This is a genomic window from Streptomyces sp. NPDC053432, from assembly GCF_055585365.1.
In genome coordinates, this window is sequence record NZ_JBVJKF010000002.1 from 329,417 (window position 1) to 385,028 (window position 55,612).

Sequence of the window (55,612 nt, forward strand, 5' to 3'; positions counted from 1 at the left end):
TGCTCGGGCGGCTCGGCGCCGCCGGCGTCCGGACGGCTCATCGGACACCCCGGCCGGCCACCACGCCCCGCGGTATCGCTACGCCGGACCGCTGCCTGTTCTTCCCTCTCCCCATGCCCCCATTCCACACGACGCCCGGACCCGCCCGTCCCCCAGGGTCCCTCCTGGGGCGGGGCGGGTGCGGCGGCTCTTCCGGGAGGTGGTTCAGGTGCCGGGGCGCCGCTCCGGTTCGGGGAGCGGGGCGCCGGTTTCCAGGAGGGTCTTGAGGCTGGAGGCGAGCATCGGCCAGGCCCGCCCGCACATGCCGATCAGCGTGCCACCCGGTTCGAAGCCCTCGTGGAGGATGGTCAGCCGGGCGAGGGTGTCGCCGACCGGCTCGATCTCGTACGTGACCCTCGTGCGCGGCTCCTTGGCCAGTTGCGCCCGCAGCTCCTCGTCGATCCCCGCCGAGGCGGCCCACTGCGGGGTGAAGGTGTGCCAGGTGTAGGAGAGCAGCCGGTCCGGGACGCAGCCGAGGACCACCTGCTCGGGGTCGCTGGTGCGCGCCCCGCGCTCGACCCAGTCCATCGTCGAGCCCACCGCCCAGTCGGTCACGAAGCTCACGCCCCAGTACCGGCGGGTGTAGGCCGGCTCGGTGAGGGCCTGCCAGACCCGGGCGGGATCGGCCTGGACGTACACGGTGTAGGTGATCGCACTGTCGCTCATGGCCCCATGCTGCGGGACCGCGTGCCGCGGAGGCCGGATTTCCCGGTCACGGCGCAGCGATCACCAGCGCACGCCCTCCTCGGGGAGTTCCGTGGCCGGGGTGCGGGCCGGGGCGGGCAGGGCGAGGCGGGTGCGGGCCGCGTGGGCGGCGGCGAGTTCGTGGGCGCCGGCCGGCCCCCAGTCGCTCAGTTCACGGACCTGTTCGGGGGTGGCCAGCAGCCGGGCGAACGCCGGGTCCGCGGCCGGGGGCACGCAGGTGAGCCGGGCGGCCGTGCGGGCGTGGGCGCCCTCGTCGCCGTGCCGGTAGCCGAGCGGGGCGGCGCCCGTGGTGGGGGCGGCCGTCGGGGGCGGGAGGTGGACGGCACCGGTCGCCCGGGCGACCAGGACCAGGACCCGGCCGTCGGGGGCGAACAGCCAGCCGGACCGGTCGCGTACCGGCAGGTGGGCGGGGACCGGGCCCGGATGCCAGGCGCCGCGCTGCGGGGTCCGGCGGGTGCGGAGCACGCCGAGCCGGTCGAGGGCGGTGGGCGCGGTGGGGCGGCCGTCCTCCAGCAGGGCGGTGCCGGAACCGTTGATGCGGGCGCGCAGGGCGGACAGGGCCCGGCGGGCGTCACCGGCGTCCATCAGGCCGGGCAGGTCGGCGGGCTCGGCGAAGTGGATGCCGGTGATCTCCTGGGCGGGGAGGCGGACGGAGTCGATCCGCTCCGGGGTCCAGGTGCCGCCGTCGTAGACGTGCAGGACCTCGCCGGGGAACCGCATCTCGGGCGGGAATCCGGGGGTGTCGGCGGGGATCCAGTCCACGGCGAGCCCGCGTGGGTAGCGGCCGTCGACGCCGAGCTCCTCGCGCATCTCCCTGGCCGCCGCGGCGGAGGGCGCCTCCCCGGCGTCCACGGCTCCCCCGGGCAGCAGCCGGTCGGGGCGGTAGTCGACGCTCTGGACGAGGACCCGCCCGTCGGCATCGGTGACGAGGACGACGGCCGCGGTCCACACGGTGGCGCGCGAGGCGCCGTACGCGGCGGGGCTCATCCAGGTCCCGGACCCCGCCCGCGCCCGCCCCTGCGCCCCCACCTGTACCTGTGCCTGCGCCTCGTCGGTCTGCTGCGACATCCGAACTCCGTTCACCGTGGGTGGCCCGCCGGCCTGTGCAACCGCGGCCGCGGCCGGGTGGTTACGGCGGTCCCGGGACCGGGCACCGGCCCCCATCCCTTTACTCTCCGCATACCTCCTATGCCTCCTTATTACCCCGTTACATGGATCCCGGTACGTTGCCGGGGCGGGCTGGCGGCGTGAAAACCCCCGGTCCGACCACGTCCGCCGGGCCGTTCCCCCGGCGGTGCAAGGCTCGGTGCACCCGTACGGGTGACGGGTTCGGTCCCGGCGGCGGCCGTGCGGCAGGGTGGGCGGATGCTGCTGCGCCGGGCCCTGCCCCTGACCCTTGCCGCGCTCGCCCTGGCCACCGGGTGCGTCACCGTGCACCCCGCCGCCCCACCGGAGCCCCGGCCCCCGGCCACGGCGGCGGCGGCCCGTGCGGATCAGCCGCGACCGGCGCCGCCCCCACCGCCGCTGGGGACCCTGCCCGGGGCGCCCGCGGCGTCGGCCGCTCCCCCGGTGCCGGCCCGGGACCCGGCGCCGCCCGCCGCCCGCCCGCAGCGGGCGGAACCCGAGCGGCACGCGCCGGCGAAACCGGCCCCGGCCAAGCCCCGTACCCGCAAGCCGGCCACCACGAAGGGGCGGCCCGCGCCACGGCGGACGTACGACATGGCGCCACTGTGCGCCGCGGCCCGGGGCACGGTCTCCCCCGAGATCCTGGCGCTCTGCGGCTAGGGGGTGTTGCGAAAGTCCCGCACCGCGCCCACGGCGCCCGGCACGCACTCTCGCCGCACCGGCCGAAGCCCCGAGTACGCCCGGTACGAGGGCCTTCGACCGGCACGCCGAGAGCACGCACCGGACACCGCGGGCACCGCACAGGACTTTCACAACACCCCCTAACCCGGCGGCTGGTCCGGCCCGTACAGCGCGAGAAGTTCGGCGCCCAGGCGGGCGAGCCACTCGCGGACCTCCGGCGGCTCCAGCACCTCCACCCGGCTGCCCAGCCCCGACACGTGCGCGGCCAGCGCCCTCGGTGCCGGGCCGTCGATCCACACCTCGGTCCAGCCGTCGGGGAGCGGATCCCCGACGCGCAGGCGGCCCCCGGAGATCCTCGCCAGCCGGGGCAGTGCGTCCGGGGCGACGCGGGCCCGGGCGGTCACCGCGTACAGCCGCTCCTCCATCGCTCCGGCCAGTTCCCGCCAAGTCGTGGCGAGATCGAAGTCCGGCGGCCGGTGGGCAGGTTCGCCGGTCGGCTCGGCCGAGGTGACCCGGCTGAGCCGGAAGGTGCGCAGCCCGTCCTCCGTGCCGGCGACGAGGTACTCGATGCCCGCCTTGGCCACGAGTCCGAGGGGATCGACCACGCGCTCGCGGGCCGGCTTGCCCACGCCCTCGTACCCGAGCCGGATCCGCTGCCCCTCCACCACGGCGCGCTGGAGCGCCTCGCGGTGCGGGGTCGCGGCCGTGACGGGGGTACGGGCCCAGTCGGTGCCGTCGACGGCGGCGGCCCGGGAGGCGGCCTCGGCGTCGCCGCGGAGCGTGGCGGGCAGGGCGCGGACCAGTTTGCGCAGGGTGGTGCGCAGTTCGGGGGTGGTGGCGAGCGGGCCGGTGACGAGGAACAGGGTCCTGATCTCGTCGGCGGTGAGGCCCGTGAGGTTGGTACGGGCGCCCCCGACGAGGGACCAGCCGCCACCCCGGCCGCGCTGCGCGTACACGGGGATCCCCGCGGCGGCCAGGGCCTCCAGGTCGCGCCGTGCCGTCCGCTCCGACACGTCGAGTTCGGCCGCGACCTCGGCGACGGTGACCCGCCCCCGCTCCTGGAGGAAGAGCAGGGCGGCCACCAGCCGGTCAGCCTTCACGGGAGCCGCTCCGCACGGCGCTTCGGCCGGCACGTCGCGCAGGATTTCGCACAGCATTTCGCATGCGGGGAATTCTGCCCGGAAAACAGGCCAGAAGGTGGCCACTTTTCCCTCCAGGATGAGGTCATGACCGAAACGAAGCAGTTCGAAACAGCCCAGTCCTCCCCCGCGGCCCAGTCCTCCCCCGCCCAGTCCCCCGCGGCAGCCAAGTCCCCCGTCGGCGACCCCCGGCCGGACCTGGCGGCGGCCATCGCCCTCGCCGGGCGCACCCTCGCCGCCGTCCGGCCCGACCAGTACGACGCCTCCACCCCTTGCACCGACTTCGACGTCCGGCGGCTGTCGAGCCACCTCGTGGGCGTACTGCGGCGGATCTCGGTCATCGGGCGCGGCGAGGACCCGTTCAGCGTCCCCTCCTTCGCCGACGAGCTCGCCGACGGCGAGTGGGCGGCGGCCTGGGGGCCGGCGGCCGAGGAAGCGGAGAAGGTGTGGGGGGATCCGGAGATCCTGGGCCGCGACCTGCACCTGCCGATAGGCGTGAAGCCGGGCGCGGTCGCGGCGACCATCTACACCAGCGAGCTGACCGTGCACACCTGGGACCTGGCCACCGCGACCGGGCAGCACCCGCAGTGGGACACCGGCCTGCTGGAGCGGCTGCTCGAGGTGATGCGCCGGGCGCTGCCCGCCGAGACCCGCGGCGGGCGGATCCCCTTCGGCGAGGTCGTTCCGGTCGCGGCGGACGCCTCCGCCATCGACCGGCTGGTGGCCTGGTCGGGGCGCCGCCCCTGAGTTAATCGATGGAGGGGGCCGCCCCGCATACCTACAGTGACGGGGCACCCCGTCGTCGAGCAGGAGCGGATCATGCGCACCCACTATCCCCGTACGCCGCACCTGCCCTGGTCCCCCGGGGCGGCGGCGGACGACGTCCGGGCCACCGGACTGGCGGGGCTGGCCGGCCGCGAGGTCGTGGTGACCGAGAAGCTCGACGGGGAGAACACCACCCTGTACGCGGACGGCCTGCACGCGCGCTCGCTCGACTCGGCGCACCATCCCTCGCGGGCCTGGGTGAAGGGGCTCCAGGGACGCATCGGCGCGGGGATACCGGACGGCTGGCGGGTGTGCGGGGAGAACCTGTACGCACGCCACTCGATCCCGTACGAGGACCTCGACAGCTGGTTCTACGGGTTCTCGGTGTGGGACGGGGACCGCTGTCTGGACTGGGACCGGACCGTACGGTTCCTGCGGGGACTGGGCGTGCCCGTTCCGCGCGTGCTGTGGCGCGGTGTCTTCGACGAGCGCACGCTGCGCAAGCTGCGGCTCGACACCACGCGGCAGGAGGGGTACGTCGTGCGCACGGCGGCCGGGTTCGCGCGCCAGGACTTCGGGCGCCACGTGGCCAAGTGGGTGCGCGGCGGGCACGTGCAGACCGACACGCACTGGATGTTCGCGCAGGTCGTACCCAACGGGCTCGGCCCGACGGCCCCCTTGTGGGGGCTGCGGGCCGGCGCCGAGGCGGACGTGCCGGGGCTGTGCGCGGCCGTCGGCATGCCGGCGGCCTCCGACGCGGACGAGGTCGCCGAGGTGACCGCCCGGATCGACGGGGCGGGGCGGACCGGGGACGACCGGCTGGCCGGGGTGCTGGCCGCCGTACTGCGCCGTGAGCCGCGGGCCCGGATCATGGCCCGGCTCGCGGCCGGGCCCGCCGGGATGCGGCTCGCGCGGCAGGTGGGCGACCTGGTGGGGCTGTACCCGTACCTCCAGCGTCCGTTCCCCGACGCGGAACGGCGGGCCGGGCTGGTCCGGATGGCCGCCGCGGCCGACCTCGGGGTGCTGCACGCGCTCGCCGGGGCGCTGGCGGACGGCCCGGAGGCACGGGAGTGCGCCGAGTGGTCCGCGCTGTTCGCCGAGGAGGCCGGACTGCTCGGCGCCGACCCGCTGGAGGATCTGCGCCGCGCACTCCGGGAGTCCCTCGCCGGACTCGACCCGGTCGCCGCCGACCGGTGCTGGGCGGAGACGCGGCGCGCCTTCGCGGAAGGCCGGATCAGCGGCGCGGCCGTCGAGGAGGCGGTGGCGGCGAGCTGGCAGTGGCGCGAGGGGGAGTTCCCCAGGCTGGTGCAGCTCTGCGGCCCCTCGGGCAGCGGGAAGAGCACCTTCGGCCGCGCCCTGCCGGGCGTGGACGCGTACGTCGGCCTCGACGACCTGCGGGCCGCACGGGGCTCCCGTGCGGACCAGCGGGCCAACGCGGAGGTGCTGGGCGAGGGACTGGACCGGCTGGACGCCGCGCTGGCCCGCGGCGGCACGGTGGTGTGGGACGCCACCTCGCTCACCGGCCGGCAGCGGGGCCTGGCCGGGTCCGTCGCCCGCCGCCGGGACGCCCTGGTCACCCACGCGGTGCTGCTCGTCGACGAGGAGGAGCTGCGCCGCCGCAACGCGGTGCGCCCGCATCCGGTGCCGCCCGCTGTCCTGACCTCGCAGCTGCACCGGTTCAGCCCGCCCGTTCCCGGTCAGGCGCACCGTACGTGGTACATCGGCGCGGACGGCGGCGTCGCCGACGAAGCGGGCGGGCTGGCCGGACCGCGCGGAGAGGGCGGGGACTTCTGATGCGCACCAGCGAGCAGCTCTACCACCAGGTCCGCTGGGACCCCCGGTTCGACCCGGCGCGCTTCGTGCTGGGCCTGCTCCAGCGGGGTGCCGCACCCAAGCGGGTCCCACTGCCCTCCTTCGTGCCCGGCGGGGACATCCCCTGGCACCGGGTGCTGTTCGTCGAGGCGGACGGCGAGCTGGTGTGGGACAGGGCCTCCGGCGTCGACCGGATCGACGTGACCGACGCGGGCCGGGTCCGCGCGCCGCGCCTGCTGCGCGCGCCGTTCTTCACCGCGCGCACCCCGCACGCCTGGGACCCGGTGGGCGGCGGCGCCTGGCGCCCGGCCGAGGCCGGCGGCGCCACCACCGACGGCGCCCCCGCCGACGTACGGCTGCTCACCTGGAACACGCTCTGGGACCGGTACGACGCCCCGCGCATCGCCACCGCCCGGCGCAGGCCCCTGCTGCTGGCCGAACTTGCGGCCGCCGATGCCGACGTCATCGCGCTCCAGGAGGTCGAGCCCGCACTGCTCTGCATGCTGCTGGAGGCGCAATGGGTGCGTGCCGGGTACACCGTCGGCACGGATCCGAGTGGCCGGGACGTCGCCGAATGCGGGCTGCTGGTGCTGAGCCGGCTGCCGGTACGGGAGGCGGGGCTGCACGTGCTCGGCCCGCACAAGGCCGTCACGGCCGTGACGGTGGACACCGCGGGCGGCCCGCTCGTCGTCGCCGCCACCCACCTGACCAGCGATCACACCGAGCGGGGCGACGTCCGGCGGGAGGCCGAACTGGCCCGGCTCGCCGAGGGCCTCGGCGCCATCGAGGCCGGCGTGGCACTGCTCGGCGACTTCAACGACGGCCGCTCCGGCGCCGAGGGGCCCGCGGCCGCGCTCGGCATGCGGGACGCCTGGAACGACGTGCACGGGCCGGCCGACGCCACGCCGACCTTCGACCCGACGGCCAATCCGCTGGCCGCCGTCGGCTCCCTGACGGGCCGGGCCGCCCGGCTGGACCGCATCCTGCTGCGCGCGGCCGGCGCCCGTGTCACGCGGGCGGCGCTGCGCGGCGACTCCCCCGGCGCCGAAGGCCTGTTCCCCTCCGACCACTACGCGGTGGAGGCGACGCTCGGCTTCGGCGCCGCGCCCGTACGGCTCGACGCAGCGGCGACGGCACGCACGGCGGTGGCCTGGCTGCCGCCGGACCTCCCGGACGCGGTGGCCGACCTGCGCCGCGCACACGATCCGCAGGCCGGCCGCTGGCCCGCCCACGTGAACCTGCTGTTCGGCTTCGTCCCGGAGTCCACCTTCGCGCAGGCCCTGCCCCTCCTCTCGGACGTCGCGGCGGGCACCGCCCCCTTCACCACCGAACTGCGGGGCGTGTACGAGTTCGGACACCGCGAGGACGCCACCCTCTGGCTGGACCCGGCCGCGGCCGGTGACGCCCCCTGGCAGGAGCTGCGCCGCGCCCTCGCCGAACGCTTCCCCTCGTGCCGGGGCCGCACGGAGGGCTACACCCCGCACCTGACGCTCGGCCGCAGCAGCGATCCCCGGCGGGCGGCCGCGGAGTTCAGCGCCCGGCTCGGCCCCGCGCTGTCCGCGCGGGTCGGTGAGCTGGCCGTGCTCTCACGGCGCGGAGACGGTCCGATGCGGGTGCGGGCCACCGTCGCACTGGGCACCGGCGAAGTCCGCTGGATCCCGGAGCCGGCGCCCGTACCCGCCCCGGCGGCCCCCGCCGGCCCGGTGACCGAGCGGCTGCGCGCCGCCCTGCCGGAGGCGGAGCTGTACGTGGCCGGTTCCCGGCGCATGGGATGCGAGCTGCCCGCGGCGGACCTGGACCTGGTGGCGGCGCTGCCCGACACGGCCGGCCTGCGCGGCCGGGTGGCCGCGGCGTTCCCGGACGCCACGCGGCTGCGGGAGGTGACGGGAGCTCGGGTGCCGGGGCTGCGGTTCCGCGTCGGCACGCTCGACGTGGACCTGGTGGCCGTCGCCGCCGGGACGGGGGACCCGGCGCACGCGGTGTCCCGACGGTCCGGGCTGGGCGAGGCCGCGGCCCTGGCCCTGAGCGCGGTGAGCGACGCAGAGGCGCTACGTCGGCACGTGGGCGCGGAACACGAGGCGTTCGCCGCCCTCGCCCGGCGGGTGAAGGCCTGGGCCCAGGCCCGGGGCCTGGACTCGGCCCCGTTCGGCGGGCTGCCGGGGCTGGCCTGGTCGGTGCTGGCGGCGCGTACCGTCCGCGAGGCCGGCGACCGCTCCCCCGAGGGCCTACTCCTGGACTTCTTCGGCACCTGGGCCGCCTGGGACTGGCGCGCCCCGGTCGCGCTGGCCCCCGCCGCCCCCGCACCGCCGCCCGCCCCGCTGACGATCCTCACTCCCTCGTATCCCGTGCGCAGTTGTACGGCCCAGGTGGGCGAGGGCATGCGGGAGCTGCTGGTGCGGGAGCTGTACGAGGCGTGGGAGCAGCTCTCCGCCGACCCCACGGCCCCGCTCACCGCCGCACCCCCGATGCATCGGCGGCATGCCGCGTGGGCGGTGGTGACGGTACGTCCGGACGTGGCCTCGCTCGATGACACCCTGGGCCGGATGCGGGGCAGGCTGCGGGCGCTGCTCGGTGCGCTGGAGGAGGCCGGGGTGCGCGAGGCGCACGCGTGGCCCCGTCCCTTCGAAGCGACCCCCGACGTCGCCCGCTACGCGATCGGGCTGGGGGCGGCGCCGCCGGATGCGGGTGGGCTCGCCGCGGTGTCCACTGCGTGGTTGCGCGGCCTGCCGGGGGTGGAGGTCACCCACACCCCGAACGGCGAGGTCCCGGACCTCCCCTGACCCCACGGCGGGGTGCCCCCGCAGAGCGTCGAACGCGGGCCGCGCCTAACGGCCGCCGAGGTCGGGTGCGCGGCGGGGTGCCCCTCCAGTACGTCGAACGCGGGCCCCGACGGGGTCAGCCCCGCTGCCACCCCCGCGCCGCCGGGGCCGGGCGTGCGACGGGGTACCCCCGCAGTACATCGAACGCCGGCCCCGACAGGGTCAGCCCCGCTGCCACCCCCACGCCGATGGGCCGGGTGTGTACTGGGGTGCCCCCGCAGTACGTCGAACGTCGGCCCCAACAGGGTCCGCCCCGCTGCCACCCCACGCCGACGGGGCCGGGTGTGTGCCGGGGTGCCCCCGCAGGGCGTCGAACGCAACTACGCTTGGTTGCCGGTGCCTCTGCAGGTTCGACGCCCGAGGAGGTGCCCCGGCGCGCGCCCGGCCCCGGCGGCCGTTAGGCGCGGCCGAACCGGGGTGCCGCTGCGCGGAGCAGGTCCCCTACCCGCCCTTCCACCGTTCCCCGGGCTCCGCCCGGACCCGCCCCGGGGCTCCGCCCCAAACCCCGCGCCTCAAACGCCGGCGGGGCTGGGTGGGGGGCTCCGCCCCAAACCCCGCGCCTCAAACGCCGGGGAGGCTGGGTGGGGGGGGCACCGCCCCAGACCCCGCGCCTCAAACGCCGACGGGGCTGGGTGGGGGGGCACCGCCCCAGACCCCGCGCCTCAAACGCCGACGGGGCTGGGTGGGGGGGCACCGCCCCAGACCCCGCGCCTCAAACGCCGGCGAGGCTGAATCCGGTCCGGCCGGACCCGCGCCCGAACGCCGGCGGGGCTGGATCGGGCCCCGGCCGGACCCGCGCTCGGGGGCGGAACCCCCGGCAGCGGGGGGTCGACGGGCGGCCGTGGGGGCTCGGCGGTCAGGGGAGGATGACGAGCTTGCCCGCCGTATGTCCACCCCGGCTCAGTTCGAAGGCCTCCGCCAGCTCCCCCAGCGGAAACGTCCGCGCGACCGGCACCGTCAGCCGCCCGCTGTCGGCGAGCCGCCCCAGCTCCGCCAGGTCGGCTCCGACCGGCCGGACCCACATCCATTCGCCGCCGGCCCCCGTCACGGTGGGGTCCGCGATGGAGGCGTGGCGGCCGTCGTAGTGCAGGACATCACGGGTCACTCCGAGGACCCCGCCGACGAAGTCGGCGACGACCGTCGGCCCGTCGGGTACGAGGGCCCGGACCCGCGCGGCCAGCCCGTCGCCGTATTCGACGGGCTCCGCCCCCAGCTCCCGGACCCGGTCGTGGTTGCGCGCGGAGGCCGTGCCGATGACCCGCGCGCCCAGCGAGCGGGCGATCTGCACCCCGAAGGAGCCGACCCCGCCGGCCGCGCCGTGGATGAGCACGGTGTCGGCCGCGCCCGTCCCGAGCCGCGTGAGCACCTGGTACGCGGTGAGCCCCGCGAGCGGCACGGCCGCGGCCTCGGTCCAGTCGAGCGCGGCGGGCTTGCGCGCCAGGGCCCGCACCGGCACGGACACGAACTCGGCGAAGGTCCCGCCGTGCACGTAGTCCTTACGGGCGTAGGCGAACACCTCGTCGCCCTCCACGTACTCGGGGGCGTCGATGCCCACCCGCTCCACGGTGCCGGCCACGTCCCACCCGGGGACGACGGGGAAGACGACGTCCATGAGGCCGTCGAGCCCGCCCGCCATGATCTTCCAGTCGACGGGGTTGACGCCGGCCGCCTTCACCCGGACGAGGACTTCTCCAGGTCCGACCTTCGGCACAGGCAGCCGCGTCTCGGTGAGCACCTCCGTCCCGCCGTACGTCTCGTACGCCATCGCCCGCATGGTGTCCTGGGACATGAACCGATACCGACCTCTCCGCGACGCAGTGGTGGGACCCGCCCCCGGGACCCATCCCACCACGTACTGCGTCCGGAGGGCGGCAGGCGACCCCGCGGGCTCACTCGTACTCGGTGCCGCCCTTGCGCGTCAGGTAGGCCGGGCTGACCGCCTTGGCGATGGCCCGGCCGCCCACGACCGTGCTGTACCGCTCCGTCGCGGGCCGGATGACGACTCCCTCGCGCAGGTGCAGGGCCTTGCCGGACACGGTCTCGCGGCCGCTGGCCCACTCCAGGACCGTGTCGAGCGCGTACGGGCCCTCGTACAGCCTCGGCACCAGCGGCAGCTCGCCGCCGGCGAGCAGCTCCGCCGGGTCCAGCCAGCGGACCTGGCCGTCGATCTCGGCCGATACGTCGAACACGGCGAGGCCGGGCGGCGCGTCGGCGGTGCGCACGTCCGTCCCGTACGCGAGGTCCTGGACGCCCGCCCCGTACACCTCGCCGAAGACACCGATCCGGGTCGCGCCGAGCCGGGCGGCGAGGCCCGCGGCGACGGCCGGTACGTCGTGGCCGCGTACGGCCCGCCAGTAGAGGTTGCGCTCGTCCTCCTTCAGGGCCAGCCCCTTCGCTCCGAACCCCTTGGAGGTGACGAGGCTGCGGCCGCCCTCCACGACGTACGTGAACAGGCAGGCGGTGCCGTGCAGTTTCTCGGTGAGGACGACCGGCTCGCCCTCCTCGAAGATCTGCGGGTAGCGCTGGAGGTTCTCGATGTCCACCCAGGGCAGCAGGTCGGGGGCGGATTCGACGTCCCCGCTCATGCTGGTGGGTATCGGCGGGGCCCATTTGGTGATGCCGAGCAGCTCCGCGAAGTCCGTGCCCTCCTCGGCCGCCTTCACCAGATCGACGCCGTCGAGCGCGCGCGGCCTGCAGACGAGGCCCTGCGAGAGCTCGCCCCGCAGCCGGACCGCCTTGACCCGGTCGGCGGAGCCGCCGGCGAGCCGGCCGGTCAGGCCCAGCTCCTCGATCAGGTCCGCGGGCAGCACGGCCTGTTCGGGGATGTAGACGGCGAACTCGCCCGTACGGTAGGCGCCCTTGGCGATCACGGCGCGGTAGAGGCCCACCTGGGCCAGTTCGAGCGCGTCGGCGTTCGGGTGCTCGTGGACGGTCAGCTCTTCGGCGGTGACCCGCAGGGTCGACATGGGCAGCTCCTCGTACGGTACTTCCTGATCGGCCCCCACTCTCCGCGCCCCGATTTCCGCTGGTCCAGCGGAAATCCGGGTGTTAACCTGCCGCGCCGTCCCCCACGGACCGGCACCACGTACCTGTGCCCACCAGGGCACCCGGGAGGTCCCATGTCACGTCGTGCGGTCACCGTCGTCACCGGCGGCAGCAGGGGCATCGGCGCGGCGGCCTGCCTGCGCCTGGCGGCCGGCGGGCACGACCTCGCGCTGGGGTACGTCCGGGACGCGTCGGCCGCCGAGGCCGTCGCCGAGCGCGTACGGTCCGCGGGGGCGCGGTGTGTGACCGTACGCGCCGACACCGCGGAGGAGCGGGACGTCGAGCGGCTCTTCGACATCGCCGGCGCCGAACTGGGCGCGGTGACCGGCCTGGTCAACAATGCCGGGGTGACGGGCCCGCTGGGCCGGCTGGCGGACGCCAGGACCGAGGACCTGCGGCGGGTGGTCGAGGTGAACCTCCTCGGGTACCTGCTGTGCTGCCGCCGGGCCGCCCGGGACATGGCCGGGTCGGGCGGCGGGGCCATCGTGAACGTGTCCTCGGCCGCCGCCACCCTGGGCAGCCCCGGTGACTACGTCCACTACGCGGCGACGAAGGCCGCCGCCGACGCGCTGACCGTCGGTCTCTCCAAGGAGCTGGGCCCCGACGGGATCCGGGTCAACGCCGTGGCCCCCGGCATCATCGAGACCGACATGCACGCGGCGATGGGCGACCCGGAGCGCCCCGCCCGCGCGGCTGCGGGCATCCCGCTCGGCCGGCCCGGGCAGCCGGAGGAGGTCGCCGGCGCGATCGCATGGCTGCTGGGCCCCGATGCCTCGTACACGACGGGGACGGTCCTGCGGGTCTCCGGCGGCCGCTGAACCGCGTCTGGGGCGGTACCGGCCCGGCGACGGGCACCGCGGGACCCGCGCCCGCGCCGGCGCCGGCGGCGCGGGGGCGGCACCCGGGTGGGCCTGCCGGGATGCGGGCCGCCGGGCACCGGTGTGGACTCTGGATGGCCGAGTGGCCCTTGCGGACACGGACCCGCGGGCCGCGCTACCAGCTGGAGGAACACCCCGATGTCGCCGAGCAAGCCGAGCATCGTCTTCGCCCACGGACTGTGGGCCGACGGATCCTGCTACAGCAAGCTGATCCCCACCCTCCAGCGCGAGGGCCACGAGGTGGTGTCGGCGCAGAACAGCCTCGATTCCCTGGAAGGGGACGTGGACGCCGTCCGCCACGCACTGGGACGGGTCAGCAGTCCCGCTCTTCTCGTCGGCCACTCCTGGGGCGGCTACGTCATCACCGCCGCCGGCACGGACGACCGCGTCGCCGGGCTCGTCTACATCGCCGCCCTGGCCCCGGACGCCGGGGAGAGCCCGCAGGAACTGATCGGAAGGTTCGACCCGCCGCCGCTCTTCTCCCACCTCGACAACGAGGAGGGGCGCATCTGGATCGCGCGCGACGGCATCTCCGACTTCTGCGGTGACCTCCCGCAGGAGGAGCAGCAGCTGGTGTGGGCCACCCAGGGCGCACCGCGCGCGGAGGTCCTGGGGGCCACGGTCGACACGCCGGCCTGGCGGTCCAAGCCCAGCTGGTTCCTCGTCACCACGCAGGACCACGCCGTGAGCCCGGAGCTTCAGCGGTTCGGGGCCCAGCGCATGGGAGCCACCGTCGCGGAGGTCTCCTCCGCACACGTCCCGATGCTGTCGCAGCCCGAGGCCGTGCTCAGCCTCATCAGGAAGGCGGCCGGATCGCTGTAGCCCTGGCCTGCACTGCGCTGCGCTGCCCTGCCCTGCGCTGCGCTGCCCTGCCCTGCGCTGCCCCGGCTGGCCTGCCCCGCCCGGCCGGACGGTCTAGTCGAGGGCCGCCTGGGTGGCGGGGCCGTATATGCCCTGGGGGTCGCCCTTGATGTCCCGGTCGCGCTGGAGCTGGCTGACACCGCGCTTCGTCTGGCCGTCGTAGACGCCCGTGACGGAGACGTACGTGAATCCCTGCCCGTACAGCAGTTCCTGGAGGGTCCTCACCTCCGGCCCCTTGTCCCCCATGCGCAGCGTCGCGGTGGGCCAGCCCGCCTTCGAGGCCGCCGGGTTCGAGGAGGACGTCGGCTTCGAGGCCTGGCTGGTGGGCGGGCCGGAGGACTGGGGCGCCGACGGCGAGGGGCTCGGGCTACGGGTCGGCCCGGACGGCTCGGGTGAGCCGGCCGGCTCGCCTCCGGACGCCATGCGGCCCGGGAGGCCGGGCACGGTCAGGCCCGTCGGTGCCTGGGCCCGCGGTGGCTCCGGGTCGCCGGGCCCGGTCAGCATGAGCACCAGGCCACCGGCCGCGCCGAGTCCGAGCAGGGTGAAGACCGCGATCATGAGCGGGTCCGCGCCGCGGCGCTCCCGGCGGCGCCCGCCGCGGGGCGGGAACGCTGCGGGGGGACCTCCGGCCTCGGTTTCCCGGTCCGGCCCGGGCACGGGCGTCGCCGCGTACGGGCCCGGGGCCTGGCTCCGGTTCCGGTCCAGGCCCTTCGTCAGGTCCAGGTCCAGGTCCAGATCCCGGTCCTGGCTGCGGTCCGGGTGGGATGCGGGTTCCGTCCGCGCCCACACGGGCGTCGTCGGACCGGACGGCCATACCGTCGACTGGGGCACGTACGGGTATACGAAGGGGCCTTCGTCGGGCGAGGCGCCGTACTCATCGGTGTCGTGGGACATGTTCGCTCCCGGCGAGGACGGGGGCCGGCGCGCGATGCGGTGCCGGGCCCCATCCGGCCGGTCAGGCCCTGCGCCGCCGGGCGGTCAGGGCCGGGAGGGCCTCGCCGGCGGCCGGGGCCGTTCCGGGCGTGCCGAGGACGGCTGGGGCGAGCGACGGGCGGACGGACGCGGGTCTGGACATCTGCGGGTCTCCGAAGTACGGCTCAAGCGGTACGTCTGCGGTACGACCGCGGTCGTTCTGCGATCGTTGTGCGGCTCTTCCGTGGCGGTTCTTGATCGGCGCACTCTTTCCCCCCGGGACGGGCCCGGTCAAGCCGGGTGTCCGTTCCGCCCTGGGACGTCCCCTCTGTCGGGTCGGCGGCGGATCGCCGTGGCCCACACCGTCACGGCGGCCAGCAGCATCAGGGCCGCTCCGCCGAGCGGGGCCGCGGGCGCGGAGAGGCCGTCGACCGCGAGACCTCCGAACAGGGCGCCGGCCGCGATCGCCAGGTTGAACATGGCCACCATCAGCGAGGACGCGGCCTCCGCGGCGGTCGGAGCCGCCTTGATCATCCACTTCTGCACGCTCACCGAGACCCCGCCGTACACGAGCCCCCAGGCGAGCAGCAGGGTGGTTCCGGCGACCGCTCCCGGAAGGACCGCGATGAGCGCGAGGATCAGGCTGAGGAAGGAACTGATCAGGAGCAGGTTCCGGTACGCGTCGCGCGCCCCGGCCAGGAAGTTGCCGGCGACGCCGGCGAGGCCGTAGCCGAGCAGGAGCGTGCTGACCCGGTCGGCGCTGATGCCGGAGACGTCCTGGAGGATCGGCCGGACGAACGTGTAGGCGGCGAACTGCCCCGTCACCACGAGGAAGGTGACGATCACACCGGCCCGTACCGCACGGTTCCGGCGCAGCAGGGCGGGCAGTTCGCGGAAGGCGATGCGCTGGGTCTGCGGCAGCCGCGGCAGGAAGAGCAGCAGTGCGGTGAGCGTGACCAGACCGAGGCAGCCGACCGCCGCGAAGGCGGTGCGCCAGCTGCCGAGTTCGCCGAGCAGGGTGCCGGCGGGGACACCGAGTACGGAGGCGGTGGGGACGCCGCTGAACACGAGCGCGGTCGCCCGGCCGACGTGCCGCTCGGGAACGAGGCGGGCGGCGAGCCCGCCGGCTATCGCCCAGAAGCCACCGACGCTGACGCCGACGAGCAGCCGGGCGCCGAGCAGGACGCCGAAGTCCGGGGCGAGGGCGGCGGCGAGGTTGGCGGCGGTCATCAGGGCGATGAGCACGCAGAGGACGTGCCGCCGGTCGAGCCGGCCAGCGCCGACGGTGACGAGCGGGGCGCAGAGCCCGGCGACCAGCCCGGGCACGGTGACCATCAGCCCCGCGGTGCCGTCGGAGACGCCGAGGTCGGCGGCGACGGGGGTCAGCAGGCCGACGGGCAGCAGCTCGGAGGTGATCAGGCAGAAGATCCCGAGGGCGACGGCGCACACCGCCGCCCAGCCCTTCCAGGCAGCGGGAGCGGGAGCAGGGACGGGTCCGGACCCGGCAGCCGGCCCAGGGCCGGGCGGGGTTTCCGGGTCGGGTGAGGGCGCGGGGTCACCGGGCGCGGCGGCTGCGGTCATCGGTCGGTACTCCGTACGGGGCGTTCGGCGGGCAGGTCTCGGCAGCACGGGGTGCCGGGGGTCGCGCCTCCCCCGTCACCCGCACTGCCGTTCCGAGCGCCCGGTCGCCCCACTCGTTCCCACGCTCTGCGGGCGTCCTGCTTCACTCGGACGCGTGAGGTGGAGGACCGGGTCCGCCGCAGGGTACGGCACAGTGGTCGAATGCAGTTACGCCGGGCCTTCCCCCTGTCCCTCGTCGCGCTCCTCGCGAGCGCCGGCTGTGTCTCCGTGGGCCCCGGGGCCTCGGTTCCGTCGCCCTCGCACGGTCCGGTACCGCCCGTGAACGCGCCCGACGTGCCGCTCTCCCTCCCCCTGGGCCGGCTGCCGGGCTCCCCCGTGCCGGAACCCGACCCGGAGCCCTCTCCCGCCCGTTCCGGGAAGGCGGCGGTGCAGCCGCGGAGGGCGCGTACGCCGGGTCCCGCGACCGCCCGCCCCCGCCGCAAACCCGTGCCGCCCCCGCACCCGCCGCGCATGGACGAGCTGTGCACGGCCGCGGAGGGGTCCGTACCGGCGTCCATCGTCGACCTGTGCCTGCGCCAGTACGGGCGCTGACCGGGGATGTGAGGCTTGACCCTCCCCCTGTGTCAGGGCCTGCACTGGAGAACGTCATGTTCAGCATCGGAGATTTCGCCAAGCACGGCCGGGTGTCGGTCCGCATGTTGCGTCATTACGACGCCCTCGGACTGCTCCGCCCGGCCCGCGTCGACCCCTTCACCGGTTACCGCTTCTACGAGGCCGGGCAGCTCGCCCGCCTCAACCGCGTCATCGCGCTCAAGGAACTCGGCTTCAGCCTCGACCAGGTGGGGTCGATCCTCGACGAGCGGGTCGACGCGCAGGAGCTGCGCGGCATGCTGCGGCTGAGGCGGGCGGAGCTGGAGTCCGCCGCGGCCGCCGCGGCGGCCCGGCTGGTCCAGGTCGAGGCGAGGCTCCGGACCATCGAGAACGAGGGAACCATGCCTGCCGACGACATCGTCGTGAAGAGCCTCCCGCCCGTACGGCTCGCCGAGCTGACCGGGATCGCGAGGAGTTACGAGCCGCAGGACATCGGCCCGGTCGTCGGGCCGCTGTTCGAGGAGCTGTGTCGCGCCGTGGAACGGGCGGGGGTGGCTCCGGCCGGACCCGGCATCGCCTACTACGAGGACGCTCCGGACGGGGCGATCCGCGTGCACGCCGCGCTGCCGGTGGCGGCGTCGGTGGGCGCCGGGCAATTGGGGGGTGGGGTGCGGATCGTCACGCTGCCCGGGGTCGAGCGGGCCGCGACGGTGGTGCACCGGGGTTCGATGGACGGGGTGCTGCCCACGGCGCAGGCGCTGGCCCGGTGGATCGACGCGCACGGCCACCGGTCGGCGGGGTACGCGCGGGAGCTGACGCTGGCCTGCCCGGAGGACCGGGACCAGTGGGTCACCGAGTTGCAGGAGCCGCTCGCCTGAGGCGGCCCGGGCGCGCGGTGCGGCGGACGGTGCGCAGGCGGCACAGGGTGACGTGGCCGCGCCGCCGCCACTCGGCGCGCGGCAGCCCGGCGCGGTGGCCGCCGCCGGAGATGAGGGCGTTGACCGGGGTCATCGGGTCGGCGCCCAGTCCCTTGGCGACGAGGACCCCGACCACGAGCGGCGCCAGGGCCACGGCCAGGGCCGTCCCGGCGGTGGTCACGTGCTGCCGGGTCGGCCGGAGTGCGGTGGTCGTCGTGGCGCGGGAGGTCTCGGAGGTCATGGCCCCATTCGACCAGCGGCGGCGCGGCGGGGAATCGGGGCGGATACTCAGGCCGTTGGGCACGACGTACTCAGATCGGCGAGGGGGCGGCGGATGTCGGAAGGGCAGGGCTTCGAGCCCGCGACCGGTGACGGGCCGGCGTTCGCCGCGGCGGGTCGGGAGGCGGAGGTGCGCACGGCCTACGAGGGGCTGCTGCAGATCCGCCGCCTGGTGGGCGGCGGCCCGGCGGGCGCCTCGGTGCCCGCGCCGTGGGAGGTGCGCCAGGCCCCGCGCGCGGTGGCCCTGGCCCTGGAGGCCGCGGGCATGCCTCCCTCGGCGCTGGACGGGGAGGGCCGGCGCACGCGCACGGGCTACCGGGTGGCCGCCGTGGCGGAGCCCGGGCGCGCGCAGGTGACCTGGCTCGGCGCACCGGGATCCGGCGCGGCCGAGGAGGAACAGGAGCGGCTGGGGGACTGCGCGGCGGCGCTGGAGCGGGCGGGGTGGGTGTGCCTGATGTACCGGGGCCCGCGCCGCCGCCGGTTCCTGGAGGTGGAACCGCCGCGCTGACGGCCCGGCCCGCAAAACCCACTGGCCACGGCCCTCCCGCGCGGGCAGACTCGCCGGATGGGCATGCTCGACGTCATGGCTGACCGGCTCGGCCGGGGCGAGACCGTGGAATTCAGGCCGACCGGCGACTCGATGACGCCGCTCGTCCGCAGCCGGCAGAAGGTCCGGGTCGCGCCCGTCGACCCGGCGCTCGTCGAGGTCGGCGACATCGTCCTGGTCCGCGTCTCGGGCACGGTGTACCTGCACCTGGTGTCGGCCGTGGACGGCCCCCGCCGTCGCGTGCGGATCAGCAACAACCGGGGCCGCGTCAACGGCTGGGCGGGGCATGAGCGGGTGTTCGGGATCTGCCTGTCCGTGGACGGGGTCCCGCGTCCGGGGGCCGGCGCCAAGGAGCGGGGGGCCGGGGCTCCGGGCGGCGTGCGGCCGGTCGGACTGGCCACCGGGCGGATGGACCTCGTACCCCTGCGGCCCTCACACGCCGAGGAGATGGCCGGCGTGCTGGCCGATCCCGCGCTGCACTCCTTCACCGGCGGTGCGCCGCTCGCGGCCGATGCGCTGCGTGCGCGCTACGAGCGGCTCGCCGCCGGGTCACCCGATCCCGGGGTCGTCTGGTGCAACTGGGTCCTGCGGCTGCGCGCCGGGCGGCAGCTCGTCGGTACCGTCCAGGCCACCGTCGAACCGGAGCGGGGCCTCGCCGAGCTCGCCTGGGTCGTGGGTACGCCCTGGCAGGGCCGCGGGCTGGCGGCGGAGGCCGCACGGGCACTCGCCGACTGGCTGCGGGGGCTGCCCGTCGGCCTCCTCGTCGCGCACGTGCACCCGGACCACGCCGCCTCCGCCGCGGTGGCCGCCGCGTGCGGGCTGCGGCCCACCCCGCACCGGCAGGACGGCGAGGTCCGCTGGGAGTCCGGCGGCGGCCCCGGGGGGCCTACCGGTTGAGCGCGAGCAGGAGTACGTCCACCTCCCCTCCGCGCGAGGGGGCGAACTCCCGGGTGCGCCCGGTGACGGCGGGGTCGTGGCGGACGCCGGCCCAGTGCGTGTCGAAGGGCTCGCGGCCGTAGGAGTACGCTCCGGCCGGCCCGGCCGCGTACCGCGGGCCGGGGTCCGTCAACTGCTCCCAGAAGACGTCCAGATCAGTGTCCCGGGTCTCGCGCAGCTCGATCACGATGTGCATGCGCCGGTCCCGCTCACCTGGTCACGGTGTGCCGAAGGTCAGTGTCAGCTGGGGCGTCCCCTCACCCGCCTGCGCCTCCGAGGACCACAGCCACAGGGCGTCCGTGCCGGTGCTGGTGAGCCCCAGGTCGTAACTGCCCCCTAGCGCCGCGGAGATGCCCGCCGTGGTCAGCGCGGCGGTGTGCACCGCCGAGCCGTCCGGGATCCCGGCGAAGCCGCCGAGCGCCGGAGCGCCGAGGCCGGGGCGGTTGTTGAACGTCGTCCCGGCCTCGGTCCACGCCCCGGTGACGGGCACCACCGAGACGGTGTCCGTCGTACCGGCGCCGCTCATGGTGCTGGTCTTGACGCTCAGGACGGCCGACTTGAGCACGGTGCCGGCGGGCGCGGCGGGCAGGTTGAACCGCAGGTAGCTCGCGTAGAAGGAGCTGCCGCGCACGGCGAGCGAGCTGGAGGTCCCGTAGTTGGTGTCGGGGGCGCCGGCGTTGGCGTAGGTGTCCTCGCCGGCGGTCACCTGGACCACCTGGTCGGCCGGGGCGGTGGCGAGGGCGTAGTGGTTCTGCACCTGCGCCGCGCTCAGGGCGGTCGGGTAGACGGCCGTCTCGTCGAGCTGCCCCGCCCAGTACTCGCTGATGGGGCGGTCGGGCCAGCCGCCGAGGCTGTCTCCGCCCGCGTGCCAGTAGCCGGCGAAGTTCTCGTTCGTGGTGACGGCCAGGGTGCCCTTCTGGGCGCCGTCCACGTAGAGGGTCATGCCGCCGGGGCCCTGGGTGGCGACGACGTGGTGCCAGGCGTTGTCGTTGTAGGCGCCAGGGGTGGTGACGGTGCGGGTGGCGCCGGTGTAGACGCCGAAGACGAGCCGGCCGTCATTGGTCATGTAGATGTGCTTGTCGTACTGATTGCTGCCGCGGGCCTGGTTGTTCCCGAAGCCGACGAGCTTGCCGCCCCGGGTGGTGTTCGTCCTGAACCAGGTCTCGATGGTGTAGGTGTTCCCCACGGTCTGCCGTTCGTCCCCGTACACCTGGGTGTCGGTGCCGTTGAAGCCGATCGCCGTGCTCGCGCCGGAGACCGCGCCGGGGCTCTGCCGCAGGGCGGGGGCGTTCAGGTGCACCCCGCTCCTGTTGCCCAGGGCTGAGGAGTCGGCGACGAAGGGCAGCGCGGACTCGTCGTAGCGCCAGTACTGCCGGGCCCCGTCGGCCCTGACCTGGTTCGGGTAGGCGTCTGTCTTCGTCGGGACGGTGACGCTCGCCGTGGCCGACAGGGCGCTGGTGTTGCCCGCCGCGTCGGTGGCCGTCACCCGGTAGGTGTAGGACTGGCCGGCCGTCACGGTCGTGTCGGTCCACGAGGCCTGCGGACGCCTGAAGAACAGCGAGTCGGCGCCGACCGTCGCGACGGGCGTGGCCGCGCCGTTGCGGTAGACCTTGTACGTCAGCGCGCTGTCGTCGAGGTCGAGGCTGGTGCGCCAGCGGACCTGCACCTCGCCGGGCTTGAAGCTGACCGCGCTCGCGACGGGCACGCTCGGCGCCCCGGTGTCCCCGGTGGAGGCGAAGCGCGTCAGGCTCTGCTGCGCCGCGCCGTTGACGGTGGTGAACTCCCCGCCGACCCACAGGTACTGGACGCCGCCCTTGGAGCCGACGGTCATCACGCGCGGCCCGATGCCCTCGCCGATACCGTCGTTGGTGTCGGGGGCCCAGCCCAGCTTGCCGGTGCCGGTGGTGGGCTGGGCGAGCAGGTGGTGGCGCTGGCCGTCGGGGAACTCGCCGACGCTGGAGCAGTCGTGGGCGTGGGAGGCGCTGTAGAGCACGCTCTGGTACGGCAGTACGGCCTGGGTCGCGCCCAGGCAGGTGTCGCGCCAGCGCTGGTTGAAGTCGGCGAGGTTCAGGGCGATGCGGCCGTCGAAGACACCGCCGCCCGTGCCCTCGTTGGCGGTGTAGAAGCCGGTCGCGTCCGTCGCGATGTCCTTGACCACCGAGTTGGTCTCGATGAAGCCGGGGTAGGACCTGGTGAGAGCGCCGCTCGTCGCGTCCACGACGGCCAGCGCGTGGGTGTTCGTACCGTTGACCGTGAAGAAGTCTCCGCCGAGCAGGACGCTCTTGCCGTCCGGGGTGACCTCGACCGCGCGCCCGGGCTCGTCGGCGTCGGCGGTGAAGGGCTTGAGGGCCCCGTCGGCCGCGCCGACGGCGGCGAAGCGCTGGCGGGACTGGCCGGCGACACTGAGGAAGTCGCCGCCCGCGTAGACGGTGTCGCCGGTGACGGCGAGGGCCCGGACGGTGGCCGCGAAGGCGGGGCGGAAGTCCGTCTTCACCGTGCAGCTCGCCACGTCCACGGCGGCCAGGCTGGAGACGGCGGTGCCGTTGACGGCGCCGAAGTAGCCGCCCGCGTACAGGGTCTTCTTGTCCGGGGAGAGGGCCAGCGCCCGGACGGTGGCGGTGCCGGAGGCGACGGTGAAGGAGAGGGTGCAGGAGGTCGGCGCGCCGGTGGCGGCGTCGAGCGCGGCGAAGTTCACGGCCGGCTGCTCGCTTCCGGCGCCGCCCGCGGGCGGGCGCACGGCGGAGAAGGTGCCGCCGACGAAGACCTGGCCCGCCGCCTCGGCGAGGGCCCAGACCACGCCGTTGGGCTGCCACGTGGACAGCGGGTCGGCGGTGAAGGCGACGGGCGGGGTGACGGCCGCGGCCTGCGGGACGAGGCCGAGGCCGAACCCGGCGCCGGTTCCCGCCAGGGACAGGGCGACGGCGGCCGCGAGCCCTCTGGATCTGCGCATGAACCCCCCAGTTCTCGGTGCGGTGTGACCGTACGGGCGCACCCTAGGGGGATTCGGTCTTCCGTTCACTCCAAATGAAGGATCGGTTGCCAATTCGCGTCATCGGCACGGGAAGCGGACCGCTGCCCTCACTCCGCCCCGGCCGCCGGGAGGAACTTGCCCGCCTTCAGTTCGAGCTGACCCTCGAAGTACGCCGCCGCGTCGGGACGCATCCGGGCGAGGGCGACCATGCCCGTGATGATGACGTCGCACACCTCGTCGTGGACGTCCTCCCAGCTGTGCGAGTGCCCCTTGCGGGGGTTGGTGCCCTTGGCGCCGATCACCGCCTGGGCGGCCTCGCCGAACTCCTCGCCGATCTTGAGTACTTGGAGGACGTGGCTCTCCTCGGGCCTGATCCCCTTCCGGGCGTCCGAGGCGTCGAAGCGGTCGGCGAGCGCGCTGATGGTGTCCCATGGGGTCGTCACGGCCAGACCCTACAGGCGCCGCCGCTTCAGCGCGGCTTCGCGCGGACGTGCATCCGCTCCCCCTGCCTGCCGAAGAGGCTGAGGATCTCCACGGGGCGCCCGTCCGCGCTGGTGAACCAGTGGGGCAACCGGGTGTCGAACTCGGCCACTTCGCCCGGGCCGAGGACGAGGTCGTGCTCGGCGAGGACCAGGCGGAGCCGCCCGTTGAGCACGTACAGCCATTCGTAGCCCTCGTGCGTACGGTGGTCCGGCTCGGAGCCCCGGTCCGTGATGATCAGCTTGTACGCCTGGAGTGGTCCCGGGGTCCGGGTCAGCGGGACGAACGTCCCGCCGTTCGGCAGCGGGTGGGGGGTCAGCCGGACCCGGGGATCACCGACCTCCGGGGCGCCGACCAGGTCGTCCAGCGGCACGCCGTACGCCCCGGCTAGCGGCAGCAGCAGTTCCAGGCTGGGGCGGCGTCCGCCGGACTCCAGCCGCGAGAGGGTGCTCTTCGAGATACCGGTCGCCTCGGAGAGCGCGGCCAGGGTGAGGCCCCGGGCGGCGCGCAGCCGCCGGAGCCGGGGGGCGACCTGGTCGAGGACGGCCTGGTACGGCCCAGGCGCGTCCGGCGGGTCGGCCGGTGCGGTGTCGGCTGAGGTGTTCATGCGGGCATTCCACCTCTCCGTCCCGGAAACGGCAACAAGAGTTGCCGCCGATCCCTCGCGGGCGCACGCTCCGGCCCATGAATCCTCACAGTGACGCGGCACCGGCCGACGCGGGACGCCGGGACGGCGAACGCCCGCGGACCACGGGACCCGGCCGCCGCCGCCCGGCCCCGGCACCCTGGGCGCTCGCGGGCCTTTCGCTCTCCATGCTCCTGTCCTCCCTCGGCACCAGCATCGCCAATGTCGGACTGCCCACGCTGGCACGGGCGTTCGACGCCTCCTTCCAGCAGGTCCAGTGGATCGTCCTCGCCTACCTCCTCGCCATCACCACACTGATCGTCGGCGCCGGCCGGCTGGGCGACCTCTTCGGCCGCAGAAGACTGCTACTCGGCGGAGTGCTCCTGTTCACGGCGGCCTCCGCCCTGTGCGGAGCCGCGCCGTCCCTGGGGTGGCTGATCGCCGCCCGGGCGGTGCAGGGTCTCGGAGCGGCCGTCATGATGGCCCTGACCATGGCGTTCGTCGGCGAGACGGTCCCCGAGGAGCGCGTCGGCAGGGCGATGGGGCTGCTCGGGACGATGTCCGCGACAGGCACCGCTCTCGGTCCGTCGCTGGGCGGCGCGCTCGTCGCGGGACTCGGCTGGCGATCCATGTTCCTCGTCAACGTGCCGCTCGGCCTCCTCACCCTCGCACTCGCGCACCGCTCCCTGCCCGCCGACCGGCGGCACGAACCCGGGGCCGGCCGGCGCCGCTTCGACGGCGTGGGCACCCTCCTGCTCGCCCTCACGCTCGCCGCCTACGCCCTCGCCATGACGATCGGACACGGCCGGTTCGGGGCGCCCGGCCTGGCGCTGCTCCTCGCCGCCGCCGTCGGAGCCGGTCTCTTCGTACGCGCCGAGGGCCGGGCGGCGTCACCGCTGGTCCGCCTCTCGACCCTGCGCGATCCGGTGCTCGGCGCGGGTCTGGCGACGAGTGCGCTCGTCTCGACGGTGATGATGGCGACGCTCGTGGTCGGCCCGTTCTACCTCGCCCGTACGCTCGGCCTCGACGCGGCTCCCGTCGGGCTGGTCCTGTCGGTCGGGCCGCTGGTCGCCGCGCTGACGGGGGTGCCGGCCGGGCGGGGCGCGGACCGGTTCGGCACCCGCCGCACGACGATCGCGGGGCTCGCCGCGATGGCCGCGGGCTGCGTACTGCTGACGCTGCTTCCCACGGCGCTCGGCGTGTGGGGCTACGTGCTCCCCATCGCGGTCGTGACCAGCGGCTACGCGCTCTTCCAGACGGCCAACAACACGGCCGTCATGGCGGATGCGGGGCCGGACCGGCGGGGTGTCGTCTCAGGACTGCTCAACCTGTCGCGCAATCTGGGTCTCGTCACGGGCGCTTCCGTCATGGGCGCCGTCTTCGCCTTCGCGTCGGCGGCCACCGATGTGGCGACCGCCTCCCCCGGGGCCACGGCCACGGGCATGCGGACCACGTTCGCGGTGGCGGCGGTCGCGATCTGCCTCGCGCTCGCCCTGGCGTGGAAGCTCGCACCGGCGCTCCCCGCCCGCTTCAGGAAGGCCTAGGGTTCGTCGGCGACGTGCACCTGGTGGACGCGCAGGGCGAGCTGGAGTTCCAGGGCACGCTCGGGGCGCTGCCAGTCCGCGCCGAGCAACCGGCCGATCCGGTCCAGGCGTTGGACCACGGTGTTGATGTGCACGTGGAGGGTTTCGCGGGCCCTGGACTGGTTCATGCCGGCCTCGAAGTACACGGTGAGGGTCCGGACGAGTTCCGTGCCGCGTTGTGCGTCGTACTCGAGCAGGGGGCCCAGGGTGCGGTGGACGTAGCCGCCCAGGTCCGTCGGGTCGCCGAGCAGCACGCCGAGGAAGCCCAGGTCGCGCAGAGCGGCCCCGGTGCCGGAACGCCCCAGCGCACGCAGGGCGGTGCGGCAGCGGCGGGCCTCGGCGTGGGCGCCGGGGAACGCCGTGTGGCCGCTGGCCGGGCCCGCGGCGCCGACCGTGACGGGGGCTCCGAGTGCTTGCCCGAGCTCGTGCGCGAGGCCGGCCGCGCAGGCGCTGGGCGTCTCGGAGGGGCATATGAGGACCACGTCCCCGTGGTGCACGCCGGCCAGTCCCTGGCGGCTCTGCGCGATGCGGGCCGCGGCGGCCAGCAGCCGCGACGCGCGTACGGGCCCGTGGTGGCGTACGGGCTCGGCGTGCGGCGGCTCGGGGTGCAGTACGAAGACCGCGTGCGCGTGGTGCAGGTCCACGCCGAGGCGCCGGGCGCGGGTGGCCAGTCCGGCCGGGTCCGCGGCCCCGCCGAGGAGGTCTCCGAGCAGTTCGCCGCGTACCCGGTCCTCGGCCTCGGCCACCGACCGGCGCAGGAGCAGCAGCAGGGCCGTGACGACGGCGGCCCGTTCGAAGAGGCGGCGGTCGGCGTCGTCGAGGTCGGCGCGGCCGCTCAGGGCGATGCTGCCGAGGAGTTCGGGTCCGGCGAGGACCGCGCACACCCAGGTGCCCTCGGCCGGTACCGCCCGTCCGTCGGCGCGGGAGGCGGCGACGGCCCGGACCGGCGGGGGCTGCGGGTCGGTACCCGCCCGGGCGAGTTCGATGCCGTCGGCGTCGTGGATGAGGGTGCCGCCGTGCAGCAGGGCGCCGATGGCGGTGGCGACGTCGTTGATGTCCCCGCCGCGCAGTACCAGGTCGGTCAGCCGGTCGTGGGCGTCCTCGGCGCGGCGGATGGCCTCGCTGTGCGCCTCGATGGTCCGCGACGCCGCGTTCAGCTCGACGAGCGCGGTCCGCGTCTCGTCCAGCAGCCGGGCGCCGTCGATGGCGATGGCTGCGTGGTCGGCGAGGGAGGACAGCAGCGCGACCTCGTCCGGGGTGAACGCGCGGGCGGTTCGGTCCGCCGCGAAGAGCACGCCGATCACCTGCGCGCCCAGGCGCAGCGGCACGCCGAGGATGGCGCGCAGGCCTTCCTCGGCGACGGCGTGGTCGATGGTCGCGGTGTGCCGGAAACGGGTGTCGTCGCGGTAGTCGCCGGTGGTGTAGGGCCGGGCGGTCTCCGCGACGAGCCCGCCCAGGCCCTCGCCCATGCCGAGGCGCACCCGCTGGAACGCGGCCGAGACGGAGCCGTCGGTCACGCGCATGTAGGTGTCGCCCGCCTCGTCGTCGTTGAGGGACAGGTAGGTCACGTCGGTGCCGAGGAGCAGTTTGGCCCGGTGCACGATGGCCTTGAGTACGGCGTCCAGGTCGCGCAGGCCGGCGAGGTCCCCGGCGGTGTCGAAGAGGGCGGCGAGTTCCGCCTCGCGCCGGCGGTGCTGGCTGAGCGTCCGGCGGATGCGCAGCGCGACCCGGGTGGCGTCCGCCATCGCCGCTGCCTCCGCCTCCGAGAGGTCCGCGTCCGCTCCGGACGGCGGTGTGAAACTCTCCGCCGGGGCGCCCTCGGCCAGCAGGTTCAGCAGGTCCAGGGCATGGCGCAGCGCGGTGTTCGGGGGCGTGCCGGGGGTGGGCATCGGGGCGCTCTCCGTCAGCTCCGCGCGGCGCGCAGCGAGTACAGGACGGGCAGGTGGGTGTCCCCGAAGGGGAGCCGGTACAGGCCGTCCTGACTCCGGTTCAGGATGCCCCGGGGGTCGAACTCGGCGGCGGTGTGCTCGCCCAGGTGCTTCACGGTGAGCCCGGCGTCGGCGATCGCGCTGACGATGTCGCCGAGGGAGTGCGGGTACTGGACGGTGTCGTGGGCGGGCACGGTCGTACCCGGCTCCGCGTAGGTCCCGGTGACCGTCTCGCGCTGCGGTTCTCCGCCGCCGTAGGGCCAGTCGGCGACGAGCGGTTCGACGGTCGCGATCGTCTGGAAGGCGGGGTGCAGGTCCACCATCACGAGGCTCCCGCCGGGTTTCAGTGCCATGGCGGCGCCCCGGGCCCAGGCCTTGACGTCGGCGATCCAGCACAGGACCCCGTAGGTGGCGACGACGAGGTCGAAGCCGTCCGCCAGGTGCACGGGCAGGCGCTGGGTGTCGGCCTCCACGAAGGAGGCGGCCAGGCCGGTCCGTGCGGCGAGCTCGCGGGCCCGTTCGACGGCCGCCGGGGAGAAGTCGACGCCGGTGACGCGGGCGCCGAGCCGGGCCCAGTTCAGCGTGTCCATCCCGAAGTGGCACTGGAGGTGGAGCAGGTCCCTGCCCGCCACGTTCCCGGCCAGTTCGCGTTCGAGCGCGTAGAGGGTCTGGCGCCCGGCGACGAAGGATTCGACGTCGTAGAACCTGTCGGCCGGGGTCGAGCCGTGGATGCGGGCCCGGGTGTCCCACAGCGCGCGGTTCAACGCGAGTCCTTCCTCGCGGCCGGCGCTCACTTCGGGCGTCGCTCCTGACGTCGCTTCGGCCGTCACTCCTGGCGTCGCTTCGGGCGTCACTTCGACTGTCACTTCGGCCGTCTCTTCGCGCATGCGCCGAGCATGCCACGGCCGCGCGCCGCCCGGGTCCCGTGCCCCGTTCCGCCCGGGATCCGTAAGGGTCGGGGACCGGTCCGCGCCGACGGGAACCGGCCGCCGTCACCCGGTCACCCGGGGTCACCCGGGCGAAACCGCCCCGCATGGAGCCACGTCCCTCTACCGTGCCCTCAGGCGATGGGCGCGGCAACCAGAGGGGATGGGGCGGATGAACGACGAGGAAGACATGCGACTGGCGGGGATGACCCCGGAGATCTCGCTGCGCGCCCTCACGATGCTGCGCGGCCTGGTGGGCCTGGAGCCACCCGAGCAGGTGCCCGAGGACGCGATGGAGGTCGCCGACGCGATCCTGGCCCAGCACGGCACCGACGGGCTCAGGGTGCTGGCGATGACCCTCGCCGCCTGGGCGACGGCGCAGATCGAGAACGTCGCCGAGCTCAGCGGGCGCAGTCACGAGGCGGTGCTGGACGCGATGGAGCTGGCCTGCCTGGAGGCGAACGCCGACGACTGAGCTGACCGGGCGCGGCGCCGTGCGGGCGGCGCAGGTACGGCCCCGTGTACGGCCTCGCGCGGACACCGGCGAAGATGCCGCGCCCGATCCGCTTGGCATCGGGGCGGCGTCGGCGACACTGGGAGGGCAGGAGCGTCGTGGGGGGGTCGTGATCGGAGGCCGTCGTGAGCACACCTTCCCCCATCCGGATCGCTGCCGTGCTGTCCGCGGAGCACCGCGGCCGGCTGATGTCCCAGGCCCGTGAGGTCAATTTCGAAGAGGGTGCGCGGATCTTCGAGGAGGGCGCACGCGCGGAATCCTTCTGGATCGTGCGCTCGGGCACCGTGACCCTGCAGATCCCCATGCCCGGCGTCCGGCGGCCCGCTCCGGTGGAGAGCCTGGGACCGGGCGAGCTGGTGGGCTGGTCCTGGCTCTTCCCGCCCTACGTCTGGCAGTTGAGCGCGGAGGCGATGACCCCCGTGCGCGCCTACGAGTTCGACGGGGTGACCGTACGGATGCTCATGGACTCCGATCCCGCCTTCGGGTCGGCCATCGGGCACTGGGTCGGCCGGGTCCTCGCGCTCCGGCTCCAGCAGACCCGTACCCGTCTCCTCGACCTGTACGCCCCGCGCATGGCGGCCGGCTAGGCGGCCCGAGGAGCGGCGGCTGCTCCCGTACGCCTGCCCGCTCGACCACCGGCCGCCTCGACGACACCACCGTGGAGGCGGCCGCGGAGAGCACGGCCCGGGCCGCGCAGGCCGCCCGGTGCCGGGGTGACCGGCGGCCACCCACTGGTCCTGGTGAAGAGCTCGCCCCGGCCCGCTCGGCCGCCCGGGCCGGCCCGGAGCGGAGCCGACGGCGGTGGCGTCCGCGCCCGGGGCGAGCCGTACGCCGATCCGGTCGACGGGCGCGCCGGGCGGCGTGGGCCGCGGTGACGTAGGCCCGTTGTTGCCGGCTCGGGCCGGCCGTCGGGGGCGGGGCGGCGCCGCGGGGCCGGAGGGTGTTGCGGGGGTGTGGCCGGCCTGCCCAGGGGCGCCCCGCGCAGGTTTCCGGGGGGTGTCCCCGTCGGTGTTCGGCCGATTCCTGGGCGCACTCCCGCACAGGTCAGAGCTTTGGCCAGGGCTGCTGTCTGCACTCATCCGTACACGATCGGTGACGAAAAATGGGGGTGCGAACGGGCGTTCACGTCCCGTCTGGGCAAGACTGCGTCCGCTATCCGAAGCAACGACCCAAGGGAGTGTTCGAAATGCGGTCCATCGCAAGGAGTCTCGGGCTCGGATCCGCCGCCATGGCGCTCACCGCGCTGACGGCGCTGGCCTGGCCCGCGGCGGCCGGCGCCGCCCCCGCCGCCCCGGCCGGCACCACGAGCCTGTACGCGCCTTCCGCGCTCGTGCTCGGTGTCACCGCCGGGGATGACGCCCACAGGGGTACGGTGCTGCGCGCGGTGACCCTCGTATGCGCGCCGGCGCCGGGCGGCACGCACCCGGACCCCGTCGCGGCGTGCGGCGAACTGCGCCGGAGCGGAACCCGGTTGGACGCGCTGACCGTCCCGGCCGCCGACACCGCGTGTACCAGGGAGTGGAAGCCGATGACGGTGACGGCCGACGGGGTACTGGACGGCCGCCGGCTGAACTACGCGCACGTCTTCGCCAACGCGTGCGGCCTGCGGAGCACCGAGAGCGTGCTCTTCGACTTCTGACCGCGCGCGGGACGGACCGGCCCGGCGGCGCCGTGCGACCGCCGTCGGTCCGGCCGTTCCGCGGCCTTGCGCCCTGGGCATCTCTTCCGGATCCTGCCGGTCGAGCCCGCGTCGTCCGGCGCCGGGCGGCGCGGGCCGGGCAGGATCCGGAAGAGACGGCCTAGGGGGTGTTGCGGAAGTCCTGTGCGGTGGCCGCGGTGTCCGGTGCGTGCTCTCGGCGTGCCGGGCGAAGGTCCTCGTACTGGGCGTACTCGGGCCTTCGGCCGGTGCGGCGAGAGTGCGTGCCGGGCGCCGTGGGCGCCGTGCGGGACTTTCGCAACACCCCCTAGCCGAGTTCGAGACTGGTCACCCCGAACAGCTCCGCCGACGGCAGTTCCGGGGTCGGGCCGGTGTACATGCGGGCCGTCTCGAAGGTGGGCTCCAGGCCCAACGCCGCGAACAGCCCGGCGGCGTCCGGATTGGCGTCGGGTACGTCGACGGCGACCGCCGCGCCGGGCGCGGACCGCGCGAGGCCGTGCAGCAGCGCGGCGGCCACCTCGGGGTCGGCGGCGTAGAGCGGGCCGATCCGGTGGGCGCCGCTGCTCGGGCGGATCACGCCGAGGCCCTCGATGCGCCCGTCGCGGACCGCGGCGAGCGCCGTACGGCCCGGCAGGGCGGTCCAGGCCGACAGGAAGGCGTCCCGCCGCTCGGGGAAGAACCGCCGGTCGTAGGCGGCGAGCCGGCCGAAGGACAGCGAGGCCGCGTCCACCACCTCGACCCGGCCGCCGGCCCCGTCGATCCCGCCTTGGCCCTCGTCCCCGCCCCCGCCCTGGCCCTGGCCCTGGCCCACGGGCACGCCCTCGTAGCGCACGTTGTTCCAGGCGTGACGGAACCCGGACTTGCGGTAGTTGTCCTGCTGGGCGACGACTCCGTCCAGGCCGATCAGCCGCCCGTCGAGCCTTCGCATGGCGGCGTCCCACATGCGGATGCCGTAGCCCTGGCCGCGGTGGGCGGGGCGGGCGATGTAGAAACCGATGAATCCGAATCCGGCCCCGTAGCGGACGGCGGAGACGCAGGCCACCGGCTCGCCGCCGAGCCGGCCGACGAGGAAGCCCTCCGGGTCGGCGACGGCGAACGCGAACCGGTCCGAGTCCCCGGGTTCCAGCCCTCCTCGTCGGCCCAGCCACGGATCATTTCCATGTCGGCGGCGCTCGCCCCGGCGATCTCGAATGTCCTCATGCCCTGTGTTGTACCAGAACGTCAGACGGCGGCAGCGCGCTGATCATCCGTCAGGAGCGCGGTGAGCAGGGCCGGATCGACCTCCCGGTGCAGGTCGCTGACCTGCCCGTCGCCGACCTCCACCACGCGCCACACCCCGTCCGTGCGCAGCGCGAGGTCCGTGGTCACGAAGGGGCAGCCGAGTGCCCGTACGGCGGCCCGGACCGGTTCGAGGTCCCGCGCCGGGATCTGCGCCGCGTCCGGGACCGGGCTGTCGGGGTGGGCGGTGAACAGCCGGGGTTCCCCGTCCCGCCACCAGACCCGGACCTCCGTGGCCGTGCCCTCGGCCGCGACGAAGTGCTCGAAGGCCCTCAGCACCAGCCCGCCGGCCAGGAACTCGTCCTGGAGCTCCACGAAGCGGCCCACCACCCGCCGCAGCGCCACCGGATCGCCGAGGTCGGGGACGTGGCAGGCCTCGTGCCACTCGTGCTTGCGGGACTTGACGTAGTCCTTGACCACGGCGGCACCCGGCGGCAGTGCGGCGGCGAGGGCGGCCAGCCGCCCGTCGTCCGGGACCTCCCCCGGGGCCGTGGGCAGCCAGACGCTTGCCGGGGTGAGGGCGGCGAACGTCTCGTACCAGCCGGGGAGTTCGTGCGCGCGGCGATACGCCTCGGGGCCGACGAGCAGTTCCGCCCCCCGCCGCCGCAGGGCCCCGTCGAGCTCGGCGTACCGGTCCGCGGGGACCATCCAGCCCCGATAGCGGACACCGCCCGCCCCGGCGCGGACGCGCGCCACGGCCCCCTCGGCGTCCCCGGCGAGCAGCGCGTCGTGGTCGACGAGGGCGACCGTCGCACCCTGGGCACGCAAAGCCCGCGCCTCCTCCGCGAAGTGCGGGTCGGTGCGGCGCCCGTTCAGCGGGTCGGCGCAGTACAGGACGGTCGTGGCGGGCATGGTGGCCATGGTCATGACCACCAGCCTAGTGAGCACCGCCCAGGGGCGGGCGCGGATTCTCAGCCCGCGCAGATCACGTCGTCGAGCCGGATGGGCTGGGAGTCCAGCCGTACGTAGGCGGTGAAGGTGTCGGTGGTCCCGGAGCCCCAGTCCGTGGTGACGGTCGCCCAGCCGACCCCGGCCGCCTGGGCGATGGTGACCGGACCGATGCTGATGTCCTCGGGCTCGTTCTCGGCGCACAGGAGCACGTCGGAGTCCTTGTTCTCCTTCTGCTTGTCCTTGAGGACCTGCGAGACCTGGTTCTCCCGGCCGTCTTCGGAGGGCCCGTGGTCACCGTAGAAGTCGCTGAGGAAGCGGGCGATCTCGGCGGCGGTGTGCCCGCCGCGGGCGGCGGGGACGGCTCCGCCCCCGTCTGCGGGCGCGGCGTGGCCGGGCGTCGGGGCCAGCAGGGCGAGCAGGGTCAGCGGCAGGACGCCGAGGCTGTACGGCATGAGCTTCATATCCGATATGTAACCCTCGGCGCCTGTCGGCGCGCCCCGGTGCACGGCGTGTCCTACTCCGGTGGCGGGCTCGATTCACCGCAGAAACGACACTTCCGGGGCCGCTTCGCACCCCGGATTCCGTGGGCCGCGGCCGGGTGACGCACCGCTCGCGGGGGCGGTCGGAGACGGGGAACGAGACCGGCGCGACCGCGTACTCCGGATGGTGGATCCGGTGCCGGACCCCCGCCCGGAGGCAGCCGGCGCCAAATCCGCTCGCGCACGCGGGCGGCCGGTCCGTAGGGTCGGCGCATGGGAAAGCCGCTCGTCGCAGTGTTCAGTGGGGCAGGGATGTCCACCGATTCCGGGATTCCGGACTACCGGGGGCCCCAGGGCCTGTGGCGCCGGGAGCCCGACGCCGAAAAGCTCGTGACCTACGAGTACTACATGGCCGACCCGGAGATCCGGCGCCGCTCCTGGCTGATGCGGGCCGAACTCGGCGCGGTCGAGGCGCGGCCCAACGCGGCGCACCTCGCCATCGCCGAGCTGGAACGCGGCGGCACCCCGGTCCGGGTCCTCACGCAGAACGTGGACGGGCTGCACCAGCTCGCCGGCATGCCGGAGCGCAAGGTGTTCGAGCTGCACGGCACCGCCCGCGCGGTGGTGTGCACGGCCTGCCACGCCCGGTCGGGTATGGACGAGGCGCTGGCGCGGGTCGCCGCCGGGGAGCCGGATCCCGCCTGCCCGGCGTGCGGCGGGATCCTCAAGCCCGCGACCGTGATGTTCGGGGAGCGGCTCGACCCGGTGGTGCTGGGTCAGGCGATGGCTGTGGCCAAGGGCTGCCAGGTGTTCATCGCCGCCGGATCCACGCTCCAGGTGCAGCCTGCGGCCTCGCTGGCCGGGATGGCCGCGGAGGCGGGGGCCCGGCTGATCATCGTGAACGCGGAGGAGACCCCGTACGACTCCCTCGCCGACGAGGTCGTCCGCGAACCGATCGGTACCGCCCTCCCGGCGCTGCTGGCCCGGATCGCCGGCTGAAGTCCGGGCCGCCTACTCCTCGTCGGCCGCCCGGCGCATCGCCGCCACGTCGAGCTTCTTCATCTTCATCATGGCGGCGGTGGCCCGGGCGGCCCGCTCCGGGTCGGGGTCGGTGACCAGGTCGATGGCGCCCGGCGGGATGACCTGCCAGGACAGCCCGAACCGGTCCTTGACCCAGCCGCAGGCCGACTCCTCACCGCCGTCCCGCGTGAGCGCGTCGTAGTAGTAGTCCGCCTCGGCCTCGTCCGCGCAGTGGATCTGGAACGAGATCGCCTCGGAGAAGTGGAACTGCGGTCCGCCGTTGAGGCCGACGAACTTCTGCCCGTTGATCTCGAACTCGACGACCATCACCGAACCGGCCGGCCCGGGACCCGCCTCGTTGTAACGGCCGATCCGTCCCAGCTTCCCGTCCTTGAACACGGACAGGTAGTAGTCCGCGGCCGCTTCCGCGTTGCCGTCGAACCACAGGCACGTGGTGAACCCGTTGCCGCTCATGACTGCCTCCAGGCGAGTGGGTGAGTGCGTGCGCGTGCACGTCCTCACATACAGACCGGCCCCGGGCCCGAAATTCATCGGTGGGCCCGGGGCCGGTCCGTGTCCGGTCCTGAATCAGCTCGAACGGCCTACTTCTCGCCGGCCTCGTTCATCGCGAGCATCCGGTCGACGACCCGCTCGGCGGCGTGGCCCTCGTCCAGGTCGCAGAACTCCTCGCGGAACGCGGCCCGCGCCTCGGCGTACTCCGCGCCGATCGCGTCCACGTTGCGCACGGCCTCGATCAGGCTCGCCGAGTCCGCGAGCAGCGGGCCGGGCGCCTTGGCCTCCAGGTCGAAGTTGAAGCCGCGCAGCGTGCCCTTGTAGTGGGCCAGGTCGTACGTGAAGAGCAGGATCGGCCGGTCCGTGAGCGCGAAGTCGAAGATCGCGGAGGAGTAGTCCGAGACCAGCACGTCGGCGACGAGCAGCAGGTCGGTCGCGTCGGCCCAGCGGGACACGTCGATGACGAAACCGTCGCGGACGCCGTCGCGGACCTGCTCGGTCACGTGATGGTGGCCGCGGATCAGCAGGACGTGGTCCTCGCCCAGCTCGCGGCGGGCCGCGTCCAGGTCGATCCGCAGGTCCAGCTTGTAGCCGCCGGAGAAGCCCTCGCAGTTCTCGCGCCAGGTCGGCATGTAGAGGACGACCTTCTTGCCCTCGGGCAGGCCGAGCCGGCGCCGGACCTCGGCGATGCGCTCCGCGTCGGGCCGGACGAGGGCGTCCGTGCGCGGGCTGCCGACCTCGATGACCTCGCCGTCGTAGCCGAGGGCCCGCTTGAGGAGCGGCGTGGCGTAGGAGCTCGGGGAGGCGAGCAGCGACCACTGGGCGCTGTCGTGCTCCAGGCCCTCCAGGATCTCCGGGCTCGTGTAGTAGTCGTGCACGAAGTCGTGCCCGATCTGCTTGATCGGCGTGCCGTGCCAGGTCTGTACGACGATCTGTCCGGGGCGGCGCTGGAAGCGGCGCGGGACGTTGTCGTTGGTCACGTAGTAGCGGGCCCGGGCCAGGACCTCCCAGGACTCCACGCTGCCGTACTGCACGGCGCGGGCGGTCGCGGGGACCTCGGCGCGGCCGTCGCGGACCAGCCAGATGTGCTCCAGCTTCTCGCCGCGGCGCAGCAGTTCCTCGTGGATGGCGCGGGGCGAGTCGCCCGCGCCGGTCCCCTGGAAGGTGTCGTAGACGACGATGTCCTTGACCGGCAGGGCCCGCTGCGCCGGGTAGGTCTCGTAGCGGGCGACGCGCTGGGCGTAGTTGGAGCGGTCGTGCGGGCTGAGCAGCGGGTCGGCCACGAGCACCATGCGGTCGTGGAAGCGGGTCTCGACCCGCATCCGGCGGCCCTGCACGGTGAGGGGGTGCGGACCCGAGAACAGCATGCCCGTGCTCATCTGCACGGGCGCGCCCCGGTCGACGCCGAGCAGGCCGGCGGTGGTTCCGCCCTCGGCGACCGGCCGCATGGTGGGCCACCAGCGGCCCTCGGGGAGCGTGGTGCGTCCGGCGTACGCCTCGGGCAGCATCGGCTCGAACTCGGCGGTGAAGCGGTCGCCGTCGCGGGTGACGGGGTAGGTGAACTCCACGCCGTGCGCGTTGTGCAGGACGAGTTCGTACGGCTCGTCGGTGGGCGCGACGAAGCGGCCCCGCAGGGTGAGCGTGCCTTCCGCGGCGGTGACCTCGTCGATCAGCGGCGGCGACGGCTGCACGGACAGCGTGAGGTGTCCGGTGTTGCCGCGCTTCGCGAAGAGGGCGCGGCCCTTGTCGGTGCCGGGCAGCGGCACGACCAGGCCGTTGAAGCCGCCGCGCTCGTCGTGGGCGAGGCGGTGCTCGGCGCCGTCGGAGCCGACCACGGACAGGCTCCAGGGCTCCGGGGTCCACTCGCCGGGCTCGCACTCGGCGTCCGGCACGGCGGCCAGCTCGGAGAGCGCGACCCGCGCGGTGAAGGGAACCCGGCCGCCCTCGGCGGCGCCGGTCTCCACCGGGAAGGTGGTGGTGGTGCCGGTGGTGACGTGCACGGCCTGGAGGGCGGCGGGGACGCCGACCGAGGCCGAGAGCTCGCCGATGATCTCCAGGGCGTCGTCGCCGGCCGGACGGACGTCCAGCGCGCGGGCCCCGACGACCTCCACCTGGACGGTGAGGGCTCCGGAGACGGTGGGGACGATCCGGACGTCCGGGGCCACCCAGTGCGGGGGCGGGTTCTGGCCGGTGTCGTGCTCGCCGCCGCGCAGGCGGGCGCGGTGCAGGCCGCCTGCGCCGGTGACGGCGACGGAGGTCGTCCACACCCCGTCGCGCCACTTGCCGCCCGACTGGAAGATCGAGGGGTCGACGGTGGCGGTGAAGCCGGCCCAGTCGGCGTGCCGCAGGGCGAGGTGCGGGGACTTCACGGTGGCCATCGGGGAGGCGACCGTACGGGTGCTGACGACGGAACGGCGGCGCTTGCCGCCCTCGCGGAAGATCAGCATCTTGCGGGAGCCGAGGCGGCTCTCCGCACCGAGGTGGCCGGGGAGGGCGTAGCCGCGCAGCAGCAGCTTGCCGTCGGACCAGGAGGCCTGCTCCAGGCGGCTGACGACGCGGCGCTCGCGCGGACCGAGGGTGAGGATCTTGGCGGGGACCGGCGGGCGGCCGTGCAGGAAGGGGTAGTCGGCCTGCGGGCGCGCGAGGCCCTTGACCGGCACGCTGTAGTGGTAGTCGCGCTGGTGTTCCTGGAGGGCGATGAAGTCCTCGACGCGGCCCTCGCCGGCGAGGTACGCCTTGAGCCGGTCCGCGACGGTCAGGTCGGACCAGGGGCCGGTACCGATCTCGCGGACGAGGCCGCCGACCTCCTTGACGAACGCGGCGCGGAAGTCCGGGCCGCCCTCACCGACGTACTTGTAGATGAGCGGGAGCTCCTCGCTCAGCACGTTGTAGTCGTAGTCGCGCAGGTAGCGGACGTACTTGGCGCCCTGCTTGGCCTTGAGGGCCTCGCGGACGAGGCGGACGGACTTCACGCGGTCGATGAGCGAGATCGGGTCGGTGGAGCGCTGGGTGATGGAGCGCTCGCCGGTCTCGCGGACCCGCCAGTGGTAGACGCAGTCGCTGAGGATGTCGACGCTGGCCGCGAAGTAGTGCGCGGGGATGCTGACGGGGGCGTCCTCGTAGAGGATGCCCTCCGGGTACTGGAAGCCGTGGCGGTCCCAGAAGGAGCGGCGGTAGACCTTGTTCCACGCGGTGCGGTCGGTGACCAGCGCCGGGAACTTGGAGATGTGGGTCTTCAGCTGGGTCCTGGCGAAGGCCGCCCGGTGGCCCCAGGACTGCTGCATGCCGACGGAGCGGAAGCGCTTCACGTTTCCGCCGGCGAAGTCGGAGCCGGTCTCGTCGAGCGCGGCGATCATGCGCTCGTAGGCGTAGTCCGGCATCGTGTCGTCGCTGTCGACGAAGGCCAGGTACTCCGCGTCCTTGTCGGCGTGGCGGGCGCCGACGTTGCGCGCGGCACCGAGGCCTGCGTTCTCCTGCATCACGACGCGGAAGCGCTTGTCCTTGGCGGCGAACGCCTTGGCTATGACTGCGCTGGTGTCCGTGGACCCGTCGTCCACGAGGATGACCTCGAAGTCCTCGAAGGTCTGAGCGGCGATGGATTCCAGGCACTCGTCGAGATAGAGCTCGACGTTGTAAACGGGGACGACGATGCTCAGGCGCGGGGGCATGGGTGGCGGGTTCTCCAGCGTTTTATGCTTTATCGATGATCAGCTGCTCACAGCATCCTACTCTGTAACAGAATCATAAACTCCGCCCATATGGGGCAAACGAAGCCGATCGCCGGGCGGACGGCAAGAATTAAACCGTCCGCCACGTCGACGACGCGGTTTCGGGTCAGATCTCCAGGTCCGACTCGATCTTCTTCAGCTGGTGACGGGCCATCGCGAGATTGGCCCGGCCCTTGTCGAGCACCAGGTAGAGGAAGAAGCCCGCCGCTGATCCCCGGGTGCGCATCAGCCGGATCAGGTGGTACTGGGTGCCGAGGGTGATGAGGATGTCCTCGATCTCGTCCTTGATGCCGAGCATCTCCATCGTGCGGACCTTCGCGCGCACCACGTCGGTGTTGCCGGCCGCCGCGACCGTGAGGTCGAGTTCCTTGCCGCCGCCGATGGTACCGAGGGCCATGCCGCTGCCGTAGTCGACGAGTGCGGCGCCGACGGCGCCCTCGATGAGGGTGGTGGCTTCCTTGAGCGCTGTCTCCACGTTGGCCATGAGTCGTTCCTCTTTCTCGTTCGCTGGGTGGTGTCGCTGGTGGTGTCTGTCTCGGGGTCTCTGTCAGGTGCAGTGGTACGGGCGGGAGCCGTCCGGGCGTCCGCGGTACGGGTTCACGCGGGCGCGGCGCCCGGGCCCAGGCGGCGCCCGAGGGCGGGTCCGACGAGTTCGGCTATCCGGACGCTGGAGCGGCGGGCCTCCAGGTGGAGGCGCCCGACGTTGACCCGCGGTTCCGCGGTCAGGGTGAGTACGGCGGCGTCGCCCGCGGCGTAGGTCGCCACGTACCCGTCCTCACCCCGTACCAGCAGCTCGCGGAAGGCGCCCTGGCCGGTGCAGTCGCTGAGCCGCTGGGCCACCCCGAGGGCGGCCGCGGTCAGGGCCGCGACGGACTCGGCCTCGGTGGCGGCGCTGTCCTGGGCGAGGACCAAGCCGTCGGTGCTCGCGGCGAAGGCGCCGGTGAGCTGGGGTACCCGGGACCGCAGCCTGCGGAGCTCGGCGAGTATCTCGGCCTCCGCCTCGGGGGGCACCGTACTCATGTCGGACTTCCTCCTTTCTGGCTTGCTCCGCTCGGAGCGGTCGGTGCGCAGGACCGGTCGCAGCGGGAGCCTCACAGACTTGCCTCCAGTGCGTCGCGTAACCGGCGGAGCAGCGCCACGTCCGGGGATTGGTCCTGGGTCATCCAGTCGGGCAGGGGTGCCACGGGCGGCTGCGGGACCGGCGCGTGCGGAGTCTCGACGAGTCCGGCCGCCGCGAGGCGCCGTACGTCGAGGAGCGTGTGGAAGGCGGGCCGGCCCAGCACCCAGGCGAGGTCGGCCGGGGTGCGGATCCCGTCGGCGTGGTGCAGCAGGATCCGCTGCCGGGAGGTGACCGTCTGGCCGGGGGCGGCGGGCCGGGGTACCACCGGGGCGGTGTCGAGCTGCGGGTAGGGCCAGACCGCGTCGAGGAGTTCCCTGCGCCGGCAGGTCTCCCGCTCGACGGCGGCGGCCGGGACGGAGCGGACGGAACCGATCCAGTGGGTGGCCCCGCGGCGGAACCGGGAGGGGCCGCTGCCCGGGGAGAGCGCGAAGAACGCGGCGTCGAACATGGCGGCGAGGTGGCATATCTCCAGCTCTCCGCCGGCGAGTCCGCCGCTGTCCACCAGGAAGCGGGCGACCTGGCGGCGGGCTCCCGCCCGGTCGACGGCCTCGCGCCAGCGCTCGGGGGCCAGACCACCGCCGGTGGTGAGCAGGACGTCGAGGCCGGGGGTGGCCGGGCTCTCCGCGTGCACGATGCGGCCGTCCTCCAGGAAGAGGGTGCCGCGATCCCGGAGCAGGGCCCCGGTGGCCCGCTCGGCGGCGAGCCGGGTGAGGAGGGGGGAGACGGCGGTGGCCGAGGCGGCGGTCATCTGAGCACCAGCCCCTCCGCCAGGGCACGGAGTCTGTGGCGGGCGAGGGCGAGGTTGCCGTCGGTGCGGTCGAGCCAGAGATGCAGGAACACGCTGCTGTCGAAGCTCGTCTCGACGAAGCGCAGTACGTGGTAGCCGGTACGGGTCGTGACGATCAGGTCCTCCACGGGCGGGCCTGCCGCCTCCGCGCCCAAGGCCGCGGTGGCCGCAGGCGCGAAGGACTCGTACTCGGCGGCGGCCCGAGCCAGCTCGGCGGTCTCGGCGGCGGTGGTCTCGTGGTCGCCCACGGGCGATTCCCCCGCGGTGCCGAGGGCCAGTCCGCTGCTCCAGTCGACCAGCGCGGCCCCCCGCGCACCAGGCAGGGCCATGGCTTCGAGCAGGCATTCGTCGATCCCGGGCACGCGGGCTCCCCTCCCGGCCGGACGTGCTGAGTGCACGGTCTGCGGCGCGACAGGAGGGAACTTACTCAAGTTCCACACTGCGAAAGGGTGTTCTGGCATTTTCCGCTGGAACATGCGTCAAAGCGCAGCCGACCTTGGCCGGATCGCTTCGAGTTCTGATCAAGATGCGAACGGAAGATCGTCCGCGAGCGAATTGCTCCACCCCGCATTGAACGTAGCCCCCATGGGCGACAGCGCGCAGCGAGTGGATCCGGTCAGCGCGCCGGGGGTTCCGGGAGGAGCCGCTGCACCATCAGGCCGAGGAGCCCGTCCACGGGATGTCTCTTCAGGGTGGCGGGGGCGGTCAGGTCGTCGACGATCAGACCGAGCATGGCGAGGTAGAGCAGTGCGACGCCCTCCCGGTCCCCGGGGAGGCCGGATTCCAGGTGCCAGTCGATGTTCGCCTCCAGCTCGGCGGCCTGGAAGTCGGCCAGTTCCGCCTGCAGTTCGGGGCGGCGGGTGCCCTCCAGGCGCAGTTCCAGCATCGCGATGTGCACGCTGCGTTCGCGCCGCATCCGGTCCATGAGGCGGCCGAGCAGCACCTTGGTGTCGAGCGGGGCGGCCAGCTCCTCCGGTTGCGGTGCGAGCCGTTCGCGGGTGCGGTGGAGTATCTGTACGAGCAGCTGGGCGCGGTTGGCGAAGTAGTTCGAGGCGGTGCCCGTGGGCACTCCCGCCTCCGCGTCCACGGCGCGCAGCGTCAGCCCGCGCGAGCCCTCACGCGCCAGGACTTCGATCGCGGCGTCGAGCAGGGCGGCGCGGCGCTGGGGGTTCTGGCGCAAGGGACGGTCCTCGGTTCGGGCTCGCGGCGGGGCGGTGAGCACTGCAGGTGCAGTGCTTCGCTCACGGTAGCGGATGAGGCCGGTCCGCTACGCTCACGGACCCTTGCGCGCCGACTCCAGCAGGTACGGCACGTCGATCACCGCGATGCCGGGGGTGAACAGCAGCCGCGCCTTCAGGCGCAGGGCGTTCTGGTTGTGGAGGGGCTGCTCCCACCAGTTCCCCACGACGTACTCCGGGATGACCACCGACAGCATGTCCGTCGCTGAGTCCTGGGCCAGCTCTTCCACGTAGCTCTGGACGGGGCCCACCACCTCGCGGTACGGGGAGTGCAGGATCCTCAGGGGCACCCCCGGATCGTGCGCGGCCCAGGCCTCCCGCAGCCGGTTCGCCTCCTGCTCGTCGGCGGCGACGGTGACGGCGGTCAGGGTGTCGGGCCGCAGCCCCTGCGCGTAGCCGAGGGCCTTCAGCGTGGGGGCGTGCACGCTGGCGACCAGGACCAGGACGTGGTGCCGGGCCGGCTTGCGCGGTTTCGCGCCGGGGGCGACGGCGACCTGCTGCGCGACCTGGTCGTAGTGGCGGCGTACACCCAGCATTCCGACGAAGAGCACCGGCATGGCGATGACGACCAGCCAGGCGCCGTGCGTGAACTTGGTGATGAGGACGATGACCAGGACCAGGGCGGTCAGGACGGCGCCGACGGCGTTGATGGCCCGTCGCCGGTGGATGTGGACGCGCTCCTCGCGCCGTGTCCCGGGCGAGGCGAGTTCCCTGTCCCAGTGCCGGACCATGCCCGCCTGGGAGAGGGTGAAGGAGACGAAGACGCCGATGATGTAGAGCTGGATGAGCCGGGTCAGGTTGGCGTCGAAGGCGACGATGAGCCCGATCGCGACGAGCGCGAGCAGCACGATGCCGTTGGAGTAGACGAGCCGGTCGCCGCGGTTGAAGAGCTGCCGGGGCGCGTACCGGTCCTTGGCCAGGATCGAGGCGAGCATCGGGAAGCCGTTGAAGGCCGTGTTCGCGGCGAGGATCAGCACTCCGGCGGTGACGGCCTGGAGCAGGTAGAAGAGGAAGTGCCAGTCGCCGAAGGTGGCGCGTCCGATCTGGGCGAGGGCGGTGGACATCGGGGTGCCGGGCGGCAGGCCCAGTTCGGTGGGGTCCTCGGCGACGTGCACCTGGTAGTTCATGGCGAGGGCGGTGATGCCCGCGAACATGGTCACGGAGAGGAAGCCCATCGCGGCGAGGGTGGTCGCCGCGTTCCTGGCCTTGGGCTTCCGGAAGGCGGGCACGCCGTTGCTGATCGCCTCGACGCCGGTCAGGGCGGTGCAGCCGGAGGCGAAGGCGCGCATCGCGAGGAACACCAACGCGATGCCGGTGTAGGTGCCGGTCGCGATGATCGGCAGGTCGGCGGACTCGGCGCGGATGGTCTCGCCGGTCGCGAGCCGGACGGCGGCGAAGGCGAACATGAGGTAGATGACGAGGACGAACCCGTAGGTGGGGACGGCGAAGATCCGCCCGGATTCGCGTACGCCGCGCAGGTTCATCACGGTGAGCAGCACCACGAAGCCGACCGACAGCACCACTTCGTGGTCGCTCAGCGCGGGGATCGCGGACGTGATGGCGGAGACCCCCGAGACGACGGAGACGGCGACCGTCATCACGTAGTCGACGAGCAGGGCGCTTGCGGCGATCAGCGCGGCGGTCGGACCGAGGTTCTCCTTGCTCACGACGTACGCGCCGCCGCCGCTGGGGTAGGCGTGGCAGGTCTGCCGGTAGGAGGCGATGACCACCACGAGCAGGAAGACGATGGCCGCGGCCGCGTACCAGGCGAGGTGGAGCAGGGCGACCCCGCCGAGGGCGAGGATCAGCAGGATCTCCTCGGTGGCGTACGCCACCGAGGAGAGCGGGTCGCTGCAGAAGATCGGCAGGGCGAGCCGTTTCGGCAGCAGGGTCTCGCCCAGGCGTGCCGTGTCGAGGGGTTCACCGACCAGCACACGCTTCGCATTGATACGCCTCATTCAGGCATGATCGTGCATGTTTGACATGATTCGTCCCTTTTGGGGAGGGTGTCACCGGCGAGCTCTACCGCCCGGTGGGCCAGCCACAGGTCGTGGCGGACGCTCGGGGACTGCAGGAGGGAGCGCTCCAGCAGTGCCTCGACGCGGGTCAGCCGCTTGCGGGCACCCGGTACGGAGATGCCCAGAGCGGCCGCGGCCGGGACGAGTCGGGCGTCGTGGTCGAGCCAGACGCGGACCGTGTCCCTGGCCCCCGGCGGCGCGTCGGGCCCGGTCAGCGGGCGCAGATGGGCGCGGGCCCAGTCGGTCAGCCGGGGATCGCGCAGCACCTCGTCGAGGCCGGCCACCCCGTCCGCGGGGGCTCCCGGCCGGCTCCCGCCGGAGGTGAGACGCAGGGCGAGCGAGAGCGCCGACTGGTCGGCGAGGCGCGCGAGGTCGAGCCCGAGCAGCGCCTCCACGAGCTTGATCCGGCCGGCCAGGGTGTTGCGGTGGATCTTCAGCAGCCGGGTGGCGTGCGAGGTGAAGCCGAGCCACGCGTGGACGGTCGCCCGCAGTTCCTGCGCGCCCGGATCCTGGACCCGCTTCGGTTCGTAGCCGTGCAGTGGGGCGAGCAGGGCCGCGGCCCAGCCGGAGCCGGCCCCGTGCGCGGCGAGCGCCAGCTCCGGGCCCGGTCCGAACCGGGCGTGCCGCTCCGCCCGCCCGCGGGCGACGGCCAGGGCGTGGAAGGCCTGGGTGTAGGCGGCCGGCGCCTCCCGCAGGGCCGCCTCGGCGCTGATACCGACCACGGCGTCCCGGGCCACCGCCGCCAGGGCCCCGGCCAGCGGGTCCTCCTCCGCCGAAACCGAGGCCGAAACCGAAGCCGAAACCGAAGCCGACCCGGCCGGGACGAGCACGATGAGATGGCGTACGTACACCGGGCACCGCACCGTCCAGGCCCGGCCCCCCGTCAGCTCCGCACACAACCGCGCCACTTCGCCGCGCTGCCCGGTCCGGCATTCCACCACGTACATCCGCATCGGATCGGGCAGCGACGGCCCGAGCACCTCCGCGATCTGCCGTGCGGTGGAGAGGCGGTCGTTCATCAGCAGGTGCAGTACCGCCTCGCGGGCCCGCGATTCGGCGAGCCGGGCCCGCTCCGCGCGCCGCCCGCCCTCCTCGGCCCGCAGGACCAGGGCCAGGGGTACGGCGGCGTCCGCGAGCAGCGTCGCCGCCTCCGGGGGATGCGGCATCGCCAGTACGGCGGCCAGCGCGCGCCGGTCGTCCAGCGCGAACAGCAGTGTCGCCGAGCCCTCCTCCTCCAGGACGGCCGAGCGCAGCCCGCGGGCGCTCATCTCGACGGCGCCGCGCAGGGCGGACTCCGGCGCCCGGTCGGATGCGGAACCGGAGGCCCGGTCGGCGTCCACCACTCCGGCCCATCCGCCGAGCCGGGTGGTGAGCCAGGCGAGCAGGCCCGCCGATCCGCCGGTGTGGGCGAGCCGGTGGAGCCTCAGGACGTCGTCGGAGCGGGACACCGGCGCATTCAACCACCCTGCGGCCACTGTGCGCTGTGATACCCGTCTCGGCGGCTCACTGGGCACGGCGAACCCTGCGTACGGGTGCGATCCCGCCTAGGTTGGTCCATGAGCGGACGGACCCCGGCGCGAAGCGGAATCTCGCGACGGGGGAACGTCGGGGTCCTTCCCCCCTCCCTCCCGGCACCGGCGGCGGACCGTCACATCCTGGCGGCCGCGCTGCGGATGGCCTCCCTGATGCGGACGTAGGTGCCGCAGCGGCAGATGTTCGCGATGGCGTCGATGTCCGCGTCGGTGGGTTCGCTGGTGCGCCGCAGCAGGGCGACCGCCGCCATGATCTGACCGGGCTGGCAGAAACCGCACTGGGAGACGTCCTGTTCGAGCCAGGCCTCCTGCACCGGGTGCAGTACCTCCCCGTCGGCCAACCCCTCGATGGTGGTCACCGACCGGCCCGCGCAGGCGGAGACGGGTACCACGCAGGGCCGGACGTCGACGCCGTCGAGATGGCTGGTGCAGGCCTTGCAGACGTCGACTCCGCAGCCGTACTTGGGGCCGTGGACGCCCAGCATGTCGCGGAGCACCCACAGCAGGGGCATGTCGTCCGGGGCGTCCACGGTGACGGTCCGCCCGTTGACGGTGAAGGTGTGCGAGGGCACGGCGTACTCCTGCGGTCAGCGCGGGTAGGGGGTGAAGTCGACGTCGAAGTCGAGGGGGAAGCTGCGCGGCTTGGACCCGGTGGCCCTGGCCCAGGCGTTGGCGATGGCGCCGACGGCCGCGGGCACGCCCAGCTCGCCCGCACCGCCCGGATCCTCGCCGGTGGCCGGCAGCACGAAGACGCGTACGTCGAGCGGGGTGTCGCGCTGCCGCGCCCAGTGGAACTGGCTGTAACTGCCCTCCATCGGCAGCCCCTTGTCCAGGTGGATGCCGGCACGCAGCGTGGTGGAGATGGCGTCGGTGAGGCCGCCGATCATCTGGGCCTCCAGACCGCGCGGGTTGACGGGCAGGCCCACGTCCACGGCGATGACGGCCTTGGTGACGCGGACGTGCTCCGGGTCGCGGGTGTCGATCTCCACGAGGCAGGCGGTACGGGACTTGTACTCCTCGTGGAAGGCGATGCCCTGCGCGCGGCCCGCCCCCATCGGCCGCCCCCACTCCCCTTCGGCCGCCACCTTGTCGAGTACGGCGCGCTGGGCGTCGGTCTTCAGGAAGAGGCGGCGGAACTGATAGGGGTCCCGGCCCGTCCTCGCGGCGAGTTCGTCGACGACGATCTCCTCCGCGCCGCGCGTGTTGGCGGAGTACACCGAACGCCAGGAGCCGGTGGGGACGCCGGTCGGCACCTCGGTGAGGGCCTGGGTGGTGACCCCGAAGTTGTAGGGGGACTTCACCGTGGTGAGGAACAGGGTCTGGGCGAGGGTGGCGTTGCCGATGCCGAGCGGCAGGTGCGCAGCGGTCGCGGTGATGATCTCGCCGAGTCCGTGCCGGAAGTCGGTCTCGGCGGCGGCGACGCGGTGCTCGAAGGTGAGGACCTCGCCGAGGAGGTGGGTGGCGCGGATCTTGTGGTGGGTGGCGGGGCGCATCCGGCCGTGGCGGGTGTCGTCGACGCGCGTCCACATCAGTTTGACGGGGCGGCGGCAGGCCTTGGAGACCCGGGCGGCTTCCAGCGCGGCGTCGAAGAAGAGCCGCCGGCCGAAGGAACCGCCGGCCTGCACCACGTGCACCTGCACCTTGCTCAGCGGGAGGCCGAGCTCCGCGGCGATGGTCTCGCGGGCCACGATGGGGGACTTGAGCCCGGACCATATCTCCGCGCGGTCGTCGCGGACGTCCGCGATCGCGGAGTTGGTCTCCATCGGGGCGTGGCTGACGAAGGCGAAGTCGAACTCGGCGTCCACGTACGGGGTCAGCAGCGGCGGCACGAGCAGCGGAGGGGTGGCCGCGCGCAGCTTCGTACGGACCTCGGCGTCCGAGAGCTGGTCGGCGGGACCCGGTCCCCAGGTGACCTGGAGGGCGGCCTTGGCGGTGAGCGCCTGTCCGAAGGTCTCGGCGACGACGGCGACCCCGGTCGGGACGGTGACCACGTGCAGGACGCCGGGCATGGCCTGGACGGCGGGGAGGTTGGTGACGGAGCGGACGGTGCCGCCGAGGGTGGGCGGGCGGCGCACCACGCAGGGTTTGGCGCCGGGCACGTCGAGGTCGAGCGTGTACCTCTGGGCGCCGGTGACCATGGCCCGCGCGTCGACGCGGCTGGTGGGCCTGCCCACGAGGGTGTGTTTCGCCGTCTTCTTGGGGGTGGCACCGAGGACCACGAGGGCGGGGTCGGCGGCGGCCTTGGCGAGGCTGCCGTAGTCGGCGGTGCGGCCGTCGGGGGCGCGGACGGCGCCGTTCGCGGTGGTCAGCGTGGCGGCGGAGACGCTCCAGCGCACGGCGGCGGCCGCGACGAGCCTGGCCCGGGCGGTGGCGGCGCACTGGCGGACCGGGCCGTAGAGGGAGCGGATGGAGTTGGAGGAGCCGGTGAGCTGGTTGAAGACCAGCTCGGGCCGGGCGTCGTCCAGTTCGACCCGTACGTCGGCCAGCGGTGCGTCGAGCTCCTCCGCGACCAGCATGGCCACCGCGGTGGTGAGGCCCTGGCCGACCTCCTCGCGCGGCAGCCGGAAGCGGATGGTCCCGTCCGCCTCCACGGCGAGCGCCAGCAGGGCGGACGTGGGCGCCCCGGCCAGGATGAACAGGTCGCCGAGGTCGATCACGTCGGCGATGGCGGGCAGGGTCGGCACCACGGCGTGGGCGGGCTGCGGGGCCACGGCGTCCGCGCCCGCGCGGGTCACGAGGGCCAGGGTCGGCGCGGCGACCAGGTAGGTGAGGAAGGAGCGACGGCTCTGCGCGGTCATTTCAGTTGTCCCCACCCCGCGCGGGACCGTCCGCCGGACCCGCTGCCGATCATTACCGGCACGTAGAGTAGCCACCGCGGTGTGCGGTGGGAAGCGGCGGAGCCACCGCGGCGCGAATCCCTCGTCCGGGGGACGTCTCGCACGGCGGCTTGATCGGCGCCCGGGACGGATGACACGCGGTACGGACCCTCGTACATCTCGGTCGTACGAACGAGCGGGTCCGTCCGGAAGGCCGTTTTCCGGACGCGGGCGGACGATGGAAATGAGGAGAAGGAGGTGCCCGGCTATGGCCACATTCATGGATGTCCACACGGGCATGAAGGGCATCACGAGCGAAGAGCTGATGGCCGCCCACAGGGCGGACCTGGAGATCGAGAAGGAAGAAGGCGTCCACTTCAAGCAGGCGTGGGCCGACCCGGAGTCCGGCACGGTCTACTGCCTCTCCGAGGGCCCGTCGGCCGATGCGGTCCGGCGGATCCACGAGCGCACGGGGCACCCCGCGGACTCGATTCTTCCGGTTCCGGTGACGGTCTCCTGACCGCTCCCTGACTGGATTCGTTCGCACACGGACGCCTTCCGGTGGGACGGCCGACAGGCCTGGGGTATATGCCAGAAGCAAGACCGTCGCGGATGTTGCCAAACGCCTTACACGCAGTCCCGGCCTGTGCAACAGTCGTTACCGGTCCTTCCTTCAGACTTGGCCGTGCCGCGCCTGTATCGGAGTTCTCATGCCGTCCCACCTGTTCGCGGACCGTCCCGCGCAGCCGCCCGAGCCGGGGTCGGTGGACGCACTGATCTCACAGACCCGGCGGCTGCGGGGGGAAGTGGACGCGGTGCGCCGCGACACGGTCGTCGACGACGGCGACGCCCAGGGCCGCTGGCAGCGGGCCCTGTGCGACCTGGCCGTGCACCACCTCGACGACCTCGGCGAGCACCTCGGCCAGCTCAAGGAAGGACTGCCGCCGGCGCCCGAGGCCGCCCTGCTCCCGCAGGCGGCCCCCGAGGCCGGCCCCGAGACCGGCCCCGAGGCCCAGACCCGGGTCGGCAGCGCCGAGTGGAACCTGCTGACCGACGAGGTCAGTTGGTCCGACGAACTCTTCCAGATCTTCGGCCGTTCCCCCGAGGCGGGCCCGCTGCCCCTCGACGAACTGGGCTCCACCCTGTTCTCCGAAGACCAGCCGCTGCTCACCGCGTGGGTGACGGCCTGCCTCGTCGACGGCAAGCCGATCGACGGCGAGTTCCGCATCGTCCGGGCCGACGGCCGCGTCCGGACGTTGCACATGAGGGGCGAGCCGGTACTCGACTCCGACGGCTGCACGGCCTCCATGTGGGCCGTACTGCGGGACGTGAGTGAACTGCGCCGGAGCCAGCGGGCGGTGCGCGAGTCACGGGACTCGCTGCAGCGCCAGCGGGAGATCGCGCAGACCGAGCACCGGCTGGCGGTCGAGCTGCAGGAAGCCGTGCTCCCCCCGTGGCGCGGCTCCCTGCGGTTCCCGCACGGCAACGCGGGCACGCTCGACGTGGCCGCGCACTACCTTCCCTCCGCGACCAGCGCGCTGATCGGCGGCGACTGGTACGACGCGCTCGAACTCTCCGACGGCAGCTCCATGCTGACCGTCGGCGACCTGACCGGGCACGGGGTGACCGCCACCTCCGGGATGGCGATGATGCTCGGCGCCCTGCGGGGCATGGCCATGGCCGGAATCGAGCCGGGCCCCCTGATGGGCTGGCTCAACCAGCTCCTGGAGACCTCCGTCCAGCCCGCCCTCGGCTCGGCCGTGTGCTGCCGGTACGACGCCGAACGCCAGGTCCTCTCCTGGGCGCAGGCCGGCCACCCGGCTCCCCTTCTGATCCGCCGCGGATCGGGCCGGTCCCTGCCGCCGCCGGAGGGCGTGCTGCTCGGCGCGACTTCGGGAGCGGTGTACGGGCAGGCCGAGGAGCGGCTCGAAGCGGGCGACGTGCTCGTCCTGCACACGGACGGACTGACGCCGCGCAGCATCGAGTTCAGCCGGGCGGACGGTACCGAGCGGCTGCTGGCCCTCGCGCCCCGGTTCTCTGAGGCGCGGTCGGCGCAGGAATGCGTGCGTATGGTCATCGAGGAGTTCGGCGAGAGCGAGCGCGAGGACGACGCGTGCGTGCTGGTCGCCCGCGTCGGCGGATAGCGCGGTCGGTACCCGTTCAGGGCCGCGCCGTCAGGCGCGGCCTTTCTCGTCCCCGTGGTGCCGCACGTACGGGCCGGTGCCCGGCCACGCCCGCCCTACGCCCCCGTCACACGCGGCCCGCGCATCGGCGCGGGGCTGTCGGGCAGGGCCAGTTCGATCTCCTCACGGAGGTCCTCGATGCGCGAGTACCCGGAGTACTGGCCGGTGAGCCGGTACATCTCGCGCAGCCGGTCCCATGTCCGGTGCGAAGAGGTCTCGTTCATCGACACCAGCGCCAGCCGGGCGTAGCGGTCGGCCTGTTCGGGATCGTCGGCGATGAAGCAGGCCGAGGCCATCGAGATGTAGTCGAAGATCTGCGAGCGCTGGTAGCCGTCCCCGCGCAGCCGCAGGGCCTCCTTGGCGTGGCGGGCCGCGATCGGCGCCGCCGAGGCGTCGTGGTCGGCGAGGGTCCGGTAGGCGAGGGCCTGCATTCCGTGCAGGTCCGCCTCGTCGAAGTGCTGCATCCAGCTCGGCGGCGGCACGTCGCCCTTGTCGGACACGAACAGCTCCTCCGCCTCGCCCAGGGTGCGGCGCATGGCCTGGCCCTTGCCCATGGCGGCCTGGGCCCACGCCTCGATGGTGTGCAGCATGGCACGCGTGCGCGGCAGGGTGCGTTCCCCGGAGCCGGACTTGGCGAGTTTCATCAGGTCCAGGGCCTCGTTCGGCCTGCCGAGGTGGACCATCTGGCGGGCGGCCCGGGAGAGCGCCTCGCCCGCGCGCGGGCGGTCGCCGCCCTCGCGGGCCGCGTGCGCGGCGATGACGAAGTACTTCTGCGCCGTGGGTTCGAGGCCCACGTCGTGGGACATCCAGCCCGCGAGCACCGCCAGGTTGGCCGCCACCCCCCACAGCCTGCGCTGGAGGTGGTCGGGATGGTGGTAGGCCAGCATTCCGCCGACCTCGTTCAGCTGGCCGACGACGGCCTTGCGCTGAAGCCCTCCGCCTCTGGAGGCGTCCCAGGCACGGAACACCTCGACCGAGCGTTCCAGTGCCTCGATCTCCTGCGAGCCGATGGGGGCGGCCTCGTAGCGGTCGAAGCCCGCCGGGTCGGCCTGGAAGGCGTCCCCGAAGTGCTGTGCCTCCTTGGAGACGGACGGGTCGGTGTGGAGCCAGTCGTACATGGCGTTGCTGAGGGCGGAGCCGGCAGTGAGCGCGGCACCCGCGCCCATCAGACCGCGACGGTTGAGCATGAGGTCCATTCCCGTGAATTCGGTGAGGACCGCGGCTGTGCGTTCGGGCGCCCAGGGCATTCCGTCGGGGTTCTGCCGATCCCCGTCCGGTTGCCGTCGTGTGGTGCGCCGCTGCCGTACGAACCCGAGGTCCTCGTTGGTCACGACACGACCGAGCCGCTCGGTGAACAGTGCTGCCAGTACCGTGGGCACCGGTTCGCGCGGGGTCTCCCCCATGTCGATCCATCGCCGCACCCGCGAGGTGTCGGTGGCCAGCTGGGGGTGGCCCATGGCCGCCGCCTGCCGATTGACCATCCTCGCCAGTTCGCCCTTCGACCAGCCGGCCAGGCCGAACAGGTCGTTCAAGCGGGTGTTTGGACCCTTGCTCACGTCAAGCCCCCAGGTTCTCGGCTGAGTTGACAGTAACCCCCCGCCAGGCCCCCATGGCATATTCGCCAGGCTTCGCCAGGGCACGCCCGATGGTTCGCCACCTGCCGCCGGGTGTCAGGTAGGAATGCGCCTCCCCGACCCGGTTCACCGGCGGAACTCCCCAGGGTGAAGTACGGGATCCGGCGGGGTGGCGTACGAACCCAGTCGGCGCACGAAGGGATCCGTAAAGCCATGTACGCAGCAACGTCCTCCGTGTCCGCACCTGTCCGGCCCTACCGCACGCTCCCGGCGGGCGGCGGCCCCTACCTCGAACCCGGCCGGCCCTCGTCGGCGGTGCAGGGCGCCCCTCGGGCGCGGCGGATGCCGGGAGCCGGGTCGCAGCCGCTCAGCGGAAGAATCGACCTCTCGGGGCCGCAGGGGGCGCAACTGCGCACCGCGCTCGCCTCGGTGCAGCGGATCTGTCCGGAGTTCGCGCCTGTGCAGGTGCTGCGGCGCAGCGGCCGCTCGGTCCTCCTGGTGGGCACGACCGGACGGATGACCGCCGTCGCGAAGGTTTTACTGGACCACTCGCCGGAGTGGCGCGAGCGCTACCGGCACGAAATAGCGGCGTACCGGACGTTCGTCCGGCACCGCCCTCCGGTCCGTGTGCCGCGGTTGATCGCGGCAGATCCGGAGAACTGCACGCTGGTGGTGGAGCGGATGGCCGGCCGGGTCGCGGCGCTCCAGCGCCACCCGGTCGAGGCGCCGCCGCGGGTGGACCTGCGGGCCGCGCTGGGGGCCGTGTCCCGGGTCAACCAGTGGCGGCCGCCGTCCGAGTTGTTCGGGACGCCGGTGAACTACGGGCGCCGGATCGCCCGTGACTACGAGCTGGGGCTACTGACCGACCGGGACCTCGGTGACCTGCAGAAGCTGCTGCACGGCGTGAAACTGTCGGGCACGGCACTGCAGTTCAACCACGGTGACGCGCTCCTGTCGAACCTGCTGCTGTCCCCGGCCGGGCCGGTCCTGCTCGACTGGGAGCACGCGGGCTGGTACCTGCCCGGTTACGACCTGGCGACGCTGTGGACGGTGCTGGGGGACGCGCCGGCCGCCCGGGCGCAGATCAGCCGGCTCGCCCAGGCCGCCGGTCCGGCCGCACGGGACGCCTTCCTGGTCAATCTGATGCTGGTGCTGACCAGGGAGATCCGGATGTGCGAGACGGCGGTGCAGCGCTCGATGCTGGCCACCGCGCCGACGCAGCCGCTCCCGGCGGGTTCCCTGTCCTCGGGGGAGGAGCAGCGGCTGCTGCTGCGCCGCCTGCACGACGACGCGGGCATGGCCCGCAGAGCGGTCCGGGCGGCGGTCGGCACCCGTTAGGTCCTCCGCTCACCCCCTCAAGGCGTGAAGTCCCGTGGCTCCCACCGCCACGGGACTTCGCTTGTGGGGGGGCGCGGCGGCCGGGTCCTCCCCGGGTCTGACCCGTCTCCCCCGGACGGGGGGAGCGGACCCCTCTCGTGGGGGATCCGCGCGGACCGGGGTGGCTGCGATCTTCGAAGGAGACCGGGCAAGAGGTGCCCGCAGCCGCTCCGGAGGTCCCGATGACCACGTATACCGACGACGCGCTCTCCGGCGGGCGCCCCGGCTCCGTTTCCGCAGCGGACGCCGCCCCGGACCGGGGATCACCTCCCGGGCCGGATCTGCCCGTGCAGGCCCCGCACGGGCAGGACCTGCACCCGCAGGGGCCGCACCGCCCAGGTGCGCACGGACCAGGCCTGCACCGCCCGGGCCCGCCCCGGCACGGCCCGCCCCGTCGGGGGGTGCGTGCCGTGTGGAAGGCGGCGCACGCTCCGGTCCCGGGGGTCCCGCGGTATGCGCGGATCGCCGCGGCCGCGATTCCCTTCACCGTCCTGCCGTCGTGCGTCTGGCGCCTCGGGCTGCTCTTCGTCGACCATTCCTCGGCAGACAGCGGGACGCTGCCGGGGTGGCTTCCGCTCGACGTGTACGTCGTGGTCCTCTCGGCATTCTCCGAGTTGCTGGCCTTCACCGCGATGGGACTGGTAGCCGCGTGGGGCGAGGTGGTCCCGCGCTGGATCCCGTTCCTGGGCGGCCGACGGATACCGGTGGCCGCCGCGGTCGTCCCCGCCGCGCTCGGCGCCCTGGCGCTGACCGCCCTGTGGACGGTGCTCGCGGCGGTGACCCAGGTGGCCGGGACCACCATCCAGGGCGATCCGATACCCGCTGACTTCCCCAGCGAGGGGGGCGGCTGGGGTGCCGTGTGGTTCTACGTCTGCTACGCCCCTCTGATGCTGTGGGGGCCGCTGCTGGGCGTAGCGACAGTGGCGTACTGGAGGAGGCGGCGCCACATGGCTTGACATCACATGATCCCCCGAACACCTTTTCTGACTCAGCATCAGACATGCTGGAGCCACCCTCGCCTCCCCACTCCGCTGGAGCCTGCCCATGTCCGCGAGCGCTTCACGCACGCCGTCCGCATCCCTCCCCTCGAGACGTACGGTCATCGCCGGCGCGGGAGCCGGGGTCCTCGCCGCCACCGTGCTGCCCACCGCCGCCGCGCGGGCGGCGGACGGTCCCCCGCTCGGCGAGTACGACGTCGTGGTGGTCGGTTCCGGAGCCGCCGGGATGACCGCCGCGCTGACCGCCGCCAAGCGGGGGCTGAGCGTGCTGGTCGTCGAGAAGGCCCCCACCTTCGGTGGATCGGCCGCCCGCTCCGGAGCCGGCATATGGCTGCCGAACAACTCGGTCATCCTTGGTGCGGGGGTGCCGGACACCCCGCAGAAGGCGGCGGCGTATCTGGCGGCGGTCGTGGGCGGCGAGGTGCCTGCGGACCGGCAGGCGGCCTTTCTCTCCAACGGGCCGCGGATGCTGGACTTCGTCATGGCCAACAGCCCGCTGAAGTTCCGCTTCATGGAGGGGTACAGCGACTACTACCCCAATCTGCCGGGCGGCCTCCCGAACGGCCGCTCCATCGAGCCGGACTACATCGACGGCAACATCCTGGGCGCCGAACTGGCCCGTCTGAACCCGGCGTACATGCCCGTCCCGGCCGGGATGGTGGTGTTCAGCCAGGACTACAAGTGGCTGAACCTCGCCGCGGTGAACGCGAAGGGGCTCGCCGTGTCGACGGAGTGCCTGGCGCGCGGCACGAGGGCGGCGCTGTGCGGGGAGAAGCCGCTGACGATGGGCCAGGCCCTTGCGGCCGGCCTGCGGGCCGGGCTCATGCGGGCGGGAGTGCCGGTGTGGTTGAACAGCCCGCTGGTCGACCTGGTCCAGGAGGGTGGCGCGGTGACCGGGGTGGTCGTCGAGAAGGCGGGCGTGCGGGGCATCGTACGGGCCCGGCGGGGGGTGGTCATCGGCTCGGGCGGTTTCGAGCACAACGCGGAGATGCGGGCCCAGTACCAGCAGCAGCCGATCGGCACCCAGTGGTCGGTGGGCGCGAAGGAGAACACCGGCGACGGGATCCGCGCGGGACAGCGGGCCGGGGCGGCGCTGGCCCTGATGGAGGACGCCTGGTGGGGGCCGTCGATCCCGCTGCCAGGGGAGCCGTACTTCTGCCTCGCCGAGCGGACCCTGCCGGGCGGCCTGATCGTGAACGCGAACGGGGCGCGGTTCGTCAACGAGGCGGCCCCGTACAGCGATGTGGTGCACGTGATGTACGAGAAGGACCGGGGTGCGGCCGGCTCGCACATCCCGGCGTGGCTGATCGTGGATCAGAACTACCGCAGCAAGTACCTGTTCAAGGACATCCTGCCGACGATCGTCTTCCCGGACTCCTGGTACGAGGCGGGCGCGGCGAAGAAGGCGTGGAGCTGGGACGCGCTGGCCGGTCAGATCGGCGTGCCGGCGGCGGCGCTGCGGGCGACCCTCAACCGGTTCAACGCGCAGGCGTGGAGCGGCACGGACTCCGACTTCCACCGGGGCGACACGGCGTACGACCACTACTACACGGACCCGGGGGTGACGCCGAACTCGTGTCTGGCCCCGATATGGGCCCCGCCGTTCTACGCCTTCAAGATCGTGCCGGGGGACCTCGGCACGAAGGGCGGTATCGTCACGGACGCCCGCGCGCGGGCCCTGCGGGCGGACGGCTCGGTGATCCGGGGCCTGTACGCGGCGGGCAACGCGAGCGCGGCGGTGATG

Annotated in this window: 49 protein-coding genes and 1 pseudogene (2 of these 50 cut by a window edge); 20 read left to right on the plus strand and 30 right to left on the minus strand. The window is 73.9% G+C overall.

Translation table 11 applies throughout. The features are described from left to right. The 3 genes from ACZ6Y1_RS04605 to ACZ6Y1_RS04615 all read right to left on the minus strand — a co-directional run. Positions 1–41, minus strand: the start of a protein-coding gene (locus tag ACZ6Y1_RS04605) for a hypothetical protein (protein WP_469622769.1). Its footprint begins 484 nt before the window's first position; only the first 41 of its 525 coding nucleotides appear in the window; the start codon lies at positions 39–41; the stop codon falls past the left edge of the window. 163 nt (positions 42–204) lie between these two features. Next, on the minus strand, positions 205–705 hold the full coding sequence (locus ACZ6Y1_RS04610) for an SRPBCC domain-containing protein (RefSeq protein ID WP_469622772.1): 501 nt from the start codon (positions 703–705) through the stop codon (positions 205–207). Positions 706–765: 60 nt separating this feature from the next. Further along, the gene (locus tag ACZ6Y1_RS04615; protein ID WP_469622775.1) at positions 766–1,812 is read right to left on the minus strand and encodes an NUDIX domain-containing protein; all 1,047 of its coding nucleotides are present in this window, start codon (positions 1,810–1,812) and stop codon (positions 766–768) included. Between the two features lie 297 nt (positions 1,813–2,109). Here ACZ6Y1_RS04615 and ACZ6Y1_RS04620 point away from each other — a divergent pair, with 297 nt between their 5' ends. After that, a complete protein-coding gene (locus ACZ6Y1_RS04620) occupies positions 2,110–2,529 on the plus strand; it encodes a hypothetical protein (protein ID WP_469622778.1) in 420 nt (139 codons plus the stop codon). Between the two features lie 161 nt (positions 2,530–2,690). Here the strand turns inward: ACZ6Y1_RS04620 and ACZ6Y1_RS04625 are convergent, their stop codons facing one another. Continuing rightward, entirely contained in the window at positions 2,691–3,650 is a 960-nt protein-coding gene (locus tag ACZ6Y1_RS04625; RefSeq protein ID WP_469622781.1) for a helix-turn-helix transcriptional regulator, read from the minus strand. A 126-nt stretch (positions 3,651–3,776) separates the two neighbouring features. Here ACZ6Y1_RS04625 and ACZ6Y1_RS04630 point away from each other — a divergent pair, with 126 nt between their 5' ends. From ACZ6Y1_RS04630 to ACZ6Y1_RS04640, 3 genes are all read left to right on the plus strand, one after another. Next, positions 3,777–4,436, plus strand: coding sequence for a TIGR03086 family metal-binding protein (locus ACZ6Y1_RS04630; RefSeq protein WP_469622784.1), 660 nt, complete (start codon positions 3,777–3,779; stop codon positions 4,434–4,436). Positions 4,437–4,508: 72 nt separating this feature from the next. After that, entirely contained in the window at positions 4,509–6,248 is a 1,740-nt protein-coding gene (locus tag ACZ6Y1_RS04635) for an RNA ligase family protein (RefSeq protein ID WP_469622787.1), read from the plus strand. After that, positions 6,248–9,046 (plus strand): poly(A) polymerase, encoded by a 2,799-nt coding sequence (locus ACZ6Y1_RS04640; protein ID WP_469622790.1) that lies wholly within the window; start codon positions 6,248–6,250, stop codon positions 9,044–9,046. Before ACZ6Y1_RS04635 ends, ACZ6Y1_RS04640 begins: the two co-directional genes overlap by 1 nt. Positions 9,047–9,941: 895 nt before the next feature. Here the strand turns inward: ACZ6Y1_RS04640 and ACZ6Y1_RS04645 are convergent. Both ACZ6Y1_RS04645 and ACZ6Y1_RS04650 read right to left on the minus strand, forming a co-directional pair. Next, positions 9,942–10,859 (minus strand): NADP-dependent oxidoreductase, encoded by a 918-nt coding sequence (locus ACZ6Y1_RS04645; protein WP_469623683.1) that lies wholly within the window; start codon positions 10,857–10,859, stop codon positions 9,942–9,944. A gap of 115 nt (positions 10,860–10,974) precedes the next feature. After that, positions 10,975–12,051 (minus strand): RNA ligase (ATP), encoded by a 1,077-nt coding sequence (locus ACZ6Y1_RS04650; RefSeq protein WP_469622793.1) that lies wholly within the window; start codon positions 12,049–12,051, stop codon positions 10,975–10,977. A gap of 153 nt (positions 12,052–12,204) precedes the next feature. Here ACZ6Y1_RS04650 and ACZ6Y1_RS04655 point away from each other — a divergent pair, with 153 nt between their 5' ends. Beyond that, on the plus strand, positions 12,205–12,948 hold the full coding sequence (locus ACZ6Y1_RS04655) for an SDR family oxidoreductase (RefSeq protein ID WP_469622796.1): 744 nt from the start codon (positions 12,205–12,207) through the stop codon (positions 12,946–12,948). 198 nt (positions 12,949–13,146) lie between these two features. Then, positions 13,147–13,830 carry an alpha/beta fold hydrolase gene (locus tag ACZ6Y1_RS04660; protein ID WP_469622799.1) on the plus strand — a complete coding sequence of 228 codons (684 nt, stop codon included), beginning with the start codon at positions 13,147–13,149 and terminating at the stop codon, positions 13,828–13,830. A gap of 93 nt (positions 13,831–13,923) precedes the next feature. Here ACZ6Y1_RS04660 and ACZ6Y1_RS04665 read toward each other — a convergent pair whose 3' ends face one another. Both ACZ6Y1_RS04665 and ACZ6Y1_RS04670 read right to left on the minus strand, forming a co-directional pair. Then, positions 13,924–14,763: a peptidoglycan-binding domain-containing protein gene (locus ACZ6Y1_RS04665; RefSeq protein WP_469622802.1), complete on the minus strand. Its 840-nt coding sequence runs from the start codon at positions 14,761–14,763 to the stop codon at positions 13,924–13,926. Between the two features lie 309 nt (positions 14,764–15,072). Beyond that, positions 15,073–16,362, minus strand: coding sequence for an MFS transporter (locus ACZ6Y1_RS04670; protein WP_469622805.1), 1,290 nt, complete (start codon positions 16,360–16,362; stop codon positions 15,073–15,075). Between the two features lie 201 nt (positions 16,363–16,563). On the opposite strand from ACZ6Y1_RS04670, the gene ACZ6Y1_RS04675 reads away from it, so the two are divergent. Both ACZ6Y1_RS04675 and ACZ6Y1_RS04680 read left to right on the plus strand, forming a co-directional pair. After that, positions 16,564–16,953: a hypothetical protein gene (locus tag ACZ6Y1_RS04675; RefSeq protein ID WP_469622808.1), complete on the plus strand. Its 390-nt coding sequence runs from the start codon at positions 16,564–16,566 to the stop codon at positions 16,951–16,953. Between the two features lie 56 nt (positions 16,954–17,009). Further along, positions 17,010–17,831: a MerR family transcriptional regulator gene (locus ACZ6Y1_RS04680; RefSeq protein ID WP_469622812.1), complete on the plus strand. Its 822-nt coding sequence runs from the start codon at positions 17,010–17,012 to the stop codon at positions 17,829–17,831. Here the strand turns inward: ACZ6Y1_RS04680 and ACZ6Y1_RS04685 are convergent. Continuing rightward, a complete protein-coding gene (locus ACZ6Y1_RS04685) occupies positions 17,803–18,111 on the minus strand; it encodes a hypothetical protein (protein WP_469622815.1) in 309 nt (102 codons plus the stop codon). The two genes, ACZ6Y1_RS04680 and ACZ6Y1_RS04685, sit on opposite strands and share 29 nt — an antisense overlap. Positions 18,112–18,204: 93 nt before the next feature. On the opposite strand from ACZ6Y1_RS04685, the gene ACZ6Y1_RS04690 reads away from it, so the two are divergent. Further along, the gene (locus ACZ6Y1_RS04690) at positions 18,205–18,657 is read left to right on the plus strand and encodes a hypothetical protein (RefSeq protein WP_469622817.1); all 453 of its coding nucleotides are present in this window, start codon (positions 18,205–18,207) and stop codon (positions 18,655–18,657) included. 447 nt (positions 18,658–19,104) lie between these two features. Then, on the plus strand, positions 19,105–19,593 hold the full coding sequence (locus ACZ6Y1_RS04695; protein ID WP_469623686.1) for a GNAT family N-acetyltransferase: 489 nt from the start codon (positions 19,105–19,107) through the stop codon (positions 19,591–19,593). On the opposite strand, the gene ACZ6Y1_RS04700 is transcribed toward ACZ6Y1_RS04695, so the two are convergent. The 4 genes from ACZ6Y1_RS04700 to ACZ6Y1_RS04715 form a co-directional block, all read right to left on the minus strand. After that, positions 19,583–19,828, minus strand: a complete 246-nt coding sequence (locus ACZ6Y1_RS04700) for a hypothetical protein (protein ID WP_469622820.1) — start codon at positions 19,826–19,828, stop codon at positions 19,583–19,585. The genes ACZ6Y1_RS04695 and ACZ6Y1_RS04700 overlap by 11 nt on opposite strands. Positions 19,829–19,849: 21 nt before the next feature. After that, positions 19,850–22,582, minus strand: a complete 2,733-nt coding sequence (locus ACZ6Y1_RS04705) for a LamG-like jellyroll fold domain-containing protein (RefSeq protein WP_469622824.1) — start codon at positions 22,580–22,582, stop codon at positions 19,850–19,852. Positions 22,583–22,710: 128 nt separating this feature from the next. Continuing rightward, entirely contained in the window at positions 22,711–23,046 is a 336-nt protein-coding gene (locus ACZ6Y1_RS04710) for a MazG-like family protein (RefSeq protein WP_469622828.1), read from the minus strand. 26 nt (positions 23,047–23,072) lie between these two features. Then, positions 23,073–23,690: a helix-turn-helix domain-containing protein gene (locus ACZ6Y1_RS04715; protein ID WP_469622831.1), complete on the minus strand. Its 618-nt coding sequence runs from the start codon at positions 23,688–23,690 to the stop codon at positions 23,073–23,075. A 77-nt stretch (positions 23,691–23,767) separates the two neighbouring features. Here ACZ6Y1_RS04715 and ACZ6Y1_RS04720 point away from each other — a divergent pair, with 77 nt between their 5' ends. Then, a complete protein-coding gene (locus ACZ6Y1_RS04720) occupies positions 23,768–25,252 on the plus strand; it encodes an MFS transporter (protein WP_469622834.1) in 1,485 nt (494 codons plus the stop codon). On the opposite strand, the gene ACZ6Y1_RS04725 is transcribed toward ACZ6Y1_RS04720, so the two are convergent. Continuing rightward, complete coding sequence (locus tag ACZ6Y1_RS04725) at positions 25,249–27,180, minus strand: helix-turn-helix domain-containing protein (RefSeq protein WP_469622837.1); 1,932 nt, start codon at positions 27,178–27,180, stop codon at positions 25,249–25,251. The two genes, ACZ6Y1_RS04720 and ACZ6Y1_RS04725, sit on opposite strands and share 4 nt — an antisense overlap. A gap of 14 nt (positions 27,181–27,194) precedes the next feature. Then, positions 27,195–28,013, minus strand: a complete 819-nt coding sequence (locus ACZ6Y1_RS04730) for a class I SAM-dependent methyltransferase (protein ID WP_469622840.1) — start codon at positions 28,011–28,013, stop codon at positions 27,195–27,197. Positions 28,014–28,317: 304 nt separating this feature from the next. On the opposite strand from ACZ6Y1_RS04730, the gene ACZ6Y1_RS04735 reads away from it, so the two are divergent. From ACZ6Y1_RS04735 to ACZ6Y1_RS04745, 3 genes are all read left to right on the plus strand, one after another. Beyond that, positions 28,318–28,620 carry a hypothetical protein gene (locus ACZ6Y1_RS04735; protein WP_384583606.1) on the plus strand — a complete coding sequence of 101 codons (303 nt, stop codon included), beginning with the start codon at positions 28,318–28,320 and terminating at the stop codon, positions 28,618–28,620. 164 nt (positions 28,621–28,784) lie between these two features. Further along, a complete protein-coding gene (locus ACZ6Y1_RS04740) occupies positions 28,785–29,246 on the plus strand; it encodes a Crp/Fnr family transcriptional regulator (protein WP_469622843.1) in 462 nt (153 codons plus the stop codon). Positions 29,247–29,845: 599 nt separating this feature from the next. Then, a complete protein-coding gene (locus ACZ6Y1_RS04745; protein WP_469622846.1) occupies positions 29,846–30,298 on the plus strand; it encodes a subtilase-type protease inhibitor in 453 nt (150 codons plus the stop codon). 325 nt (positions 30,299–30,623) lie between these two features. Here the strand turns inward: ACZ6Y1_RS04745 and ACZ6Y1_RS04750 are convergent. The 3 genes and pseudogenes from ACZ6Y1_RS04750 to ACZ6Y1_RS04760 form a co-directional block, all read right to left on the minus strand. Beyond that, positions 30,624–31,516: pseudogene (locus tag ACZ6Y1_RS04750) on the minus strand (GNAT family N-acetyltransferase). A 21-nt stretch (positions 31,517–31,537) separates the two neighbouring features. Next, positions 31,538–32,461, minus strand: a complete 924-nt coding sequence (locus tag ACZ6Y1_RS04755; RefSeq protein WP_469622849.1) for an ATP-grasp domain-containing protein — start codon at positions 32,459–32,461, stop codon at positions 31,538–31,540. A 44-nt stretch (positions 32,462–32,505) separates the two neighbouring features. Next, on the minus strand, positions 32,506–32,946 hold the full coding sequence (locus ACZ6Y1_RS04760) for a hypothetical protein (RefSeq protein ID WP_469622853.1): 441 nt from the start codon (positions 32,944–32,946) through the stop codon (positions 32,506–32,508). Positions 32,947–33,237: 291 nt separating this feature from the next. Here ACZ6Y1_RS04760 and ACZ6Y1_RS04765 point away from each other — a divergent pair, with 291 nt between their 5' ends. Continuing rightward, positions 33,238–33,963: an SIR2 family NAD-dependent protein deacylase gene (locus ACZ6Y1_RS04765; RefSeq protein ID WP_469622856.1), complete on the plus strand. Its 726-nt coding sequence runs from the start codon at positions 33,238–33,240 to the stop codon at positions 33,961–33,963. A 12-nt stretch (positions 33,964–33,975) separates the two neighbouring features. Here ACZ6Y1_RS04765 and ACZ6Y1_RS04770 read toward each other — a convergent pair whose 3' ends face one another. From ACZ6Y1_RS04770 to ACZ6Y1_RS04820, 11 genes are all read right to left on the minus strand, one after another. After that, on the minus strand, positions 33,976–34,458 hold the full coding sequence (locus ACZ6Y1_RS04770) for a VOC family protein (protein ID WP_469622859.1): 483 nt from the start codon (positions 34,456–34,458) through the stop codon (positions 33,976–33,978). A gap of 128 nt (positions 34,459–34,586) precedes the next feature. After that, complete coding sequence (locus tag ACZ6Y1_RS04775) at positions 34,587–38,165, minus strand: bifunctional glycosyltransferase/CDP-glycerol:glycerophosphate glycerophosphotransferase (protein WP_469622861.1); 3,579 nt, start codon at positions 38,163–38,165, stop codon at positions 34,587–34,589. A gap of 166 nt (positions 38,166–38,331) precedes the next feature. After that, the gene (locus ACZ6Y1_RS04780; RefSeq protein ID WP_469622864.1) at positions 38,332–38,709 is read right to left on the minus strand and encodes a hypothetical protein; all 378 of its coding nucleotides are present in this window, start codon (positions 38,707–38,709) and stop codon (positions 38,332–38,334) included. A 113-nt stretch (positions 38,710–38,822) separates the two neighbouring features. Further along, positions 38,823–39,245: a roadblock/LC7 domain-containing protein gene (locus tag ACZ6Y1_RS04785; protein WP_469622867.1), complete on the minus strand. Its 423-nt coding sequence runs from the start codon at positions 39,243–39,245 to the stop codon at positions 38,823–38,825. A gap of 71 nt (positions 39,246–39,316) precedes the next feature. Next, positions 39,317–40,093 (minus strand): transcriptional regulator, encoded by a 777-nt coding sequence (locus ACZ6Y1_RS04790; RefSeq protein ID WP_469622871.1) that lies wholly within the window; start codon positions 40,091–40,093, stop codon positions 39,317–39,319. Continuing rightward, positions 40,090–40,494 (minus strand): hypothetical protein, encoded by a 405-nt coding sequence (locus tag ACZ6Y1_RS04795; protein WP_469622874.1) that lies wholly within the window; start codon positions 40,492–40,494, stop codon positions 40,090–40,092. Before ACZ6Y1_RS04795 ends, ACZ6Y1_RS04790 begins: the two co-directional genes overlap by 4 nt. Positions 40,495–40,748: 254 nt before the next feature. Continuing rightward, entirely contained in the window at positions 40,749–41,312 is a 564-nt protein-coding gene (locus ACZ6Y1_RS04800; protein ID WP_469622877.1) for a TetR/AcrR family transcriptional regulator, read from the minus strand. Between the two features lie 93 nt (positions 41,313–41,405). Further along, complete coding sequence (locus ACZ6Y1_RS04805) at positions 41,406–43,328, minus strand: APC family permease (RefSeq protein ID WP_469622881.1); 1,923 nt, start codon at positions 43,326–43,328, stop codon at positions 41,406–41,408. Further along, positions 43,325–44,836, minus strand: a complete 1,512-nt coding sequence (locus tag ACZ6Y1_RS04810; RefSeq protein WP_469622883.1) for a PucR family transcriptional regulator — start codon at positions 44,834–44,836, stop codon at positions 43,325–43,327. The genes ACZ6Y1_RS04805 and ACZ6Y1_RS04810 overlap by 4 nt, the downstream gene beginning before the upstream one ends. 200 nt (positions 44,837–45,036) lie before the next feature. After that, positions 45,037–45,492: a (2Fe-2S)-binding protein gene (locus tag ACZ6Y1_RS04815; protein WP_469622886.1), complete on the minus strand. Its 456-nt coding sequence runs from the start codon at positions 45,490–45,492 to the stop codon at positions 45,037–45,039. A gap of 15 nt (positions 45,493–45,507) precedes the next feature. Further along, the gene (locus tag ACZ6Y1_RS04820; RefSeq protein WP_469622889.1) at positions 45,508–47,718 is read right to left on the minus strand and encodes a xanthine dehydrogenase family protein molybdopterin-binding subunit; all 2,211 of its coding nucleotides are present in this window, start codon (positions 47,716–47,718) and stop codon (positions 45,508–45,510) included. A gap of 286 nt (positions 47,719–48,004) precedes the next feature. Here ACZ6Y1_RS04820 and ACZ6Y1_RS04825 point away from each other — a divergent pair, with 286 nt between their 5' ends. Together ACZ6Y1_RS04825 and ACZ6Y1_RS04830 are read left to right on the plus strand one after the other, a co-directional pair. Further along, positions 48,005–48,256, plus strand: a complete 252-nt coding sequence (locus tag ACZ6Y1_RS04825) for an SCO4226 family nickel-binding protein (RefSeq protein ID WP_469622893.1) — start codon at positions 48,005–48,007, stop codon at positions 48,254–48,256. Between the two features lie 190 nt (positions 48,257–48,446). Further along, positions 48,447–49,880, plus strand: a complete 1,434-nt coding sequence (locus tag ACZ6Y1_RS04830; protein WP_469622895.1) for a PP2C family protein-serine/threonine phosphatase — start codon at positions 48,447–48,449, stop codon at positions 49,878–49,880. Positions 49,881–49,975: 95 nt separating this feature from the next. Here ACZ6Y1_RS04830 and ACZ6Y1_RS04835 read toward each other — a convergent pair whose 3' ends face one another. After that, positions 49,976–51,475: a DNA-binding protein NsdB gene (locus ACZ6Y1_RS04835; RefSeq protein WP_469622898.1), complete on the minus strand. Its 1,500-nt coding sequence runs from the start codon at positions 51,473–51,475 to the stop codon at positions 49,976–49,978. A 231-nt stretch (positions 51,476–51,706) separates the two neighbouring features. Here ACZ6Y1_RS04835 and ACZ6Y1_RS04840 point away from each other — a divergent pair, with 231 nt between their 5' ends. The 3 genes from ACZ6Y1_RS04840 to kstD all read left to right on the plus strand — a co-directional run. Next, entirely contained in the window at positions 51,707–52,831 is a 1,125-nt protein-coding gene (locus ACZ6Y1_RS04840) for an aminoglycoside phosphotransferase family protein (RefSeq protein ID WP_469622900.1), read from the plus strand. Between the two features lie 440 nt (positions 52,832–53,271). Beyond that, on the plus strand, positions 53,272–53,826 hold the full coding sequence (locus tag ACZ6Y1_RS04845; RefSeq protein WP_469622903.1) for a hypothetical protein: 555 nt from the start codon (positions 53,272–53,274) through the stop codon (positions 53,824–53,826). A gap of 88 nt (positions 53,827–53,914) precedes the next feature. Beyond that, on the plus strand, positions 53,915–55,612 hold the 5' portion of the coding sequence (gene kstD, locus ACZ6Y1_RS04850; RefSeq protein WP_469622906.1) for a 3-oxosteroid 1-dehydrogenase. The gene runs 87 nt beyond the window's last position; the window shows 1,698 of its 1,785 coding nt (coding positions 1–1,698); the start codon lies at positions 53,915–53,917; its stop codon lies off the right edge, out of view.

Bases quoted from the DNA above. Each gene is read 5' to 3' on its own strand.
- ACZ6Y1_RS04610 (WP_469622772.1), bottom strand. From the start codon at position 705: ATGAGCGACAGTGCGATCACCTACACCGTGTACGTCCAGGCCGATCCC.
- ACZ6Y1_RS04615 (WP_469622775.1), bottom strand. From the start codon at position 1,812: ATGTCGCAGCAGACCGACGAGGCGCAGGCACAGGTACAGGTGGGGGCG.
- ACZ6Y1_RS04620 (WP_469622778.1), top strand. From the start codon at position 2,110: ATGCTGCTGCGCCGGGCCCTGCCCCTGACCCTTGCCGCGCTCGCCCTG.
- ACZ6Y1_RS04630 (WP_469622784.1), top strand. From the start codon at position 3,777: ATGACCGAAACGAAGCAGTTCGAAACAGCCCAGTCCTCCCCCGCGGCC.
- ACZ6Y1_RS04635 (WP_469622787.1), top strand. From the start codon at position 4,509: ATGCGCACCCACTATCCCCGTACGCCGCACCTGCCCTGGTCCCCCGGG.
- ACZ6Y1_RS04640 (WP_469622790.1), top strand. From the start codon at position 6,248: ATGCGCACCAGCGAGCAGCTCTACCACCAGGTCCGCTGGGACCCCCGG.
- ACZ6Y1_RS04645 (WP_469623683.1), bottom strand. From the start codon at position 10,859: ATGCGGGCGATGGCGTACGAGACGTACGGCGGGACGGAGGTGCTCACC.
- ACZ6Y1_RS04650 (WP_469622793.1), bottom strand. From the start codon at position 12,051: ATGTCGACCCTGCGGGTCACCGCCGAAGAGCTGACCGTCCACGAGCAC.
- ACZ6Y1_RS04655 (WP_469622796.1), top strand. From the start codon at position 12,205: ATGTCACGTCGTGCGGTCACCGTCGTCACCGGCGGCAGCAGGGGCATC.
- ACZ6Y1_RS04660 (WP_469622799.1), top strand. From the start codon at position 13,147: ATGTCGCCGAGCAAGCCGAGCATCGTCTTCGCCCACGGACTGTGGGCC.
- ACZ6Y1_RS04665 (WP_469622802.1), bottom strand. From the start codon at position 14,763: ATGTCCCACGACACCGATGAGTACGGCGCCTCGCCCGACGAAGGCCCC.
- ACZ6Y1_RS04670 (WP_469622805.1), bottom strand. From the start codon at position 16,362: ATGACCGCAGCCGCCGCGCCCGGTGACCCCGCGCCCTCACCCGACCCG.
- ACZ6Y1_RS04675 (WP_469622808.1), top strand. From the start codon at position 16,564: ATGCAGTTACGCCGGGCCTTCCCCCTGTCCCTCGTCGCGCTCCTCGCG.
- ACZ6Y1_RS04680 (WP_469622812.1), top strand. From the start codon at position 17,010: ATGTTCAGCATCGGAGATTTCGCCAAGCACGGCCGGGTGTCGGTCCGC.
- ACZ6Y1_RS04685 (WP_469622815.1), bottom strand. From the start codon at position 18,111: ATGACCTCCGAGACCTCCCGCGCCACGACGACCACCGCACTCCGGCCG.
- ACZ6Y1_RS04690 (WP_469622817.1), top strand. From the start codon at position 18,205: ATGTCGGAAGGGCAGGGCTTCGAGCCCGCGACCGGTGACGGGCCGGCG.
- ACZ6Y1_RS04695 (WP_469623686.1), top strand. From the start codon at position 19,105: ATGGACCTCGTACCCCTGCGGCCCTCACACGCCGAGGAGATGGCCGGC.
- ACZ6Y1_RS04700 (WP_469622820.1), bottom strand. From the start codon at position 19,828: ATGCACATCGTGATCGAGCTGCGCGAGACCCGGGACACTGATCTGGAC.
- ACZ6Y1_RS04705 (WP_469622824.1), bottom strand. From the start codon at position 22,582: ATGCGCAGATCCAGAGGGCTCGCGGCCGCCGTCGCCCTGTCCCTGGCG.
- ACZ6Y1_RS04715 (WP_469622831.1), bottom strand. From the start codon at position 23,690: ATGAACACCTCAGCCGACACCGCACCGGCCGACCCGCCGGACGCGCCT.
- ACZ6Y1_RS04720 (WP_469622834.1), top strand. From the start codon at position 23,768: ATGAATCCTCACAGTGACGCGGCACCGGCCGACGCGGGACGCCGGGAC.
- ACZ6Y1_RS04725 (WP_469622837.1), bottom strand. From the start codon at position 27,180: ATGCCCACCCCCGGCACGCCCCCGAACACCGCGCTGCGCCATGCCCTG.
- ACZ6Y1_RS04735 (WP_384583606.1), top strand. From the start codon at position 28,318: ATGAACGACGAGGAAGACATGCGACTGGCGGGGATGACCCCGGAGATC.
- ACZ6Y1_RS04745 (WP_469622846.1), top strand. From the start codon at position 29,846: ATGCGGTCCATCGCAAGGAGTCTCGGGCTCGGATCCGCCGCCATGGCG.
- ACZ6Y1_RS04755 (WP_469622849.1), bottom strand. From the start codon at position 32,461: ATGACCATGGCCACCATGCCCGCCACGACCGTCCTGTACTGCGCCGAC.
- ACZ6Y1_RS04760 (WP_469622853.1), bottom strand. From the start codon at position 32,946: ATGAAGCTCATGCCGTACAGCCTCGGCGTCCTGCCGCTGACCCTGCTC.
- ACZ6Y1_RS04765 (WP_469622856.1), top strand. From the start codon at position 33,238: ATGGGAAAGCCGCTCGTCGCAGTGTTCAGTGGGGCAGGGATGTCCACC.
- ACZ6Y1_RS04770 (WP_469622859.1), bottom strand. From the start codon at position 34,458: ATGAGCGGCAACGGGTTCACCACGTGCCTGTGGTTCGACGGCAACGCG.
- ACZ6Y1_RS04775 (WP_469622861.1), bottom strand. From the start codon at position 38,165: ATGCCCCCGCGCCTGAGCATCGTCGTCCCCGTTTACAACGTCGAGCTC.
- ACZ6Y1_RS04780 (WP_469622864.1), bottom strand. From the start codon at position 38,709: ATGGCCAACGTGGAGACAGCGCTCAAGGAAGCCACCACCCTCATCGAG.
- ACZ6Y1_RS04785 (WP_469622867.1), bottom strand. From the start codon at position 39,245: ATGAGTACGGTGCCCCCCGAGGCGGAGGCCGAGATACTCGCCGAGCTC.
- ACZ6Y1_RS04790 (WP_469622871.1), bottom strand. From the start codon at position 40,093: ATGACCGCCGCCTCGGCCACCGCCGTCTCCCCCCTCCTCACCCGGCTC.
- ACZ6Y1_RS04805 (WP_469622881.1), bottom strand. From the start codon at position 43,328: ATGAGGCGTATCAATGCGAAGCGTGTGCTGGTCGGTGAACCCCTCGAC.
- ACZ6Y1_RS04820 (WP_469622889.1), bottom strand. From the start codon at position 47,718: ATGACCGCGCAGAGCCGTCGCTCCTTCCTCACCTACCTGGTCGCCGCG.
- ACZ6Y1_RS04825 (WP_469622893.1), top strand. From the start codon at position 48,005: ATGGCCACATTCATGGATGTCCACACGGGCATGAAGGGCATCACGAGC.
- ACZ6Y1_RS04830 (WP_469622895.1), top strand. From the start codon at position 48,447: ATGCCGTCCCACCTGTTCGCGGACCGTCCCGCGCAGCCGCCCGAGCCG.
- ACZ6Y1_RS04840 (WP_469622900.1), top strand. From the start codon at position 51,707: ATGTACGCAGCAACGTCCTCCGTGTCCGCACCTGTCCGGCCCTACCGC.